The organism is Streptomyces sp. NPDC058701 (assembly GCF_042715295.1).
GTDB lineage: Bacteria > Actinomycetota > Actinomycetes > Streptomycetales > Streptomycetaceae > Streptomyces.
In genome coordinates, this window is record NZ_JBHXSY010000026.1 from 1 (window position 1) to 46,127 (window position 46,127).

Annotated in this window: 46 protein-coding genes and 1 pseudogene; 15 read left to right on the forward strand and 32 right to left on the reverse strand. The window is 72.8% G+C overall.

From position 1 onward, the window contains the following. The first annotated feature begins 231 nt into the window (after positions 1 to 231). On the forward strand, positions 232 to 693 hold the full coding sequence (mscL, locus tag ACFWW8_RS24930; RefSeq protein ID WP_386531620.1) for a large conductance mechanosensitive channel protein MscL: 462 nt from the start codon (positions 232 to 234) through the stop codon (positions 691 to 693). A 41-nt stretch (positions 694 to 734) separates the two neighbouring features. Here the strand turns inward: mscL and ACFWW8_RS24935 are convergent, their stop codons facing one another. The 7 genes from ACFWW8_RS24935 to ACFWW8_RS24965 all read right to left on the reverse strand — a co-directional run bounded on the left by ACFWW8_RS24935 (position 735) and on the right by ACFWW8_RS24965 (position 4,875). After that, positions 735 to 1,136 carry a hypothetical protein gene (locus tag ACFWW8_RS24935; protein ID WP_386531442.1) on the reverse strand — a complete coding sequence of 134 codons (402 nt, stop codon included), beginning with the start codon at positions 1,134 to 1,136 and terminating at the stop codon, positions 735 to 737. A 13-nt stretch (positions 1,137 to 1,149) separates the two neighbouring features. After that, the gene (locus tag ACFWW8_RS24940) at positions 1,150 to 2,481 is read right to left on the reverse strand and encodes a PP2C family protein-serine/threonine phosphatase (protein ID WP_386531444.1); all 1,332 of its coding nucleotides are present in this window, start codon (positions 2,479 to 2,481) and stop codon (positions 1,150 to 1,152) included. A gap of 331 nt (positions 2,482 to 2,812) precedes the next feature. Beyond that, positions 2,813 to 3,364 (reverse strand): hypothetical protein, encoded by a 552-nt coding sequence (locus ACFWW8_RS24945; protein WP_386531446.1) that lies wholly within the window; start codon positions 3,362 to 3,364, stop codon positions 2,813 to 2,815. A 155-nt stretch (positions 3,365 to 3,519) separates the two neighbouring features. After that, on the reverse strand, positions 3,520 to 3,810 hold the full coding sequence (locus ACFWW8_RS24950) for a hypothetical protein (protein ID WP_386531447.1): 291 nt from the start codon (positions 3,808 to 3,810) through the stop codon (positions 3,520 to 3,522). A gap of 176 nt (positions 3,811 to 3,986) precedes the next feature. Further along, complete coding sequence (locus ACFWW8_RS24955) at positions 3,987 to 4,253, reverse strand: DUF4235 domain-containing protein (protein WP_386531449.1); 267 nt, start codon at positions 4,251 to 4,253, stop codon at positions 3,987 to 3,989. Then, on the reverse strand, positions 4,250 to 4,732 hold the full coding sequence (locus tag ACFWW8_RS24960; RefSeq protein ID WP_386531451.1) for a DUF3618 domain-containing protein: 483 nt from the start codon (positions 4,730 to 4,732) through the stop codon (positions 4,250 to 4,252). Before ACFWW8_RS24960 ends, ACFWW8_RS24955 begins: the two co-directional genes overlap by 4 nt. Then, positions 4,729 to 4,875 carry a phage holin family protein gene (locus ACFWW8_RS24965; protein ID WP_386531453.1) on the reverse strand — a complete coding sequence of 49 codons (147 nt, stop codon included), beginning with the start codon at positions 4,873 to 4,875 and terminating at the stop codon, positions 4,729 to 4,731. The genes ACFWW8_RS24960 and ACFWW8_RS24965 overlap by 4 nt, the downstream gene beginning before the upstream one ends. A gap of 157 nt (positions 4,876 to 5,032) precedes the next feature. Between ACFWW8_RS24965 and ACFWW8_RS24970 the strand changes: the two genes are divergently transcribed. Further along, the gene (locus ACFWW8_RS24970) at positions 5,033 to 5,338 is read left to right on the forward strand and encodes a DUF1622 domain-containing protein (protein WP_386531455.1); all 306 of its coding nucleotides are present in this window, start codon (positions 5,033 to 5,035) and stop codon (positions 5,336 to 5,338) included. A 192-nt stretch (positions 5,339 to 5,530) separates the two neighbouring features. Beyond that, positions 5,531 to 6,145, forward strand: coding sequence for a flavodoxin family protein (locus ACFWW8_RS24975; RefSeq protein WP_386531457.1), 615 nt, complete (start codon positions 5,531 to 5,533; stop codon positions 6,143 to 6,145). Positions 6,146 to 6,230: 85 nt separating this feature from the next. Here ACFWW8_RS24975 and ACFWW8_RS24980 read toward each other — a convergent pair whose 3' ends face one another. Both ACFWW8_RS24980 and ACFWW8_RS24985 read right to left on the reverse strand, forming a co-directional pair. Beyond that, positions 6,231 to 7,076, reverse strand: coding sequence for a SigB/SigF/SigG family RNA polymerase sigma factor (locus ACFWW8_RS24980; protein WP_386531459.1), 846 nt, complete (start codon positions 7,074 to 7,076; stop codon positions 6,231 to 6,233). Positions 7,077 to 7,423: 347 nt separating this feature from the next. Next, on the reverse strand, positions 7,424 to 7,870 hold the full coding sequence (locus tag ACFWW8_RS24985; protein ID WP_386531460.1) for a DUF5709 domain-containing protein: 447 nt from the start codon (positions 7,868 to 7,870) through the stop codon (positions 7,424 to 7,426). Between the two features lie 407 nt (positions 7,871 to 8,277). On the opposite strand from ACFWW8_RS24985, the gene ACFWW8_RS24990 reads away from it, so the two are divergent. Further along, positions 8,278 to 8,820 (forward strand): hypothetical protein, encoded by a 543-nt coding sequence (locus ACFWW8_RS24990; protein ID WP_386531462.1) that lies wholly within the window; start codon positions 8,278 to 8,280, stop codon positions 8,818 to 8,820. Between the two features lie 58 nt (positions 8,821 to 8,878). Here the strand turns inward: ACFWW8_RS24990 and ACFWW8_RS24995 are convergent, their stop codons facing one another. The 7 genes from ACFWW8_RS24995 to ACFWW8_RS25025 all read right to left on the reverse strand — a co-directional run bounded on the left by ACFWW8_RS24995 (position 8,879) and on the right by ACFWW8_RS25025 (position 15,980). Beyond that, the gene (locus ACFWW8_RS24995; protein WP_386531463.1) at positions 8,879 to 9,469 is read right to left on the reverse strand and encodes a SixA phosphatase family protein; all 591 of its coding nucleotides are present in this window, start codon (positions 9,467 to 9,469) and stop codon (positions 8,879 to 8,881) included. Positions 9,470 to 9,659: 190 nt separating this feature from the next. Then, positions 9,660 to 12,020, reverse strand: coding sequence for a phosphoketolase family protein (locus ACFWW8_RS25000; RefSeq protein ID WP_386531465.1), 2,361 nt, complete (start codon positions 12,018 to 12,020; stop codon positions 9,660 to 9,662). A gap of 105 nt (positions 12,021 to 12,125) precedes the next feature. Next, positions 12,126 to 12,662, reverse strand: coding sequence for a cysteine hydrolase family protein (locus ACFWW8_RS25005; protein WP_386531467.1), 537 nt, complete (start codon positions 12,660 to 12,662; stop codon positions 12,126 to 12,128). 165 nt (positions 12,663 to 12,827) lie between these two features. Continuing rightward, positions 12,828 to 13,157: a plasmid stabilization protein gene (locus ACFWW8_RS25010; RefSeq protein WP_386531469.1), complete on the reverse strand. Its 330-nt coding sequence runs from the start codon at positions 13,155 to 13,157 to the stop codon at positions 12,828 to 12,830. A gap of 123 nt (positions 13,158 to 13,280) precedes the next feature. Further along, complete coding sequence (locus ACFWW8_RS25015) at positions 13,281 to 14,465, reverse strand: zinc-dependent alcohol dehydrogenase (protein WP_386531471.1); 1,185 nt, start codon at positions 14,463 to 14,465, stop codon at positions 13,281 to 13,283. A 368-nt stretch (positions 14,466 to 14,833) separates the two neighbouring features. Further along, positions 14,834 to 15,235 (reverse strand): hypothetical protein, encoded by a 402-nt coding sequence (locus tag ACFWW8_RS25020; protein ID WP_386531473.1) that lies wholly within the window; start codon positions 15,233 to 15,235, stop codon positions 14,834 to 14,836. Positions 15,236 to 15,383: 148 nt separating this feature from the next. Next, a complete protein-coding gene (locus ACFWW8_RS25025; RefSeq protein WP_386531475.1) occupies positions 15,384 to 15,980 on the reverse strand; it encodes a hypothetical protein in 597 nt (198 codons plus the stop codon). A 373-nt stretch (positions 15,981 to 16,353) separates the two neighbouring features. Here ACFWW8_RS25025 and ACFWW8_RS25030 point away from each other — a divergent pair, with 373 nt between their 5' ends. Next, positions 16,354 to 17,403 (forward strand): NAD-dependent epimerase/dehydratase family protein, encoded by a 1,050-nt coding sequence (locus ACFWW8_RS25030; RefSeq protein ID WP_386531477.1) that lies wholly within the window; start codon positions 16,354 to 16,356, stop codon positions 17,401 to 17,403. A gap of 755 nt (positions 17,404 to 18,158) precedes the next feature. Then, entirely contained in the window at positions 18,159 to 19,412 is a 1,254-nt protein-coding gene (locus ACFWW8_RS25035) for a cytochrome P450 (RefSeq protein WP_386531479.1), read from the forward strand. A 289-nt stretch (positions 19,413 to 19,701) separates the two neighbouring features. On the opposite strand, the gene ACFWW8_RS25040 is transcribed toward ACFWW8_RS25035, so the two are convergent. The 6 genes and pseudogenes from ACFWW8_RS25040 to ACFWW8_RS25065 all read right to left on the reverse strand — a co-directional run. After that, complete coding sequence (locus ACFWW8_RS25040; RefSeq protein WP_386531481.1) at positions 19,702 to 20,049, reverse strand: MazG-like family protein; 348 nt, start codon at positions 20,047 to 20,049, stop codon at positions 19,702 to 19,704. Between the two features lie 308 nt (positions 20,050 to 20,357). Beyond that, positions 20,358 to 21,524, reverse strand: coding sequence for a serine hydrolase domain-containing protein (locus ACFWW8_RS25045; RefSeq protein WP_386531483.1), 1,167 nt, complete (start codon positions 21,522 to 21,524; stop codon positions 20,358 to 20,360). Between the two features lie 426 nt (positions 21,525 to 21,950). Further along, positions 21,951 to 22,952 (reverse strand): MASE1 domain-containing protein, encoded by a 1,002-nt coding sequence (locus ACFWW8_RS25050; protein ID WP_386531622.1) that lies wholly within the window; start codon positions 22,950 to 22,952, stop codon positions 21,951 to 21,953. Positions 22,953 to 22,997: 45 nt separating this feature from the next. Then, positions 22,998 to 23,849, reverse strand: coding sequence for a PP2C family protein-serine/threonine phosphatase (locus ACFWW8_RS25055; RefSeq protein ID WP_386531485.1), 852 nt, complete (start codon positions 23,847 to 23,849; stop codon positions 22,998 to 23,000). Positions 23,850 to 23,939: 90 nt separating this feature from the next. Beyond that, the gene (locus ACFWW8_RS25060; RefSeq protein WP_386531487.1) at positions 23,940 to 24,893 is read right to left on the reverse strand and encodes a GlxA family transcriptional regulator; all 954 of its coding nucleotides are present in this window, start codon (positions 24,891 to 24,893) and stop codon (positions 23,940 to 23,942) included. 654 nt (positions 24,894 to 25,547) lie between these two features. Beyond that, positions 25,548 to 25,804: pseudogene (locus ACFWW8_RS25065) on the reverse strand (DJ-1/PfpI family protein); the annotation flags it as partial. A 113-nt stretch (positions 25,805 to 25,917) separates the two neighbouring features. Between ACFWW8_RS25065 and ACFWW8_RS25070 the strand changes: the two are divergent. Next, a complete protein-coding gene (locus ACFWW8_RS25070; protein ID WP_386531488.1) occupies positions 25,918 to 26,397 on the forward strand; it encodes a DUF2269 family protein in 480 nt (159 codons plus the stop codon). A gap of 168 nt (positions 26,398 to 26,565) precedes the next feature. On the opposite strand, the gene ACFWW8_RS25075 is transcribed toward ACFWW8_RS25070, so the two are convergent. The 3 genes from ACFWW8_RS25075 to ACFWW8_RS25085 are packed head-to-tail and all read right to left on the reverse strand — an operon-like array spanning position 26,566 to position 29,076. Then, positions 26,566 to 27,423, reverse strand: a complete 858-nt coding sequence (locus ACFWW8_RS25075; protein ID WP_386531490.1) for an amino acid ABC transporter ATP-binding protein — start codon at positions 27,421 to 27,423, stop codon at positions 26,566 to 26,568. 7 nt (positions 27,424 to 27,430) lie between these two features. Continuing rightward, the gene (locus ACFWW8_RS25080; protein WP_386531491.1) at positions 27,431 to 28,231 is read right to left on the reverse strand and encodes an amino acid ABC transporter permease; all 801 of its coding nucleotides are present in this window, start codon (positions 28,229 to 28,231) and stop codon (positions 27,431 to 27,433) included. Next, a complete protein-coding gene (locus ACFWW8_RS25085; RefSeq protein ID WP_386531493.1) occupies positions 28,228 to 29,076 on the reverse strand; it encodes an ABC transporter substrate-binding protein in 849 nt (282 codons plus the stop codon). The genes ACFWW8_RS25080 and ACFWW8_RS25085 overlap by 4 nt, the downstream gene beginning before the upstream one ends. 1,087 nt (positions 29,077 to 30,163) lie before the next feature. Here ACFWW8_RS25085 and ACFWW8_RS25090 point away from each other — a divergent pair. The 3 genes from ACFWW8_RS25090 to ACFWW8_RS25100 all read left to right on the forward strand — a co-directional run bounded on the left by ACFWW8_RS25090 (position 30,164) and on the right by ACFWW8_RS25100 (position 35,344). Next, positions 30,164 to 30,811 carry a class E sortase gene (locus tag ACFWW8_RS25090; protein WP_386531494.1) on the forward strand — a complete coding sequence of 216 codons (648 nt, stop codon included), beginning with the start codon at positions 30,164 to 30,166 and terminating at the stop codon, positions 30,809 to 30,811. 209 nt (positions 30,812 to 31,020) lie between these two features. Beyond that, the gene (locus ACFWW8_RS25095; RefSeq protein ID WP_386531495.1) at positions 31,021 to 33,273 is read left to right on the forward strand and encodes a protein kinase; all 2,253 of its coding nucleotides are present in this window, start codon (positions 31,021 to 31,023) and stop codon (positions 33,271 to 33,273) included. A gap of 703 nt (positions 33,274 to 33,976) precedes the next feature. Beyond that, the gene (locus tag ACFWW8_RS25100; RefSeq protein WP_386531623.1) at positions 33,977 to 35,344 is read left to right on the forward strand and encodes an AI-2E family transporter; all 1,368 of its coding nucleotides are present in this window, start codon (positions 33,977 to 33,979) and stop codon (positions 35,342 to 35,344) included. Between the two features lie 70 nt (positions 35,345 to 35,414). Here ACFWW8_RS25100 and ACFWW8_RS25105 read toward each other — a convergent pair whose 3' ends face one another. The 4 genes from ACFWW8_RS25105 to ACFWW8_RS25120 form a co-directional block, all read right to left on the reverse strand. After that, on the reverse strand, positions 35,415 to 35,987 hold the full coding sequence (locus tag ACFWW8_RS25105; RefSeq protein ID WP_386531625.1) for a hypothetical protein: 573 nt from the start codon (positions 35,985 to 35,987) through the stop codon (positions 35,415 to 35,417). A 359-nt stretch (positions 35,988 to 36,346) separates the two neighbouring features. Beyond that, positions 36,347 to 37,171, reverse strand: a complete 825-nt coding sequence (locus ACFWW8_RS25110; RefSeq protein WP_386531497.1) for a carbohydrate ABC transporter permease — start codon at positions 37,169 to 37,171, stop codon at positions 36,347 to 36,349. Positions 37,172 to 37,266: 95 nt separating this feature from the next. Further along, positions 37,267 to 38,244 (reverse strand): carbohydrate ABC transporter permease, encoded by a 978-nt coding sequence (locus tag ACFWW8_RS25115; RefSeq protein ID WP_386531498.1) that lies wholly within the window; start codon positions 38,242 to 38,244, stop codon positions 37,267 to 37,269. 14 nt (positions 38,245 to 38,258) lie between these two features. Further along, positions 38,259 to 39,563 (reverse strand): extracellular solute-binding protein, encoded by a 1,305-nt coding sequence (locus tag ACFWW8_RS25120; protein WP_386531500.1) that lies wholly within the window; start codon positions 39,561 to 39,563, stop codon positions 38,259 to 38,261. A gap of 379 nt (positions 39,564 to 39,942) precedes the next feature. Between ACFWW8_RS25120 and ACFWW8_RS25125 the strand changes: the two genes are divergently transcribed. From ACFWW8_RS25125 to ACFWW8_RS25135, 3 genes are all read left to right on the forward strand, one after another. Then, positions 39,943 to 40,950: a hypothetical protein gene (locus ACFWW8_RS25125; protein WP_386531501.1), complete on the forward strand. Its 1,008-nt coding sequence runs from the start codon at positions 39,943 to 39,945 to the stop codon at positions 40,948 to 40,950. Positions 40,951 to 41,020: 70 nt separating this feature from the next. Then, a complete protein-coding gene (locus ACFWW8_RS25130) occupies positions 41,021 to 41,452 on the forward strand; it encodes a pyridoxamine 5'-phosphate oxidase family protein (RefSeq protein WP_386531502.1) in 432 nt (143 codons plus the stop codon). A gap of 110 nt (positions 41,453 to 41,562) precedes the next feature. After that, a complete protein-coding gene (locus ACFWW8_RS25135; protein ID WP_386531503.1) occupies positions 41,563 to 42,570 on the forward strand; it encodes an RNA ligase family protein in 1,008 nt (335 codons plus the stop codon). A 73-nt stretch (positions 42,571 to 42,643) separates the two neighbouring features. Here the strand turns inward: ACFWW8_RS25135 and ACFWW8_RS25140 are convergent, their stop codons facing one another. The 3 genes from ACFWW8_RS25140 to ACFWW8_RS25150 all read right to left on the reverse strand — a co-directional run bounded on the left by ACFWW8_RS25140 (position 42,644) and on the right by ACFWW8_RS25150 (position 44,477). Beyond that, positions 42,644 to 43,066, reverse strand: coding sequence for a subtilase-type protease inhibitor (locus ACFWW8_RS25140; RefSeq protein ID WP_386531505.1), 423 nt, complete (start codon positions 43,064 to 43,066; stop codon positions 42,644 to 42,646). 511 nt (positions 43,067 to 43,577) lie between these two features. Beyond that, positions 43,578 to 44,027 (reverse strand): histidine kinase dimerization/phospho-acceptor domain-containing protein, encoded by a 450-nt coding sequence (locus ACFWW8_RS25145; protein ID WP_386531507.1) that lies wholly within the window; start codon positions 44,025 to 44,027, stop codon positions 43,578 to 43,580. A 129-nt stretch (positions 44,028 to 44,156) separates the two neighbouring features. After that, positions 44,157 to 44,477: an STAS domain-containing protein gene (locus ACFWW8_RS25150; RefSeq protein ID WP_386531508.1), complete on the reverse strand. Its 321-nt coding sequence runs from the start codon at positions 44,475 to 44,477 to the stop codon at positions 44,157 to 44,159. A 706-nt stretch (positions 44,478 to 45,183) separates the two neighbouring features. On the opposite strand from ACFWW8_RS25150, the gene ACFWW8_RS25155 reads away from it, so the two are divergent. Both ACFWW8_RS25155 and ACFWW8_RS25160 read left to right on the forward strand, forming a co-directional pair. Further along, the gene (locus ACFWW8_RS25155; protein ID WP_386531510.1) at positions 45,184 to 45,507 is read left to right on the forward strand and encodes a DUF427 domain-containing protein; all 324 of its coding nucleotides are present in this window, start codon (positions 45,184 to 45,186) and stop codon (positions 45,505 to 45,507) included. 141 nt (positions 45,508 to 45,648) lie between these two features. After that, positions 45,649 to 46,047 carry an SsgA family sporulation/cell division regulator gene (locus tag ACFWW8_RS25160; protein WP_386531511.1) on the forward strand — a complete coding sequence of 133 codons (399 nt, stop codon included), beginning with the start codon at positions 45,649 to 45,651 and terminating at the stop codon, positions 46,045 to 46,047. Positions 46,048 to 46,127 lie beyond the last annotated feature (80 nt).

The following is a 46,127-nucleotide window of genomic DNA, read 5'->3' on the forward strand; positions in this document are numbered from 1 at the left end:
CCGCGGCCGGCCTCCCCCCGGCGGGGGGGGCTGACCCGCTGCGCCGCGGCCGGGGCGCCACCACGCCGTTTGTTTGGCCCCGGGGCGGCCCCCCCGGGCCCGCCATGATCCGAAAGACACGGCCTAGGCGCGAAGCCAGGCGTGCGGGGTTCCTGGGCGGGAAGACGGGCACGCGTGGCCTTCCGCCCGCACGTCAGCCAGGAGGAGGAAACAAGGATGTTGGTGAAGGGCTTGAAGGGTTTCCGCGGATTCATACTCCGCGGGAACGTGGTCGATCTGGCGGTCGGCATCGTCATCGGAGCCGCTTTCACCGCCGTGGTCAACGGCTTCGTGAAGGCGTTCCTCACCCCGCTGGTCGGTCTGGCCGCCGGCGTACGGGGCAACTTCACGACCCGGACCTTCAAGGTGGCGGGCACGGATTTCCCCTATGGCGGCTTCATCGATGCGGCCATCAGTTTCGCCCTGGTCGCCGCCGCCCTCTACTTCCTCGTGGTCCTTCCCGTGAACAAGCTCCACGAGCGATTCGCACCGCACCAGGACGTCCAGGCCGACAAGAGGGACTGCCCCGCCTGCCTGAGCCCGGTCCCCGTCCGTGCGCGGCGCTGCGCGCACTGTACGGAGGAGCTCACCCCCGGCACGGAGGCGCCGCAGTACCCCCATGAGGCGGTCGCCCACCCACGCGAGCGGGCGTAACGACGTCCGCGTCCGGCAGCGGCTGGAGCAGGGGGGCCGGTTCAGTCGCCGCCGGGGGACGGCGGGTCGGTCTCCCCGCGTGCGTCGGCCGCGGTGATGGCCGCGAGCGCGGCGGCGAGGTTCGCGTGGATACGGAAGACGTCCCGGGTGCAGGTGAGGTCGAGTCGGCGGGCGAGTGAGGGGCTGAGGGGGCCGACGAGGTGGAGGGGGGTGCGGGTCCGGACGCCGAGGAGGAGGGCGAGCAGGACCGCGTCGGCGGCCTGGAGGGAGCCGAGGTCGACGATCACCGGACGTCCGGCCGTGGTCGCGCGGGCGAAGGCGGTGTGGAGTTCGGTCTCGTCCCACCAGTTGACGGTGCCGCGCAGGACGAGGATGCGGGCCGGTGGCTGCGGGATCGGGGCGTCTATGAGGGTGAGCTGGTCGGGAGCGTCCGTTCTGTTCATGGCCGAAGGCCCTTCAGCGTCGGTGGTGGTCGGGGACGCGCAGCGCCAGCAGGGCCGTGTCGTCGCTGGCCCAGCCCGCGTGCCGGGCGGCCAGGGCGTTGCCGATGTGCTCGACGGTGGCGGCCGCGTCCATGCCGGCGGTGGCGGCGAGGGTGCGGGCGAGGTCGGCGTCGTCGAAGACGTCCTGCTTCCGGCCGGGGCGGCCGGGGCGGGCGCGGGCCTCGGTCGCGCCGTCGGTGTAGAGCAGGAGGAGGTCGCCGGGGGCCAGACGGAAGCGGACGTCGGTCAGGCGGATGGGGTCGAAGACGCCGAGGAGCTGGCCCGGTACGCCGATCTCGCGGACCGTGCCGTCGGCGCGGCGGACGAGGGCCGGTGGATGGCCGGCCAGCGCGAGCGTGCCGGCGATACCCGCGGGGGTGAGGCGGAAGCGGGCGTAGACGCCGGTCAGGAAGCGCGGTGCGTCCTGGGCGATCATCGCCGTGCTCAGGTGGGCGAGGACGTCGGCGGGAGCACGGTTCTCGTTGGCGACCGCACGGACCGTGTAACGGGCCATGGAGGACACCTGGGCGGCTTGGACGCCCTTGCCGCAGACGTCGCCCAGGACGGCGGCCCACGAGGAGCCGCGGGTGCGGAACAGGTCGTAGAAGTCGCCACCGACCTCGATGTCGGAGCGTCCGGCGCGGGAGGCGGGGGTGTAGGAGGCGGCGACCTCCACGCCGGGCACGGCCGGAGGTGTCGGTGGCAGGAGGCCTTGCTGGAGGGAGTGCGCGAGGTTCGCCGAGAGCGTGTGCGCGTTCTGCGCGGCGGTCAGGGACTGGCGGAGGCCTATCTCCGCACCGACCGCCCGGGCCAGGGTCTCCAGGGTCAGCAGGTCTGACGGGGTCCAGGCGCGCGGGTTGCCGTCGATCACGCAGAAGCTGCCCAGCACCTCGCCCCCGGAACCCAGCAGGGGGTAGCCGGCCCAGGCGCCGATGCCCATCGGCCCGACGGAGGGGTGGTCGCGGGTACGGGGGTCGGTGGTGGCGTCGTCCACGACGAAGGGATCACCGTCGAGGCCCGTGAGGAAGTAGCAAAAGCTCTCCTCGACCGGGTTCTGCCGGTCCTCGACGTCGACGGCGTCCACGCCGACGCAGGCCTTCCAGAACGAGCGGGTCTCGTCCACCAGAGTGATGAAGGCCCGCCCCGATGCGGTGACCCGCGCGGCGAGGGCGGCGAGGTCCTCGAAGACCTGCTCCGGGCCCGTGTCCAGCAGGCCCGTCGCCTTCACCGCGGCGATGCGGGTACGGTCGCGGAGCTGTCGCGGCAGCCCCGCCCGTCTGGACGGCACATCCGTCTGCCGTTGCACCGGTGCTCCCACAGGGTCCTCACATCCTCCGCAGAGGCTGTAGCAGCACCCCCAGCAGTTCTTCCTCTACTCGTCCTGTCCAGACCCCAGCCAACCACGCCGTACGCCGCCGCCCAACCTGCCCGGGGTGAGATCCGACTCACGCGTGACCTGCTCCACACTGCCGCGTGGTCGAGCGGCTCGGGCCCGCACCCGTGGCCCGGCGATGTCAGCGATCGAGGAAGTCACCGGCCGTACACCACGGACCTTCGCCCGCTGGGCCGCCTCCCACGCCGGGCCTTCCGCCGGGTTGGGCTGGGACAGGGGGCGGCACGCACACGCCGTACGCCGATCACGCTCGAATCCGTCCCGGGCGCTCCGCCTGTTCCCGGCGATCCGGCGGCGCCGTCCTCGGCTGGGCACTGACGTGGCTGCACACGACGCCGCCACGGATCACCGGGATGCCCATCCGGCGCAGGAGTTCACGGGCGGGACGGGCGGCCGACGTGCTGCGCCATTTCAGTCCCGGATGGCGGGACCGGAGGTGCGCCAGTGCCCTGGTGCCCAGTCCTGCGGAGCGGAAGCGGTCCTCGATCTCGACGCCGGTGATCACGGCTTCGGCGCAGCTGGAGCAGATCCGGTAGCGGACCTGACCCACGACCTTGCGGATGTGCACGAGGAGGAGGCACGACTCGTCGTGGGCGGCCTGGCGCGGGTGGTGGGAGGAGAGGAAGTCGATGTCGCGGTAGGCGAGGATCTTTCGGCGTAGTCGTTCGGCAAAGCGTCCGCGGCGCGCGTGCCTGCTCCCCTCGGGCCGCGGAGTCCGCTCGGATGCCGCGGGGGCGGGAGGTGTGGGGGCGAAGGGCGTGGGGGTGCTCGCGGGACGCGCGTGTTGTCCGGGCATGGGCCGCGTGTGCCCGGTCGACGGCCCGTCATGCCGCCCGTTCTGATGTACGACCGGGTACCGCTGTGCGACCGGGTACCGCTGTGCGGCGGCCGACGCCCTCGGCGCGGCGGTTCTTCCCGGCGTGGTCGAACCGGGGGCCGCCGGTAGCCGCGCTAGCGGTAGAGGGGGGCGATGTTCTTCCAGTACCGGTCCAGTTCGGCGTCGGCGGCTCCGAAACCGGGGTGGTCCCGCGGTTCGAGCAAGGCCGCGTGCAGCTCGGCGACACGCCGGTGTCCAGCGCGCGCCGGGTCAGCGGGAGCCGTACGGCGCCAGGGGGCCCGGGCCGCGCTGGCACCGTGTCCGTAACGCCGGCGCACCCGGGCGGCCCACCAGCGGGCGGCGAGAACGGTCGCCGCGGTTGCGGCCGTGGCGGCCAGGGCGTGCACTGCGTGATGAGCGGGCACCGCTTCCTCCAGGAAGAGCCGGGGACACAACTCGGGCCGGACGGTGCCGGCCGGTGAGGGCCGGGCACCGCCGCGTTCCAGCGCGCCTTCTGCGGATCCGTCGCCAACCGGGCAATGCGGCGCGGCGCGGCGCGGTCCCGGGCGGCGCGGGCCCGACCCGATCCAAAGGAGACGCCTCAGCCGGGCCAGGTGCCCGTCACACGTCGGGTGGCCACGGCCCCCGAGCGGTCGACGGCAGCCTTCACCACGGCGAAGATCGCCCCCTGGATGGCCGCGGCGAGCAGGATCTGCCGCCAGGGCCGGTCCTCGTCCGTGGCGTTGGGCGCGTCGCCTTCGCCCTCGATGACCTTCCAGGCCTGTTTGAACGCCGCACCCGCGATCATGCCGCTGACGGCGCCGAGGGCCAGGCCGACGGGCTTGTAAGCGATCTTGGAAGCCTTCACCGGCGCCGCCCCCGGCCACGGCGCGCCCACAGGAAGACGACCAGGACGGCAGCGGCCGCGAGGAGCGGCTTGTGGTTGGCTCGCGCGAGCATCGCCGCCTGGCCGGCCTTGTCGCGGACCGATTCCGGGGTGTTCTCCGCGGCGTACTGCCCGGCCTGGGACGCGGCCTCCTTCACCTGCGCCGCCGCCTGGGCCGTCTTCTCCAGGACGGGGTCGGGCGTCTTCTCCTTCACCAACCGGGCGGCCTGCCCGGCCTTCTCCCGGATCTGGTCACTGACCAGCGCTGCCTTCTCGGTGGCCTGTTCCCTCACGGCGGTCGCCTTGTCCTTCGCCTGCGCTTTGACGTCCGCCTTCGCGGCCAGTGCCTCGACGGTCTGGCCGAGCTCCTCGCGCGTGCGCTCGACCTGATCGCGCAGCTCCCTGGTGGAGGGGGGCTGAGGCGTCGGCGTGCCGAGGGTGTCGTGGGGGTCGTTGGTCATCGCTGTGACTTCTCCTTGATCTCGGCCGGATCGGCCTTGAGGCTGTCGATGGTCCGCTCGGGCACGGGAGTACCGGCCTGGGCGACCCGCTTCTCTCCGGCACGGGCCGGGACTGCGGCACCGACGGCCGGTACAGCCGCCATGATGGGGGCAAAGGCCCGCGCCGCAGGAGCAACGCGAGGGCGGGGGCGCAGGTTGCTGCAAAAGCCCGGGCCCGCCGGGATGCCGGTGAGCCCGCGGCGTCGTACGGCCCTGGTCCCCGAGCCGTCTGCGTCGGGGGGCTGCCGCTCGGTCGTTCCCATGAAGTGGTCACCTTCCGGATGGTGCGCGTGCCGCCGTCGACGCGCTGCTACCCCGCAATCGCGCCGTCACCCACCCGAAGGGGCGCAGCCCGCACGCCCCGTCCGTGAGATCGCCCGCCACAGGCTCCGACCGGACGCCCTGCGTACGGCCGTCGCCCCCGGCTTCAGCGAGATCGGCCAGCTGGCGGCCATCGCCGCGATCCGCACCGTCCTGAACTTCTTCCTCAGCCGGGAGATCGCGCAGGAACGCGTCGAGATCGAGCGTGACCGGAAGGCGGCCGCGCCGCGGGCCGCGGCTTCCTGAGGTCTCGCGCGCCGCCCCCACCAGCCGTTCGGCGCACGCGGTGCACACACCGCGGTCGCCGCTCCGGCCGTGCCGCGTCGTGCGGCGTACGGGCTCCGGAGGGGCGCCCGTACGCACCAGCCCGCGCCTCGAAAGGACGCAATCCGCAAGCGCGCCGACATGCGGTTCGCCCGGCGGGGTAACCGGTCGCGTATGAACACCACTCCCCTGCGGGCTGTCGCGCTCGTGTGCACCCTGTCCCCGTCGCCGAAGCCCTCCAGCTCCCAGCTGCTCGCCGAGCAGACGATGGCCGCCCTCGCCGAACACGGCGTCACCGGCAAGACCATTCGGATCGCGGACCACGACGTCAAGCCCGGAGTACAGACCGACATGGGCGAGGGCGACGCCTGGCCCACCATCCGGGACACGATCCTGGGCGCGGACATCGTCATCCTGTCCACACCCATCTGGCTCGGCCACGCCTCCAGCATCGCCCAGCGGGTCCTTGAACGCCTCGACGCGGAGATCTCCGAGACCGACGACGAAGGCCGCATGCTCACCTACGGCAAAGCCGCCGCGGTCTGCGTCGTCGGCAACGAGGACGGCGCCCACAAGGCCAGCGCCGACCTCTTCCAGGGTCTGAACGACGTCGGCTTCTCCCTCGCCCCCAACGCCGTCACCTACTGGGTCGGCGAAGCCATGCACGGCACCGACTACCAAGACCTCGACAAGACCCCCGAGAAGACCGCCGCCACTACCAAAACCCTCGCCGCCAACACCGCCCACCTCGCCCGGCACCTCAAAACCAACCCCTACCCCGCCAGCTGAGGCGGGGCCGCAACCCCGCGCTGCGGCAGATCCGGCGGCGCGAAGGGGTTCCGCGCTCCGGGATCGGAGCCGCCGGCCGTGGCGGCTACAGGTCGAGCATGGCCGTGCGCAAGCCGCTCAGGATGCGGGTCAGGAGGCGCGAGACCTGCATCTGGCTGATCCCGAGTTCGACGCCGATCTCCGACTGGGTGAGCTCGCGTCCGAAGCGGAGGTACAAGATTTCGCGGTCCCGTTCGGGCAGACGCTCCAGCAGGGGGGCGAGGGCGTGGAGGTTCTCGAAGAGGTCGACGGCCCGGGCGGTTTCCTCGGAGACCGGTTGCCGGCCGGGCGCCCGGGCCGTGGCGTTCTCCTCCTCGGCCGGCGAGGGGGGTTCGAGGGTCTCACTCGAGTAGCCGTTGGCCGCCACGAGCCCCTCGATCACCTCCTCCTCCTCCAGTTCGAGGTGTCCGGCCAGCTCCCTGACCGTCGGGGCGCGGCCCAGCGTGGCGGCCATCGTGTCGCGCGCCTTCGCCAGCTCGACGCGTAGCTCCTGGAGCCGGCGGGGTACCCGGACCGCCCAGGTGGTGTCCCGGAAGTGCCGCTTCATCTCGCCGGTGATGTAGGGCAGGGCAAGGGAGGAAAACTCGACACCGCGCTCGGGTTCGTACCGGTCGATCGCCTTGATGAGTCCGATGGTCCCGGCCTGGACGACGTCCTCCATCTCCGTACCGGCCCCCGACGGGCTTCCTGTTCTGCTGCGGAAAGCTCTGCTCGCGAACTGAACCAGGGTCATGTTCATCTCGATCAGCGTGTTGCGCACGTACTGGTGCTGCGGAGTGCCTTCGGAAAGGCTCGCCAGCCGTGCCAGGAAGACCCTGGACAGCTCTTTCGCCTCGATCGGTGAAACGCGCCGGGGATCCGCGACGACCGGCAGATCGGGGACGGCCGGCACACCAGGGACGGTCTGCCCGTCGGGGAGGGTCTGCTCATCGGGGACGGCCCGCCCCTCAGGGTCGCCGTTCGCGAAGCTCCTGTGGGCCCCTTCTCCGAGCGGTGTGTCCCGGGCGGGGGATCCGGCTGTGGTGGTGGCCGTTGCGGCACAACCGGGCACGGTGGTTCCCTTCCTTAGGCTGCGGGCTGGAAACCAGAGCCTTCCCCCGCACACCGCGCGGCGTCCGGGCCGCCCGTCCCCTCATCCCGGGACTTTCGGGCTTTCGACGACGGACCAGCGGCCCTTGCGGCCTGCCTTTCGACTTGCTCTCCAGCCGTCTCGGCAGGCCCAAGGGACCCCGGGGCGTTCTACGGCTCTTCGAGGACGTGCATGGCGGCTTCTTCGGCGGAGGCAGCTCCGGCGTCGATGCCCACGTCACGGGCCAGTACGTCGTTCTGGTGCGGGGAGGCGGTGGCCGGTGCCAGTCGCCCGGCCCGGGCGCCGCCCGCTTGGGGGTCGACCGGTTCGCCGTCGCCTCCGGCCAGGTCCCCGATGCCGTCGCCTTCCTGGGGGGCCGCTTCGGGGAGTTCCCGGGCGAGGCGATCGTCGAGGCTCTCGCCCTCGCGCTGTTCCTCGCCGGTGGTCGCGTAGCGGTCACTGCCGTAGGGGCGCTCGACCGGTGAGTGGCCCTGATCGAGCAGGTCGTCGGCGTCGGGCTCCCCCAAGCTGTCCTGCATGTCCGGCTGGCCCTCGGAAGGCTCGGCTTCGGGCTGGGGCTGGTAGACGTCGTCGCCTCGCCCGTCCTGGTCACTCATCGGTTCCGTCCCTTCTCCTCGGATCCCCGGCTCAGTGGATGGATCCGGACTCTTTGGGCGCCTCCCCAGAAATCAGCGGATCACACGGTGCGGGGTCGGCCGTGCGGCGGTTTCCCGTGCCGACGCCCGGGCACGCGCACCGTGAAGGGTCGAAGTCGGCACCGAAAGGATCAGGCCATGGACGACCAAGGCGGCGCTGGAGGCGTCCCCCTGCACGACGGCGACGGCGAAGCCCGGCACCGTCGTCCACGGGTCCACAAGCCCTCCGGGCAGGCGGGGACCACGCGAGCGGCGGACACGGATGAGGCGAGCCGTTTGGACCGGCCGGCCGAGCCGCCGGAGCCGCGCGCGCGGCCCACTCGCCCGCCGGGCCAAGCTGACCGGACCGAGAACGGGGAGGGCGACTCGTGAACAGCAGCGGAGAGCACCCTGCTGGACGCGCCCGTCCCTCCTTCCTCGGCATCTACCTCAACGATCACCTCGCCGGGGCGGGCGGGGGCGTAGAGCTCTTCCGACGTGCCGCGCGGGCACATCGGGACGATGCGCTCGGGCCCCCGCTGGAGGCGCTCGCGAAGGAGGTCGCCGCTGACCGGGAGAGCCTGCGGGCGCTGATGGCCGCACTCGGCGTCCCCGCGAAGCGCACCCGGATGGCCGCCGGATGGGTCGCCGAAAAGGCGGGCCGTCTCAAGCTGAACGGTCGGCTCCTCTCCCGCTCTCCGCTGAGCGACGTGCTCGAACTGGAGGCGATGCGCTTGGGCGTGGAAGGCAAAGCCGCCTGCTGGCGTTCCCTGCGAGCGGTGGCGCGCACCGACCCCCGTATCGAAAGCTCGCACATCGAGGAGCTGATCCACCGCGCCGAACGGCAGATCAGCACCCTGGAGACGATCCGCGGCAACCGCGCGGCCCAGGTCTTCACGCAAGGGGCACGTGCAGGAAGCCGTCCCGCCTGAACACACGCCGTCCGCCGGATGACCCCGGTCCGGGGGACGAGCGGGTCCGCAGGCGTCGTCACCTGTCCGGCACCCAGAACGCCGCCAGACTGCCTCGGCCCGGAGCCACGCTGCCCCAACCGTCCGGCAGATACACCGCCACCACGCCTGCCGTGGGGAATCGTGCCCTGAGCCGGTCCAGCTCCTCCTGCGGCCCTTCACCGCACAGGGCGGCGGCCAGTTCGTGGATGCCGGAATTGTGTCCGACCATGACGACGCTGCCGTGTCCCGGTCCGCGTTCTTCGAGCACGGCGACCAATTCGTTCGGCGTCGCGTCGTACAGGCGCTCGTCGTAGATCGTCGGCGGTCGGCCCGAACGGAGGGCCGGCTCGGCCAGCTGCCACGTCTGCCGTGTCCGACGGGCCGGCGAGCACAGGGCCAACTCGGCGTGGAACGGGGATTCGGCGAGCCAGCGACCGGCCTGGGAGGCGTCGGCGCGCCCCCGATCGCTCAGCGGCCGGTCGAAGTCCTCGACGGTCCCCTTGGGCACCGCCTTGGCGTGCCGTACCAGCAGCAGTGTGCAGCCGCTCTCCCCCGGGGGTGCGGAGGGCCGGGCGGTCCGGGGCGCGGCTGCTCGGTGGGGATCGGGGACCGGAGGGGGTGCGGACATGCGGCGTCTCCTTTCGCAGTCGCGGCCGTGGGGGCACGGCCTGACCGGATGCTCGTACACGGCACGCGCGTACACGGCTGTGCGTCCGGCGCCTACCCGGCGCCCGGCTGCCCACTCCTCGCGGGCCGTCGCGCCGACCCAGACCCCGCCCCCGGTCCCGGGTCCGCGTCGGCGACCGGTGGCGCGCCGCTCATGCCGGCCATCTCCACCGGGTGATCTCGGCCGGGTCCACGCCGGTACGGCGCAGTTCCGCGCGGAGCCGGTCGCGGTGGCCGGCGTACTCCTCGGCGAGTTCCCCGGCACCGGTGTGCCGGCCCCGCAGGTACGTGAGTGCCGTGACGGCCAGGTCGTGGCGGGAGGTTCCGTTGAGGACGAGCAGGTCGTACGGGGTGGTCGTGGTGCCCTCCTCGACGTAGCCGCGGACGTGGAACCGGTCGGGGTTCGGGCGTCCGTGGAGCAGTTGGTGCACGGCGGAGGGGTACCCGTGGAAGTCGAAGACGACGGGGGTGTCCTCGCCGAACAGGTCGTGGAACCGGCCCTCGTCCATCCCGCGGGGGTGACGGTCCGGCGGCGCGAGGCGGCAGAGGTCGACCACGTTCACGAAGCGGACCCGTGCCTCGGGCAGATCGCGCCGCAGCAGCTCGGCGGCGGCGAGCGACTCGACGGTGGGGATGCCTCCCGCGCAGGCGAGGACGACCTCCGGGTCGTCGCCGTCGTGGGTGCTCGCCCAGGGCCAGACGGAGGCGCCCGCGCGGCAGTGGGCGCGGGCCGCGTCGAGGTCGAGCCATTGGGCGGCTTCGTGCTTGCCCGCGACGACAATGTTGATCTTCCCCGTCTCGCCGAGCAGTTCCTCCATGGTCACCAGCAGGCTGTTGGCGTCGGGCGGCAGGTACACCCCGGTGACCGTGTTCCTGCGATTCAGGAGGTTGTTGATGAAGCCGGGCCCCTGGTGGCTGTACCCGTTGTGCTCCTGGCGCCAGCCCTCGCTGCTGAGCAGGTAGGTGAGGCTGCTGATCGGAGCACGCCACGGAACTTCGCGGGACGTCTTCAGCCACTTCGCGTGCTGGTTGACCATGCTGTCCACGATGGGGGCGAAGGCCTCGTACGTGGGGAACAGGCCGTGCCGACCGGTCAGCAGGTAGCCCTGGAGCCACCCCTGGCAGTTGTGCTCGGACAGCGTCTCCATCACGCGGCCGTCCCGGGTGAGGTCCTCGGAGTACTCCTCGATGGGCCAGACGTAGGCCCGGCCGCTGGCGGCGAGGACGGCGTCGAGCTTGTTCGACGCCAGTTCGTCCGGGGAGACGATGCGGAAGTCGCGGCGCTCGGCGCTGTTCAGCATCAGGTCGGCCAGCCAGCCGGCGAGGACGCGGGTGGGGCTCGCCGTGGCGGTGCCCGGGCCCCCGGCGACGTCGACGGCGTAGGGCCGCAGCGGCGGGAGGTCGAGCGGGCGGCGCAGACGCCCGCCGTCCGCGGCGGGCTGGGCGCCGATCCGCGCCGGCCCCTGCGGTGCGGCGGCCAGGACGTCCGGTACGGGCCGCCCGTCGGCGTCGAACAGGTCCTGGGGCCGGTAGGAGCGAAGCCAGCCTTCGAGGGCCCGCAGCTGCTCCGGGTCGTCGTGGACGTCGGGCAGCGGCACCTGGTGCGCGTGGAAGGTCCCCTCGATGGGCTTGCCCTCGACCTCGGCGGGGGCCCCCTGCCCCTTGAGGCTGCGCAGCACGATCATGGGCCAGGCCGGACGGACCGGCTCGTCTCCCGACCGGGCGCGGGCCTGAAGGCCGCGGATGACGGTGTGCGCGTCGAGGACCGCCGTACCGAGCGGGTCGCCGGGCGGGTCATCGATGACGTCCACGATCCGCGGGTCCCAGCCGTAGCCGCGGAAGAGGGACGTCAGCTCGTCGTCCGACATCGTCGCGAAGACGGTGGGCGAGGAGATCTTGTAGCCGTTGAGGTGCAGGACCGGCAGGACCGCGCCTGCGGTCACCGGATCGAGGTACTTGGTGGAGTGCCAGGCCCCGGCGGTCGGTCCGGTCTCCGCCTCGCCGTCGCCGACGATGCAGGCGACGATCCGGTGGGGGGCGTCCAGGGCGGCGCCGAATGCGGTCGCCAGGGCGTAGCCGAGTTCTCCGCCCTCGTGCAGGGTTCCGGGGACGGCCGGTGAGAGGTGGCTGGGGAAGCCGTCCGGGGCGCAGTAGCGGCGCGCGAGCTCGCGCAGCCCGGCGCCGGTTCGGGCGAGGGCGGGGTCGTGGTCCTCGTGGGTGCCTTCGAGCCAGAGGTTGGCGTGGAGGGCCGGGGCCCCGTGCCCGGGCCCGGTGACCAGCAGGACGTCGGCGCCGCGCTGCCGGACCAGGGTGTTGAGGGCGGTGTAGACCATGGTGATGCCGGGGCAGGTTCCCCAGTGGCCCAGAAGCCGCGGCTTGAGGTGTTCGGGCCGCAGTGGCTCGGTGAGCAGGACGTTGTCCCGGAGGTGGATGAGGGCTGCGGCCGCGTAGTCGGCGGCGCGGCGGTAGGCGTGCGGATCCGGCTGTCCGGTGGGATGGATGGACTCGGTCACGGCACTGCTCCGCATCGTCGTCAGGGGGCCACGCTGCACGCCTGCGCACCTGCCCCGCGGCCCCCGCCCGAATCCGCCGTGCGCCCGATCGGCCGCACGGGGCCCTCATCCCAGGGCTTCCGCGGCGGGCAGGATGCGCGCTCCCATGTTGATCTCCATCATGCGCAGAGCGGCGTCGGCCAGGTCCTCATGGATGTGGGCCACGGCGTCTCGCGCGACCGTGACGGAAAGGTGCCGGATGTGGGCGTCCAGGGCGGAGTACAGCACGCACTGCTCCGTGACCTGCCCGCACAGGACGAGGTGGCTCACGTCGAGCGCGCCCAGCAGGTAGGCGAGCGGCGTCTCGTAGAAGACGGAGTGGCGGGCCTTGACGATGAAGTAGGAGGACCCGTCGGGCCTGACCGGTTCCACCAGGTTCGCGTGCGGGCCCGCGAGCGCCGCGTCGAGAAGTTCCCCGTGGTGGGAGCGCCACTTGCCGAAGTTGTCGTTGACGTAGATCACCGGGATGTCCCGGTCCCGGGCCTCGCCCAGGAGGTGGGCGACGGCAGGGATCGCCCGTCGGACGGACGGGACGAGGAGGTCGGCGTCGTCGTGGTCGTACGTGTTGAGCATGTCGATGACGACGAGTGCGGTCTGCGCCATGCGGTCCAAGTTCTCAGATCTGCTGCGCAGAGGCCGGTGACAGGGCCGATCGCGCGCTGCCCCGGGGAAGTGTCCGCGCGGGGATGTCGGCGGCGCGCCGGCCCGGCCCGTACGCCGTACGGGGCAGAACCGGGCTGGTGACGCGGCCGCCGACCAACCTGCGGGTCAGTGGCCGAGGGCGGTCTTGAGCTGCTGTTTGCTCATGGTGGAGCGGCCCTCGATGCCCCGCTTCTTCGCCTCCTGGTAGAGGTCCTCCTTGGTGCGTTCGGATGAACCGCCGCCTCCGTGGGACCTCTCGCCACCGCGCTGGGAGGGGGACGCGCCCCGGGTGGAGCTGCGGCTGGACGTTTTGCTCTCGCCGGACCGGGCGCGCTCCTTGTTCACGGTGCGGGAGGCCATCTCCTTCGCCCGGCCCTCCGACATGCCGCGCTTCTCACCCGACTCCTTGATGTGCTCGTACTGACGCTCGCGCTTGGGACTCGATCCTCGGGGCATGACGCCGCCTTCCTTCTCCGCGGGGCTGGATTCCCGGCCATGGTGCGCGTACCCGGCCGAGTCCGCATCTCAGGCGACCCGCAGGAGGATCGAGCGGGCCTGCTCGCACCGGTTCGTTCCGTCTCAGGGTGTGAAGAGGACCTTGACGGCGCCGTCGTGCTTCTTCTGGAACATCTCGTACGCCTCGGGCGCGTCGGCGAGGGGGACCCGGTGGGTGGCGAAGCCGTCGACGCCGAGCGGGTCCGCTTCGGTCAAGAGGGGCAGGAGGTCGTCGACCCAGCGCCAGACGTTGGCCTGGCCCATGCGGAGCTGGATCTGCTTGTCGAACATCGTCAGCAGGGGCAGCGGGTCCGCCGTTCCGCCGTAGACCCCGGCCAGGGAGATGGTGCCGCCGCGGCGTACCAGGTCGATGGCGAGGTGGAGCGCGGAGAGGCGGTCGACGCCGAACCGCTGCATCATCCTGGAGGCCAAGGCGTCCGGCAGCATGGTGGTCAGGTGCTGGGCCCCCTTCGCGAGGGGGGCTCCGTGGGCTTCCATGCCGACGGCGTCGATGACCGCGTCAGGGCCGCGTCCCCCGGTCAGTGCGCGAACCTCGTCGGCGATCCCCTCGCCGTAGGTGGCGAGGTCGAGGGTGTGGACGCCGTGGCGGGCGGCCCGGCGGAGGCGTTCCGGGACGAGGTCGATGCCGATGACCAGGCCCGCGCCGCGGTGGGCGGCGATGCGGGTGGCCATGTCTCCGATGGGACCGAGGCCGAGGACGACCACCGTGCCGTCGGGCGGGATCGCCGCGTACTCGACGGCCTGCCAGGCCGTGGGGAGGACGTCGGACAGATAGACGAACCGGTCGTCGGGCCCCTCCGCGGGCACCGGGATCGGGAGGGTGTTGCCGAAGGGGACGCGGAGGTATTCGGCTTGCCCGCCCGGTACCTGGCCGTACAGCTTGGTGTAGCCGAACAGGGAGGCGCCGCTGCCGTACTCGTGGACCTGGGTCGTCTCGCACTGGGACTGCAGGCCGTGGTGGCACATGTGGCAGGTGCCGCATGAAACGTTGAACGGGATGACGACCCGGTCGCCGGGCCGTACGCGGGTGACCTCGGGGCCGACCTCTTGCACGATGCCCATCGGCTCGTGTCCGAGGATGTCCCCGACGTCGAGGAACGGACCGAACAATTCGTACAGGTGCAGGTCGGAGCCGCACAGGCCCGTGGTGGTGATCTTCACGATCACGTCGGTCGGGTCCTTGATCACGGGGTCGGGCACGGTGTCGACGCGCACGTCACGCTTACCGTGCCAGGTCAGGGCCTTCATCGGTTACTCCCTACGGGGTAGCGTCGGGCGCGCCGGCGCGGCTCGTACGCCCTTCGTTCCGTGGTGGCCGGGGTGGTCCACCCGATGGGCGGCTACCCCTCCCCGGGCGGGTTCAACGAACGATCGGGCGGTGCGGTCGACGCGACCGTGATCCGTGGGGAAGGAATCGACCGGACTCCGTCGTGATGTGCTCCGTTCATCAGGGCCCGGCGGCTGCCCTCGCGCGCAACCGGCTGTGGCGGCGGCGTGGAGATCCGCTCGGCCGGTGCGCCTGTCGGCTGGTTTCCGGGGTCGAGGTGGCACCTGGGAGCCGGGCGCGTCGGGGAGTTCTGCGGCGCAGCATCCCGCTGCGTTCGGTCTGTGGGTCGTCAGTCGGTCAGGGCGACCAGTCTCCGGTGGTCCAGCTGGTCCCGCCGCCCGGCGGTGAGGTGGACGCGGACGTCCGTGAGGGTCTCCTTCAGCGCCGTGTACCCGGCGGCGCAGGCTTCGTCCCGCTCCAGGGTCTCCCCCGGGACCCACAGGATCAGCAGCGTCTCGTGCCGACGCGACCCGGCGCGAGAGGCGAAGGCGAGCTCGTGAACGACCAGACGCGCCGCATCCGGGGGAAGGGACGCGAGCAGCTCCTCGTGCGTCAGATTGCCCTCCAGTTCAACCGCCATGACGGGCGGCTTCTGGGCGCAGCGGAGGATCACGGTGTTGACGTCCCTCCGGTCCCTGAGGCGCTGCAGGGCGTCAACGCCTGCGGGCGGCAGGCCGATCGGGTCGCTCACGGATTTCTCGTTTCGGTCGCAGGTCCGGGCCTGAGAAACAACGAAACAAGCACCGTGGAGGTTTCGACCCCGGCGCGGTCCGCGCCCTCTAGGGCGCGGACCGCGGTACAGGTGGGTCATGCGGAGTCGGGACGTCCGCGCGGCGGGTTCAGGGCCTGACGACCGCTGCCCATCCGAGGGTGCAGGCCAGGGCGGGGGCACTGCAGGAGGTCTCGTAGACGTCTCCGGCGGTGGTGAGGACCTTGACGTAGACGCGGCCGCTGTCCAGCTTGACGGCGACGCCGCAGGCGTTGCGGGGGTACCCGGGGGTGGTGCTCCCGGTCAGGTCACGCCAGATGTAGGCGCCGGTCGAGGACGGACGGTAGCCCACGAACGCCTTGCCGCGGGTCAGGGCAGCGCTGTATTCGCTGCCCGTCGCGACCCCTGCGACGACGGCGAGATCAATGCACGGCCCGGCGGGACCCGCCGGCCCCCGGTCCCCCTTGGGGCCCCGCGGGCCCTGCGACCCGCGCGGCCCGGTGCACCCGGCCGCGGCCAGCTGACGGGCGCTCCTCGCGGGCTTGGCCTTCGCCGCCTTCCCCTTGGTGCCGAGGGTCCGGAGGCTGGAGCAGTCGGCGGCCTGCACCGCGACCGCGTTCGGCGAAGCGACGGCCGGGGCCGCAACGGTGGCGAGCGAGAGCGCCACGGGTACGGCGAGAAGGCTCGCGAGTCGCATCCGACGCGCTGTCTTGAGTACCGCGTTCACCTGTTCACTCCTCGAATCGTCGTACTGGACGTGGGGAGCATCACCCGCCCTCGGCCGCCGTACAGGCTGACAGGCTGATGGTCGGACAAATATCAGCGGGTCGGCTCAACCCGTCGACGGTGGCGAAGCACGAACCGACGCCCCCCCGGACTCGTAGTCGGCGCCCTGAACGGAGCCGGCCCGGTCGAAGGCGGCTCGAGCACTCCGCGGAGGGCCTGAGGCGCGAGCGGCCGCGCCGGCGGCGTGGAGCCCGCTGGTTCGTCTCCAGGGGCGATGTGGTGTGCGCGTGCGCCGCGCGGGGCAGGCGCACATCGCGGCCCACGGGGGCCGCCGGCCACACCGCCGTGCCGCTCGACGGAGAGGAACGGATCGGATGACGCCCCACAGCACCCCCCAGCCCCCTGCGCGACCCGCAGCACCCGGTGCCCGTGTCGTCGTCGTGGGAGCCACCGGCAATGTCGGCACCAGTGTGGTCCGGCGCTTGGCCGAGGACCCGGCTGTCGACTCGGTCCTGGGTCTGGCCCGTCGCGTCCCGGGGTGGCGGCCCCCGAAGACAGCCTGGCGGGCCGTCGACATCGAGCCAGGCGGAGCAGACCTCGTACCCCTGTTCACCCACGCGGACGCAGTGATTCACCTGGCCTGGAAGTTTCAGCCCACTCACCGCCCCGCCGAGACCTGGCGCACCAACGTGCTGGGCAGCAGTCGCGTGTTCGACGCCGTGGCCGCGGCGAAGGTGCCGGCGCTCATCCACGCCTCCTCGGTGGGCGCGTACTCCCCCGGCCCCAAAGACCGGCCGGTCGACGAGTCCTGGCCCACCCACGGCTGGCCCCAGGCCGCCTACACCCGTGAAAAGGCCTACCTCGAACGGCTCCTCGACGCCTACGAGCACACCCATCGCGACATCCGTGTCGTACGCATGCGCCCCGGGTTCCTCTTCAAGCGGGAGTCCGCATCCGAGCAGCGCAGGATCTTCGCCGGACGCCTGCTACCGGGTCGCCTCGTACGGGCAGGGCTCATCCCCGCCGTTCCCGACCTGCCGGGACTGCGCTTCCAGGCACTCCACACCGACGACGCGGCCGCTGCCTACGTGGCAGCTGTGCTCCGGCCGGTGAGCGGACCGTTCAACCTGGCTGCGGAACCCCCGGTGGACGCCCGTGTCCTGGCCGGTCTCCTCGACGCGCGCAGCTTCGCGATGCCCGCCGCCCCGCTGCGGACGGTCCTGGCCGCGGCCTGGAAGCTGCGCCTCGTACCGGCGTCACCCGACCTCTTCGACGCCGTCCTGCGCTTGCCGCTGATGGACTGCTCCCGCGCCCGCGAGGAACTGGACTGGCAGCCCTCGTACACGGCTGTGGAGGCGCTCCAGGAGTTCCTCGCCGGCCTGCGAGACGGTGCCGGCATGGACACTCCGCCCCTCAGCGCCTGAGGGGCGGACCGCCCGGGCTCGCGTGGCGGGGATACGAAGGATCACGCACCGGAGAGCAGCGAACTCAGTCGGGCGGCGACATCGAACACGTTCAAGCGCAGGGCCCGGATGTCGGCGGCCGCGGCGGTCACGGCCGCGACCACGGGGTCACCGCCTCGGCGGACGCCGGGTCCGGACGGATGGGCCCGTGTCGGGCCGCTGGGCCGTCCACCGCCGACGTCATCAGGGCCGGGGGGGCTCCGACGCCTTCTCGACACGCTCGGCGTCGGCGGGCGGTGCGCTGGACCCTGTTCCCGTACGTGAGGGCACTCCAGGGGCCCGGCCGTGTTCGTCGACCGTCGCTCCCTCGTCGGGCAGTGCCGCGCTTTCCCGTTCGGCGTCGTCACCTGTTGTGCGCTCGCTCTTCTTCATGTTCATGTCCGTCCCTTCATGTACGTCCATTTCACGTCCGCGACTGCGATTCCCTCGCGCAGCAGGGCGCGTCTGCCCCCGCATGCACTACCCCATGTCACCTACCTCGCCGCGACGGACAGCCCCCCAGATGGCCAGGAGGTGACGTCGGGCGTCCACTCGGCACAGCGGACGTAGCGCCGACCCGTGCCGATGCCGTGCACCTGTTCACACAGGTCGGCGGGCGTGAATCCGAACCGGGCCTCGTCGGCACCGCGACGCCGCGGGTGAACGCCACGCGGGGGGGGCGGGTGGTGTCGTTCTGTTCCGGGTGTGGGGCAGGCGGTGCCGGGTACGCGCGTCGTATGCCTCCCTCCCAGACTTCCATGGCCCCGTGGAGCGACAGCACACTCGGCCTTCTGGCGCACGGCTATGCGTGGTTGCCCAACCGGATGCGCGCCTCGGCCGACGGCACGGTCAGGACCCGCCTCCTGGGCCGGCCCACCATCGCGCTGCGTGGCCCCGACGCCGTCGCCTTCTTCTACGACGAGAAGCACGTCGTACGGGCCGCGGCTCTGCCGGACCCCGTCCTGGACACGCTGTTCGGACGGGGCGCCGTGCACACGCTCGACGGGGACGCGCACCGGGTCCGCAAGGCCCTGTTCCTCGCGCTCCTCAAGGACGGCGCCGGCGTCGCCGCGCTGGGCGGGCACGTCAGTCGGCGGTGGCGCGAAGCGATGGCCGGTCGGCAGGGCGACCGCGTCGTGGTCTTCGACGAAGCGGCCGGGGTGCTCGCCCTCGCGGTCTGCGACTGGATGGGTGTACGGCTCTCCGACGCGGCGGTCGCCGAGCTGGCCCGGGACTGCACGGCCATGGTCGACGGCTTCGCGACGCCGGGCCCCCGCCACCTGCGCGCCCGCCGGGCCCGTCGCCGCCAGGAGGACGCCATGGGCGCACTGATCTCCGAGGTCCGCCACGCCCCGGAACCGGAGGTGAAGAGCTCGGCGCTCGAAACGGTGGCGTGGCACCGGGACGCCGACGGCACGCTCCCGGACCTCCGGACGGCGGCCGTGGAACTGCTGAACATCATCAGGCCCACCGTCGCGATCGCCTGGTTCGCCGCTTTCGCCGCTCACGCACTCCACCGCTGGCCCCACCACCGCGACCTGCTGCGTTCCGACCCCGAGGGCGCGTACGCCACTGCGTTCGCACACGAAGTACGCCGCTTCTATCCCTTCGCGCCCTTCGTGGGCGGGCTCGCGGCCCGTGACCTGCACTGGAACGGCGAGGACATCGCGAAGGACTCGCTCGTCCTGCTCGATCTGTACGGCCAGAACCACGACGCCGCCCTGTGGGAGCACCCGTACCGCTTCGATCCGCACCGGTTCGCGAACGCCGAGGCTCTTCGCGATCCGCTGGACAACCTCATCCCCCAGGGCGGCGGCGATGCGGCCCGCGGACACCGCTGCCCGGGTGAGGACATCACCGTGACGGCACTCGCGGGCATCGCCGGGGAACTGGCGCACACGGACTACAGCGTCCCCGACCAGGACCTGACCATCCCCCTGACCCGCATGCCCACGCTGCCGCGCAGCGGCTTCGAACTGCACTTGGGCTGAGCGCCCGACGATGGCGTGGCATGGCACTGCCGGTGGCCTGGAGCCCGACGAAGTCCCGCGGCTCCGGGTCGTCGCGGACGAGCGACGGCGTGCGACGGCGTGCGACGGCGTGCGACGGATGCGGGGGCGGTGGCACGGACCGAGCAGATCCGCAACGGTCCGATGCCGCTCCGCGGGCCGCGGTCGTGCACTGTCGGAACACATGCGTACGCTGGCGCGCAACACGACCGGACACGGCGGGGGCGGGTGGCCAACCCGGCTGCGGTCAGTGGCGGCCGACCGCAGCGGGTCAGCTGCCGTCCTCCACCGGAGCCGGCAGGAACCTGCCCGCCTTCAGGTCGAGTTGCCCGGCGAAGTACGCCGCCGCGTCGGGGCGCATCCGGGCGAGTGCCACCATGCCCGTGATGATCACGTCGCACACCTCGTCGTGGACGTCCTCCCAGCTGTGGGAGTGCCCCTTGCGGGGGTTGGTGCCCTTGGCGCCGATCACGGCCTGAGCCGCCTCCCCGAACTCCTCGCCGATTTTGAGGATTTGGAGAACCTGACTCTCCTCGGACGGCATGCCGCGCGCGGCGTCGGCGGCGTCGAACCGGGCGGCGAGGGCGCTGATGACGTCCCACGGGTCGGATGGGCTCACGGGCGGTGCCTTCCTGTCAGCGGGCGGGAGGACTCTACCGCTTGGCGGGTTACGCACGCGGGTCGGCGACGGCCCGAGCGGATCGGACTCCGGCCGTGGCACGGTGGCGGTAACCCCGTTCACCGGGCGGCTGCGGGAGGCCCTCGACTCCGGTGCCCCCGGAGGCCCGTTCGGCCACCTGTGCACGCGGCCGGCGCACGAGGGGGCGCTCGTCGTCGTACGCACGACCTCGGAACAGCCGGGCCCCGGAGCCGAACCACCGCACCCCCCGCCCCTCCCCCGCGGTCGTCAGCGCGGGGCTGGGGGCGTCACGCGCACAGGGCGGTGTCGATGAGGGCCTCGGCAGGGTCGGTGGTCTGCTGCGTGGGCGCCGGGTTCGCGGTGACCGCCACCGCGGCGGCGCGGCCGTCATCGGTGACGCCGACACGCGTCGCGTAGCCCGGGATGTCACCGCCGTGCCCCCACCTCACGCCACCGCAGCGGACCGGCGTGCTGACCAGACCCAGCCCGTACCGGGAACCGGGCGGCCACCCCGCGGCGGCGGGGATCTCCACGGTGGTGCGCATCTGGGCCAGTTGCGCGGGCTTCAGGAGCCTGCCGTCGACGAGGGCCCGGAAGAACTTGTTCAGGTCGCCCGGGGTGGAGACCATCTGCCCGGCCGCCCACCCCCAGGAGGGGTCGAGCTCCGTCACGTCCTGTACGGAATCCCCGGGCTTCGCCGCGCCGTAGCCCCTGGGGTGGGCTTCGCGGATGCGTTCTTCGCCGACGCCGGGGAAGTAGGTGTGCCGCAGTCCGGCGCGGTCGACGATCCTCTTCGTGATCTGTTCGGCGAGCGGTCGGCCGGTGACCTTCTCGATGAGGAGGCCCGCGAGTATGTAATTGGTGTTGCTGTACGACCAGCCGTCCCCCGGCGCGAAGAGCGCCTTGTGGGCGAGTGCCACGTCGAGGAGGGTGCGGGGCTGGTAGTAGGTGTGGCGGCCCTCGCCGACGAGTTCGTCCATCATGAACTCGGTGTAATTGGGCAGTCCGCTTGTGTGCTGCAGCAGGTGGCGGACCTTGATGGCGCGGCCGTCGATGCCCTCGCCGCGCACCAGGTTCGGCAGGTACGCCTCGATGGGCGCGTCGAGGTCGACCGCGCCCTCGCCCACCAGTTGCAGGACGACGGCGGCGGCGAACGTCTTGGTGTTGCTGCCGGCCCGCACCTGCCCGTCGACCGGTACCTTCGCCCCCGTCCGCACGTCCGCGACCCCGGCGGTGTGGTTCCGGGTCCGCCCGTCACGGCCGGTGGTCGCGGCCAGTGCTGCCGGGTACTTGTCGTCGCTCACCAGCTGCTTCACCCCCTGCCGCACGACGTCACCGGCAGCGGTACCGGGCTGCCGCGCCGCTGCGGCCCCGGGCAGGACGCCGACCACGGCGAGTGCCGCGACCGCCACCGCGACGGTCCCGCGACGCAGCCTGTGAAAACCTTCGGTCATGAGAAACCCTCCCTGCGCAGCCCCCGTTGGGGTGCGTTGGCGAACCATCCGGACCCGCTCAGCCTGCGCGCTCTCGGTCCGGTGATCGATCCGGGCAGCCGGACCGCCCACCGTGGGGATAACCCCCGGCCCGCCACGACCGGCACACGGTGCAGTCGCACACGCACGGCGTGTCCACGGGGACGGGACGGTGGGCGCGCCGGTTTCTCCCCCGGGCGGCCTCTCGCCGGCCGGGGGCGGTCGTCGTGACGGTGAACTACCGGCGGACCTGCCCGTGGCCGCGCCCTTCGACTCCCGTGCCTGCCAGGCCGGGGACACGCCCTGCCTGGTCGAGGACGAGACGCGCGACCGCTGTGCACCGCCGCCCCGGTGCGGCTGTCCGGGACGATGACCGACTCCTCGGCGGCCGCCGCCTGCGCGGGAGTGCTAACCGCCCTCCGGCCGGGATTCGTCCGGCTCCCTCGGTACGGGCCAGCGGTGCGACACCCGGCCGGACGCGAGCTGTTCGACGACCTCGGCCAGGTCCTGGCAGGCCTGTTCGATCCGCAGCCGGATGGTTTTCTGCTCGGTGACGAGCGCCGACAACAGCAGCGAGGTCAGGGCCGCGGCCCCGTTGAGGGCCTGGAGGTTGGCCATGCCCTGGAGCAGGGTGTGGTCCCCGAACGGGCCGAGCCGGCCGATCGCGGCCGCGTTCGCCAGGATGGACACGAGCAGCATGCACGGCGCGCTGCCGGCCAGCTGGAAGCGCAGGGCGGCCCAGATCAGGAGCGGAAAGACGAGGAAGAGCACCGCCAGGTCGCTCCTGGTCGCCAGGAGCGTGATCCCGACGGCGGACACGGTCAGGGCGCACACCTCGGCCCACCGGTACGTCTCCACCGGCAGACGGGCCCTGCGCAGTACCAGGAGCAGGGGCGTGATCACGAGCACGCCCATGGCGTCACCGGCCCACCACGTCCACCACACGGTCCAGAACCCGCCGTCCGGCAGGGCGTCGGTGAGCTCCAGCAGCCACGCCCCCACGGTGGCGCTGATCAGCATCGGCACCATCCCGCCGAGGAAGACCAGGGCGACGCCGTCGCGCAGCCGGTCCAGCTCGATACGGAAGCCGACGCGGCGCAACATCAGGAAGGCGCAGACGGGGGCGAGGGTGTTGCCCGCGACGATCCCGAGCCCGACGGGGTCCACGGGGCTGATCGACTGGATGACGAGCAGGGCGCCGATGGCGATTCCCGGCCAGATGCCCAGGCCCAGCCAGAGCAGGCAGCCCAGGGCGATGCCGGTGGGGGGCCACAGCGGTGTGACGACCGCCCCCTCGACGACCACCTGCTGGAGCAGGCCGATGCGCCCGCCCGCGTAGTAGGCGGCGGCCACGGCGACGATCCGGAGCACAGCCGGGAACAGACGTCGGAAGCCCTCGGTGCGCATCACTGCATCAGACAACAGTCAGCGGTCGTCGTCGGGGCGTGACACGCGCTACGGCGCGGGCCGCGTCACCCGATCCGGACGGGAACCGCCCTCGTGCCGCAGCACGAGCACCGCGGCGTCGTCCTCGTGGCCGGTCGAATCCGCCACCTTCATCACCTCGGCCGCGAGGTCGCCCGGGGCCGCGCCGGCGCCTTCCCGGATCACCTCGGCCACCCGGGCCAGTCCGGCTTCGATCGGGAACGAGGGGCCTTCCACCACCCCGTCGGTGACCAGGACGAACGAGCCGGCAGTCGTCAGCGGCAGACGGGTCACCGGATAATCGGAGCCCGGCAGCATGCCGAGCGGGAGGCCTCCCTCGTCCTCCACGACGCCGTATTCTCCGCTCGTCGTGGCCCAGACGCCGGGCACGTGGCCCGCGCGGGCGCTCTGGATCTCCCAGGTCACGGGATCGAAGCGGACGAAGGTGCAGGTCGCGAAGAGGTCGCAGTCGACCGACAGCAGGAGTTCGTTGGCCCGTCTGAGCACCTCGCCCGGGTCGGCGGCGGAGGCGGCCACGGCGCGTACGGCGATGCGGACCTGTCCCATGAAGGCCGCCGCCTCGACGTCGTGGCCCTCCACGTCGCCGATGGAGAAGCCGAGGGCGCCGCTGGGGAGCCGGAATCCGTCGTACCAGTCGCCGCCCACGCTCAGGCCGTGGCGTGCGGGCGCGTACCGGGCGGCCGTGCGCAGCCCCGGCAAAGCGGGAAGGGAGGCGGGCAGGATCTCGCGTTGCAGCGCCTCGGCCAGCTCCACCCGGGCCTTGTGGAGCTCAGCTCCCTCCCTGGCCTGGGCGGTCAGCCTCCCGAGCCGCGTCAGCAAGTCGTCCGCGGTCTCCGACCGCGTGGACTTATGGGAGGTCATGGAGCGCTCCGAGGGTCCGCTTCGGGGCCCCGGCACGAAACCCCGCCCCATCATATTTCGACCGCCCGACAATCACACCGCGAGCGGCGGTCAGCCGATGCGGGCCGCCTGGAAGGCACGGCGGTACGCGTGGGGGCTGGTCCCGACGAGACGCTTGAAGCGGTCCCGGAAGGCGGTCGGCGACCCGAAGCCGACCTGGGTGGCGATCCGGTCCACGGGGTGCGCGGTGGTCTCCAGCAGGTATTGGGCCTGACGGATCCGCGCCCGGTGCAGCCACTGGAGGGGGGAGGTGCCGGTCTGCTCGCGGAAGCGGCGGTTCAGGGTACGGATGCTCATGCCCGCACGCGCGGCGAGGTCGTCGAGGGTCAGGTCCCTCCGGGCGTTGTCCTCCATCCACCGCAGGAGGGGTTCGATCACCGAGCCGCGCGGGGCCGGTGGCTGCTCGTGGACGATGAACTGGGCCTGTCCGCCCTCCCGTTCGAGGGGCATGACGGCGAGCCGGGCGGCGTCGGCGGCCACGGCCGACCCCAGGTCGGAGCGGATCATGTGAAGGCACAGGTCCAGCCCGGCCGCGGCTCCGGCCGAGGTGAGCAGCCGGCCGTTGTCCACGTAGAGCACGTCGGGGTCGACGTCGACGGCGGGGTGGCGGGCGGCGAGTTCGGCGGCGGCGAGCCAGTGGGTGGTGGCCCTCAGGCCGTCCAGGAGGCCGGTGGCGGCCAGGACGAACGCACCCGTGCAGATGGAGGCGAGCCGGGTGCCGTGCGCGGCCGCGCGGCGCAGCGCGTCGAGGACCTCGTCGGGGACGGGGGCCGAGGGGGCGCCCACGCCGGGGACGATGATCGTGTCGGCGTCGTCGAGCGCGGCCAGCGGCCACGGCGCGCGCAGGGTGAAGGCTCCTGTGTCGACCTCCTCGGCGGGCGCGCAGACGCGGACGCGGTAGGCGGGGCGGCCGTCGGGGAGCCGGGTGCGCCCGAAGACGTCGATCGGGGTGGACAGGTCGAACGGAACGACCCCGTCCAGGGCGAGAACGGCCACGGTGTGCATGGCCCAACGATAGGGGTCCACGGGACCGGAGTAGGGGACCTGTACCCGCAGAGGTGGGCCTCTCCGCAGGTCACATGGGCTACCGACCTTTTGGCCAGAATCCGTTGGCATCTGGCAATCCAGCCACTACGGCGCGACGACGCAGCTGACTACGGTCGGTGTCGGCGCCGGTCGCGGCGCCGACACCGGGGGACCCCCGCCCGTGTCGAACGAGAGGACCGCTCCGGATGTTGTGCCCGATCGTGCTGTTCGACGGGTTCGACCCGCTGGATGTCGTCGCCCGCTACGAGGTCCCGTCCGCCGGTGGGAAGGCTGCGCGGGGCGCGCTCCGGGTGGAGCCGGTCTCGGCGGAGGGCCCGCGCGAGGTGCCCAGCGGCTCGGGGCTCCTCACCCTGCGGGCGACGGCGGCGCTCGACCCGCGGCGCGCGGACCTCGTCCTCGTTCCGGGAGCGATGGGCCCGCTCGGCGGCGCTCCCGGGCCCGCCGGTGCGGACCCCGATGCCCCGGGCCGAGATGCCGAGGGGAACGGGGATTCCGTCCCGGCCCTGATCGTCCGCGCCGTGCGGACGGGACTGCCGGCGCTCCTCGGGGAGGCTCTGCAGCGTCCCGGGGTGATCGTGGCCAGCGTGTGCCGGCGGGGTGGCCTGCGGGCCGTCAGAAGCCGGCGGGTACCGGCTCGGCGGCCCGCCAGACGGTGCCCCGACGTTCGTGGACGAAGAGCTGCTCCACGGCGTGGGCGATCCGGGGGCCGAGCTGGCGCTTCAGCAGGTAGAGGCCCGGTCCAGGCCCGGGGGGACGTCCGCGCCCGTCCCCAGGTCGCCGTCGTCGACCAGCAGGTGGAGGCCGAGGTGGTTCGTCGTCGCGTGGCGACCCTCGATCAGCCCGGCGGCGGCGTGGAGTGCGGAGCCGCCGGACCTCAGCCCACCGACTTACCCGACCGACCGACCCAACCGACCCAACCGACCCCGCCGTCACCGACCGCCGTGCCCGCCGCCCGGCGCCCAGCGAAAGCACCGCGACGCCCATGACGAAGTTCCTCCTGACCGTCCACGTCCTGGCCGCAATCATCACCATCGGTCCCGTGACCGTGGCGGCCAGCATGTTCCCGCCCGCGACCCGCCGCGCCCTGGCGGCGCCCGATGACGCGGCGGCCCGTGCCACGGTGCTGACCCTGCACCGCATCTGCCAGGTCTACTCCGTGGTCGCGGTCGCCGTACCGGTGTTCGGCCTCGCGACCGCCAACAGCCTTCACGTGCTCGGCAGTCCCTGGCTCCTGACGTCGGTCGCACTGACCGTCGCCGCCGCGGCGGTGCTCGCCGCGCTCGTCCTGCCGCGGCAGAGCGGCCTGCTGGCCGCCCTCGACGGCACGGAGGGCCGACCGGACGCCGCGGCCGTACGGCGGGCCGCGGGTCGGCTGCGGATGCACACGGGGGTCTTCAACCTGCTCTGGGCCACCGTGACGGTACTGATGATCGTCCGCCCGGGTTCGACCACGGGCACCTGACGGCGGGATCCGGCGCGCGGACGACCGGCGCCCTCCCCGCCCGCACACGCTCCGGCAGGGCGCCGCTCCTCCGGCCGGGGCCGCGGAGCCGGAAGCCGCCTCGGGCGCCGGCCGCTGACGCGGGCGGGGGCGGGGCCCCGGGGCAGGCGCGTTCCGAGGGGCCGCGCCTCATCCCGTACCGGGCCCGCCGTCCTCCGCCCGCGGCCGGGGGCCGGCACCGGCGGCCGTGTCCGGTACCTCGGCCGCCGCCGGGTCCAGGATGCGGTTGAGGAAGTTCCGCGTGCGCTCCTCCCGCGGATTGCCGACCACCTGCGCCGCCGGACCCTGTTCGACGACCACTCCGCCGTCCATGAACACGACGCGGTCCGCGACCTCTCGGGCGAAGCTCATCTCATGGGTGACGACCATCATCGTCATCCCCTCGCCCGCCAGCACCCGCATCACCGACAGCACCTCACCGACGAGTTCGGGGTCGAGCGCCGACGTGGGCTCGTCGAAGAGCATCACCTCCGGCCCCATCGACAGGGCCCGCGCGATGGCGACCCGCTGCTGCTGGCCGCCGGACAGCTGCGCCGGGTAGGCGTCCGCCTTGTCGGCGAGGCCCACGCGTTCGAGGTTCTCCAGGGCGACGGCGGCGGACCGCGCCTTGTCCCGGCGCAGTACCCGCCGCTGGGGCAGGGTGAGGTTCTCCGTCACGCTCACGTGCGGGAAGAGGTTGAACTGCTGGAAGACCATGCCGATGCGGCGGCGTACGGCATCGATGTCGACGTCGAGGTCGGTGACCTCGGTGCCGCCGACGAAGACGCGGCCGCCGCTCGGCTCCTCCAGCAGGTTCACGCAGCGCAGCAGCGTCGACTTGCCCGAGCCCGAAGGCCCGATGACGCACACGACCTCGCCTCGGGCGACCTCCAGGTCGATGCCGCGCAGGACGTGGTTGTCGCCGAAGGACTTGTGCAGCCCCCTGATCTCGATCTCCGGCCGGTCCGTGGCCATCGTGTCGTGCACCGTCTCCGTCTTCCGTGGCATCTGGTCCTCACGCGGCCTTGTCCGCGCGGGCCTCGAGGCGGCGCACCACGAAACTCAGCGGCACGGTCACCAGGAGGTAGCAAAGGCCCGCGACGAGGATCGGGGTGGAGTTGGCGGTCTGGCTGGCGAGGTCCCGCCCGAACTTCGTCAGTTCCCGCTCCTGCAGGGTCACGCCCAGGAACAGCACCAGCGAGGAGTCCTTGAACAGCAGGACCAGTTCGTTCGTCAGCGGCGGGATGACGATGCGGAAGGCCTGCGGGATGATGACCGACACCATGGCGCGGGCGTGCGAGAAGCCCAGTGAACGGGCGGCCTCCATCTGCCCCTTGGGTACCGCCTGGATGCCCGCCCGGATCGTTTCCGCCATGTACGCCGCGGCCACCAGGCCGAGGCCGAGCGCCACCTTGCCGTACGTGCCGCCGGGGATCTCGGTGCCGGGGAACGCCAGTGGAACCGCCACGCCCACGAAAATGAAGATCAGGAGGGCGGGGAGGCCGCGGAAGAGTTCGATGTAAACGCCGGCGACCCAGCGGTACGGCGCCACCGAGGACAGCCGCATCATCGCGATGACGAGGCCGAGCACCAGCCCGAACAGGAAGCCGGACATCGTGTAGATCACCGTGTTGCGCAGGGCGATCGTGATGATCTCCGGGAAGAGGCGGAGCGCCAGGTCCTTCTGCGCGAACTGGTTCTGCAGCCGGTCCCAGTCGGCGAGGACGCCGATCAGGACCAGCACGGCGGCGAAGACGGCGTACTGGATGCCCTGCCAGATCCGGCGCCGCTGCCGCCGGGTCAGGCGAGACGTCACGGCGTGGCCTGGGGCAGCGGTCCGATCCACTGCTCGTAGAGCTTCTTGTAGGTGCCGTCGGCCTTGGCGTCCGTGATCGCCTTGTCGATCGCGGCCACGAGGGCGCTGTTGCCCTTCTTCACCGAGAAGCCGTACTGCTCACCGGTCTCGATGTTCTGCCCGAGCACGAACTCGGCGGCGTTCTTGGGGTCCTTGAGCCAGCCCTGGACGACGGGGTAGTCGATGACGACCGCGTCGACCTGGCCGGTGCGCAGCCCGTTGAGCACCGCGTCCGAGCTCTCGAAGGCGACCGGGTCGAAGCCCTGGGACTTGGCGTAGCTCTCGCCGGTGGTCTCGGCCTGGGCGCCCAGCTTCTTCGACGTGGCCTTGACGTCGGCGAGGGAGGTGATCCCGCTCTTCTTGGTGGCCAGGAGCGCCTGCGTCGCGTCGAAGTAGGGGACGGAGAAGTCGACGTTCTTCTTGCGCTCGTCGGTGATCGTCATACCGGCCGCGGCGAGGTCGCACTCGCCGGAGTTGAGGAAGGCGCCGGTCTTGAAGTTCTCGAACGGCGTGTCGAGGATCTTCTGCTCGACCTTGAGCCGGCTCGCGACGAGGTCGACGAGCGCCACGTCGAAGCCGACGACCTTGCCGTCCTGCTCGAACTGGAACGGCGGGTAGGGCAGGTGGGTGCAGGTGGTCAGGTGGCCCTTCTCGACCACGGGTACCCCTCCCGCGGCCTCGCCGGCCCCCTCGCCGCCCGAGGAACAGCCCGCGACGAGGAACACGCCCGCGGTCGCGGCTCCGGCTGCGGTGCGGATCCGGAAGGTGCTGCGGCGACTGCGGTTTCCTCTGGCCGTCCGGAACACGGTTGACCTCCACGAGTGCGGGGCGTGCGGCGGTCCCGGGACGAGACCGTCCGCCGAGATCGTAAGCCACGGGTGGCGTGTGGCGAGGGATCATTCGTGATGCGTTCCGGGGAGGGGCACACACATCCGGCCATGATCGGCGACGCCCGCGGCCGTGGCCTCCGGCGGCGCCCGCTCCGGCGCCCTCCCCCGGGCGGGGGAGACGGCTCCCCCGGGTGGGGGACGTGGCCGGGCACCGTGACGTTGGAGCATGGGATTCCAGCTGCTGGAGGGGGTGTTCCCATGGACCGGTGGGGCAGGACGACGGCGCCGGCGCCGGGCCCGTACTGCCTGGTCGAGGCGTCGTGGGTGGTCGGCTCGCTCGTGGGGGTGCCGCCCGTCGGCCGGGGGTTCGGCGTGGCGGAGCGGCTCGTCCTCGGCGGCGTCACGGTCGGCACGGCGGTGGTCGGGATCGTGACGGTGCTCGCCCCGGGGCGGCCGAGGGGGACGCGGACACCGGAGGCACCGGTGGCGTTCTGCGCCGGGAGGGGGTCGGGCTTGCTCGTCTGGATCCTGCCGTTCGGCATCCTCGGTGCCCTGTACGCGGCGTCGACCGGCCCTCCCGAGCTCACCCCGCCGGAGGAGCCCGTCGTGGCGGTGGCACTGCGCCTCGTCGGCGTCGTGGCCGGAGCGGCGATGCTGCGCGTACGCGTCCGTACGCACCACGGCGCCGCCGGAAGCCACCGAGCCGCCGGAGCCCCTGCCCGGCACGAGGTGACCGGCCGGTCAGGGTCTGAGGTGCGGCTAGGGGGGCCGACGGGAGGTGCGGGCTCGGGTGGCGGCGGGGCGGAGGCGGGCCGGGACGGAGGCCGGGGCTCGGGGCGCAGACAAGCGCGAGGCGGGGCGGAGGCTGTCCCGCCCGGGCGCGGGTGGCGACGGGGCCGGGGCCGCGCGAGGCGGGGCGGGGGCTGGCTCCCGCCTCGCGCTGGTGGCGACGGGGCCGGGGCGCCGCCGCATCTGCTGCCGCAGCCGCCGCCGCATGGGACGCTGGAAGGGCCAACCGGGCCTGAACGACCCCGTGCGGCCCGGCCGACCTATGGAATCTGCCATGCGCCAGTTGCCGTTCCTCGCTTCCCGTACCCTGCCGACGGCGTTCGCCGGCGCCGCGCTCGCCGTCCTGATGGCGGCTCCGAGCGCGCCCGCGTTCCCGTCCACGTCCGCCGCGGCACCCGACCGGGCCGTCGCCGCCGTGCAGAGCGCCACGTTGTCGATTCCCGCCATCGGTGTGTCGGGGCTGCCCGTGATCCCGTACCCGGGCAGCCCCGACGACGCCCCGGGCACCCGGATCCAGGACCGGGGGGCCGCGGCCAGCCCGCACGGCCCCTCCGGCGGTGTCGGTCCCGGCGACGTGGGCAACTACATCGTCACCGGGCACCGCGTCACGGCGGGCGGACCGCTGCGGGCCCTGCCGTCGCTGCCGACGGGCGCTTCCGTGTTCGTGACGGCCGGCGGCGTGACGTACCAGTACACGATCACCTCGACCCGGACGACGTCCTTCCGCTCGCCGGCCTCCATGGCGGCGCAGCGCGCCGCGGTCCCCGGCTCCCCCGGCGCGGCCCCGACCCGGGCGATGATCACGGTGACCACCTGTCTCACGCCCGAGGACGACGCGGCCGGAAACTTCTGGCGGGACGCGCAGAACAATCCCGAACACCGTCTCGACAAGATCGGTGTCCTCACCGGCACCAAGCCCTGACGCCAACGCGGGCCGTGCAGTGGCCTGATGGGGTGAAGCGGCAACGGTTCTGCCGCCGTCTCGACCCGGCGCGGCACCCTGGGATGCCCGGCCCGCGCGTGCCGGTGCCCTCCGGCGCGCATCCGGGGCGGCCGGACTCCGCTTGACTGGTGCGCGGCGCGGCAGGTAGGGAGATGCTGTCACGGCACAGGGTTCGAAACGGGGGAAACATGAAGCCGCTCGAAACGGGCGATCCCATCGCGGTCGGCGACGGCCGCTATCGGCTGGTGGGACGGCTCGGGCAGGGGGGCATGGGTGTGGTCTACCTGGGCCGGTCCCCGTCGGGCCGTGCCGTGGCCGTCAAGGTCGTACGCCCCGAGCTGAGCACGGAGCCCGGCTTCAAGCGGAGGTTCGCCGCCGAGGTCGCTGCCGCCCGCCGGGTCGGCGGATTCCACACGGCGCCGGTCGTCGACGCCGATCCCGAAGGGGACCCGGCCTGGCTGGTGACGGCCTTCGTGCCCGGCCCCACCCTGCAGGCGGTCCTCGCCCGTGTCGGGGCGCTCCCCGTGGACACGCTCACGGTCCTGGCGGCCGGTCTCGCCGAGGCGCTGGAGGCGATCCACCGGGCCGGGGTCATCCACCGCGACCTCAAGCCCGCGAACATCATCGTCGCCGAGGACGGGCCGCGCGTCATCGACTTCGGCATCGCGCGCGCTCTGGACGGGACGGCGCTGACCCAGACCGGGCTCCAGATCGGCACCCCGGGATTCCTGGCGCCGGAGCAGCTCACCAGTGGCGTCGTCACTCCCGCGGTGGACATGTTCGCCCTGGGAGTGGTGCTCGCCCAGGCCGCGGGCGGTTCCCCCTTCGGTGACGGCCCGTCGGCCGCCCGGCACTACAAAGTCGTGCACGAGGAGCCAAACCTGGCCGCCGTCCCCGACGAACTCCGCGAGGCCATCGGCGCCTGCCTGTCCAAGGACGCCGCGGACCGGCCCACCCCGACGGCGTTCCTCGGCCGACTGACGGTCCGTCACCCGGCCGGTGACTGCTGGCTGCCGGACGCGGCGACGCAGCTGCTGCCCCGCTACGACCCTACGAAGCAGCCGGGCGCGTCGCCGGTGATCCCGACATCGGAACTCGCCCCGACGCGCACGGAGGCCGCGGAAACGGCCGCTCCGGACCCCCGGGCCGTCGCGACGACGGCTCCCGACCCCCGTACGGAACCTCCGTTGACCGCGGCTGCGGCGGCGTCGGCGGCGGACCCCGCTTCCGGAACCCGGCCCGCCGTGGCGGCCTCCCCGCCCACCACCGCACCCGCAACGGCAACGGCCGCGCCGACACCGGCGCCCGCACCCGCACCCGCACCCGCACCCGCACCCGCACCCGCGAACGGTTCCGTGCCCGATCCGGGACACGGCCCCGGTGCCACGGGTCCGTGGCGGGCCGTCACCGTGCCGGGCGAGCCCGACACCGCGCGCCCCCGGAGCGAGACCCCGCCGCGGCGCGCTCGCCGCGCGGTGGTCGCGGCAGTGCTCGTAACCGCCCTCGCGGCCGGCGGCCTGTACGCGTGGCAGCCCTGGAACGGGTCCACCGACGACGGCGCCAAGCCCGGCGCCCTCGCCCCCAGCGGCAGTGACACCGCACCGACCCCGGCCCCCTTCCCCACCGACCCCCTGCTGATCCGGTTGGACACCGCCCCCGGCGGGCCCGCGACGTGCCACGGCGTGATCGCCCGCCGCGACGCGGGGAGCGACGCCCCCCGCCGACTGATCCCGGGGGACGCCTGCGACGTCCTGCCCCAGTGGTCCCCCGACCGCACGTCGTTCGCCTTCATCCGTACCACGGCCGAGGGCGCTGCCGTCTGGACCGCGAACGCCGACGGCTCGAACCCCCGGCGCGTCGCCGCCATCGCCGGCGGCAGGGTCTCGTGGTCGCCCGACGGCACCCGGCTCGCGGTGCTGCGCAAGAAGGACGGCGTGCAGCAGCTGTTCGCGGTGAACGTCGCCGACGGATCCGCTCAGCAGTTGACCACGGGCACCGGACCGGTCGAGGACCCGGCATGGTCACCGGACGGCCGGCACGTCGCCGTCTGCCTGGAGTCCGGTGCCGAGAACTGGCAGATCCACCTGGTCGACTCGACCGCGCCTGGCCGCGCCCCCCAGCAGCTGACCCGGCTCCCGCACCCCGCGCTCGATCCCGTGTGGTCTCCGGACGGCGGCACCTTCGCGTACACCGCGGGCATCTACGGCAAGGGCACCCAGGGCGACATCCGCCTCGTGAACGCGGACGGCGCCGACGACCGCGACCTGGTCGCCACCGGTGAGCACGAAATGGACCCGTCCTGGTCCATCGACGGCAACTGGGTCGCCTTCGTCCGCGGCCCGTACGAAAAGCCGGCGGTCTGGGCGGTCCGGGCCGACAAGACCGGAGAGCGCGCTGTCACCAGCGGCGGCGGCTCCGAGGCCCACCCGTCCTGGCGCTGAGTCCTGCGGGCACCGGCATCGGGCGCACGATTCGTGCTCCCGACGCCGGTGTCAGGGGGCCGTCGGCCGAACGGTCGCTCGTGCACCCATGAGGACGGCACTGGGTCATTTGGCACGCAAGGCCTCCACGTGACTCGACCGTCGATGCCGACCCTCCCGGGCTGTCGACCGAGCGGCGGCCCAGCGCGTGCTCGGCGCGCCTGTGCCCGCCGAAGGTGAGGGACGCGGCGGGCACGCACCCACCGTGCGCGAGCCGGCCCGGTTGCGTACGCGGCTTCGCCTGAGCCGCGCGTAAGGGCGCGGATCGGGGGCACGCGGACTGCACAGCGCCGAGTCGAGGGATCGCCGTTCCGGCGGCCGGTCGACCGGCGGACCGCTCCGCCGGCACGGACCGGTGTCCCTGCGCACGTGCGGAGCGAACCCGATACGGGCGTGGCGCGAAGCCCGCCACAGCGAGGAGGTTGCGGTGAACCAGGCATGGGTGCATCTGCTGGTCATGGCCGTTGCTCTGGCGGTCCTGTTCCGCGAGTTCGCCCGGAGCGGCGGAAGGTGATTCTCCGGCGACGGAGCTGACCGGGCGGCGCCCGGGCCGTCATCGGACCGTCCGCGCCCCGGCGGGCGCCGACCGTCGCGCCGGATGCGAGACCCGATTCCGGTGTCCGACACGCAGTTCCGCAACGAAAACGACAAGAAGGAATCCGTGGTGAATCCACCTCGATCGCTTGGCCCGAGCGGATGGTTCGGCCGGGCCAAGGCGGGCGTCGCGGGCTTCAGCGAGCGCCGCGCCCAGCTCCAGGCCCGCCAGGAAGCGGAGTACGTCGAGGCGTGGGACGACGCCATTCAGCTCGAGGAGCAGCGTTCGGACCGCATGGCGGCCCGGGACGCCGCCACCGCGGTCCCGTGGGGCGTGCGCGTGGCAGCGGAAGCCGGGTGGCGGTTGCTGGTGCTGGCCGCCACCGTCTGGGTGCTCATGCGGGTGATCGGCGCGGTCCGGCTGGTCGTGCTCGCCTTCGCCGTGTCCCTCCTGATCACCGCGCTGCTCCAGCCGACCGTCGCGCGGCTCCAGCGGCGCGGCGTCCCGCGCGGGCTGGCCACCGCGCTGACCGCCGTGTTCGGGTTCGTCGTCCTCGGGCTCGTCGGATGGTTCGTCGTCTGGCAGGTCCTCGATAACCTCGGCACCCTCTCCGGACGGGTCCAGGAGGGCATCGGGGAGCTCAAGCAATGGCTCGTCAACAGTCCCCTGCACGTCACGGAAGGCCAGATCAACGACATCGCCGACCGGCTGAGCGACAGCATCGGCACGAGTACGAGCGAGATCACCTCCACCGGCCTGCAGGGCGTGACCGTACTGGTCGAAGGGCTCACCGGCCTGCTGCTGGCGATGTTCTGCACCCTCTTCCTGCTGTACGACGGCACCCGCATCTGGGAGTGGACCCTCAAGCTGGTCCCGTCTTCGGCCCGTCCGGGTCTGGCGGGTGCCGGGCCGCGCGCCTGGCGGACGCTCACCGCGTACGTCCGCGGAACCGTCATCGTCGCCCTGATCGACGCCGTGTTCATCGGCGTCGGCATCTACATCCTCGACGTACCGCTCGCCGTTCCCATCGCCGTCCTGATCTTCCTGGCGTCGTTCGTCCCCCTGGTCGGTGCGGTCGCCTCGGGGGCGCTGGCGGTCGTCGTCGCCCTCGTCACCCAGGGCGTCTTCACCGCGCTCATGGCGTTGGTGATCGTCCTCGTGGTGCAGCAGATCGAGGGGCACGTCCTCCAGCCGTTCATCCTCGGACGGGCCGTGCGGGTCCATCCGCTGGCCGTCGTCCTCGCCGTCGCCACGGGAGGCACCGTCGCGGGGATCGGCGGAGCCGTCGTGGCGGTGCCGCTCGTCGCCGTCGCCAACACCGTGGTCGTGTACCTCCGGGCGCGCGGCGCCTCGGGAACCGCGACGCAGGACAGCACCGATCGCGCCGCCGCGGTCGAGGACCCGGCCGGAGTGGATCACCCCGGCGCGGACGGACACGGCGACAAGCACCAGGACCCCGACGCCCCCCGACGGACCGGCGACGGCGTCCTGCCCTAGCCGAAGCCGTCGTCGCCGCCGCCGCCGAGCACCGTGCGGTGACCGCCGCTCAGTGCTCGGCGGTCACCGCTCAGCGGGTGCGGCGGCGGGAGTTCCCCGGGTGGGGGCGCCGGCGGGCGACGGCCTCGGGTGCCGCTTCGGGGGACGAGAACCCGCCGGGCACCGCCACCCGCGCCACAGCGGATCCGGCGGAGCCTTCTGCCGGGGTCTGGCCCGGAGCGGGCGCGGCCGCCCCGGCGGGCACGGACCGGTCGCCGGCCGGTCGCCGGGAGCGGCCGAGGACCGTCGTGTGCGAGATCAGCGGCGCGCACGCCTGGCAGATCTCCGCGAGGCTCCACACCTGGCCGACGGCGGGGTTGTGCACCAGGAGCAGCAGCGGGGCGCCGGTACAGGCCGTACGGGTGTGCTCGTGGAACGCGCAGTCGGCGGCCCGGCAGGCACACGCGGCATTGGGCCGGACCGTCGCGAGGCGCGCGTGGGCGCGTACGTGCTCGGCGGCGAACCGCCGCATCGCCGCGACGTCCTTCGAGCGGGGCGGCATGCGGCACGCCTCGACGCTGCAGGAGACGGAGACGGTGTGGTCTCCGTGGCCGGTCAGGCGGACCGTCCAGGTCCGCCCCGAGACACGGGATCCAGGAATCATGGTCAAGGCAGGGCCGTCCGTTCACGTATGTGGTGGCGTGCCAGGCGTTCGACGGGGAGCGTGGTGGTGCGTCACGCGGGCTCGGTCCGGTACGGGCACACGTCGGCGGCCGGGCCGCGAGGCGTAGTACGTCGCGTCGAGGAGGGGACATGTGGCCGAACACGGCCTACTCGTCTTTTTCGCACGTGGCCGAGCGCCTGTCAACGGCGGCCCACCGGGGCGCTGGGAGGCACGCGGAGGGCGCAGGGCCCCGCAGCCGGTGACCGTGTGGGCCCGGACGGGTGTCCTCACCTGTCCGGGCCCGGTGCGTACGACGGCGCGGACCGGGCGCCGCGCGGGGCGCCGGCCGGCGCCCCGGCTCAGTCCTTCACCGCTCCGCCGAGGCCGGAGACCAGGCGGCGTTGGACGAGTACGAAGAAGACCAGCACCGGCACCGTCATGACCGTGGACCCGGCCATGATGCCTCCCCAGTCGTTCTCGTCCGGTTTGAAGAACACCAGCAGCGCCATCGGAAGGGTCGACTGTGAGGTGTCGCTGATGATGAACGACTTGGCGAAGAGGAAGTCGTTCCACGTGGAGATGAAGGAGAAGACGCTCGTCGCCACGAGCCCCGGGAAGACCAGGGGGAAGAGGATCTGCCACAGGAAACGCGTGCGGCTCGCGCCGTCGATGTACGCGGCCTCCTCCAGCGCCTCCGGCACGGCCTTGACGAAACCGCGGAGCATCCAGATCGCGAACGGCAGCGAGAACGCGATGTGGGGCAGTACGAGCGACCAGAGCGTGTTGAGCTGACCCGTGTCCCTCATCAGGAAGAACAGCGGGATGGTCAGGGCTTCGATCGGCACCATCTGCGCGACGAGGAACATGATGAGCAGGGTGGTGCGGAACCGGAAGCGGAAGCGGCTGACCGCCGTCGCCGCGAGGAACGCGATCAGCGCGGAGGCGAGGACCACGGTTCCGGCCACGAAGAGGCTGTTGAGGAAGTAGCGCCCGAATTCCTGCTGCTCGAACACCCGGCGGAACGAGTCGAGCGACGGGGACAGCGTCCACGGGCGTGCCTCGGTCGACTGGATCTCACCGGCCGGTTTGAGGGCGGAGAGCACCATCCAGTACAGCGGGAACGCCACGACCACCGCGACGACGAGCGCGGACGCCTCCGCGGCCAGGCGCCACGGGCGCCGCACACGCGGCCCTCCCGTCCGGGCCGTGGCCGCCCCGGCCGCCCGCCCGGCGCCGGGGGGTGTGGCGGGCGTGGCGGTCGGGGGCGTGCCGGTGCGGCTCACAGTTCTTCTCCCTGACGTCGCATGAGGCGCAGATAGACGAGGGTGACGGTCAGCAGGATCAGCAGCATGACGATGCCGATCGCCGAGCCCAGGCTGTACTGCGAGGACGCGAAGGCCTTCTGGTACGCGTACACGTTGAGGACGAGGTTCTGTCCGGCGATGCCTCCGCCGGCGGTCATCACGTAGATCTGGGTGAAGACCTTGAAGTCCCAGATGATCGACTGGATGGTGACGACGATCAGGATGGGCCGCAGCATCGGCGCGATGACGGAGCGCCAGGTCCGCCACTGGGAAGCACCATCCAGGGAGGCGGCCTCCAGCACTTCGGCGGGGATCGCCTTGATGCCCGCGTACACGGTCACCATCACGAACGGGAACGAGCACCAGACGACTTCGAAGAGGACGAGGGCGAAGGCGCTGTAGCGCCCGTACGTCCAGGAGAAGTCCCCGAGGCCGAGCAGCCGGTTGACCGGGCCGTGGTCGGGGTCGAAGAGGAAGACCCAGACGGTGGAGCCGGTGACGGCGGGCGTCGCCCACGCGCCGAGCGCGGCCAGCATCAGCGCGAGCCTGGGGAGCGCCCTGATGCGGGTGAGCAGGACGGCGAGCGCGCAGCCGACACCGAGCGTGGTGACCACACAGGCGGCGGCGAACACGACGGTCGCCAGCAGGACCTGCCAGAACTGGCTGTCGGAGAAGAGGGTCCGGTAGTTGCCGAGGCCCTTGAAGGTGGTGGGTTCACCCCCGCTGACCTGGGCTTGGGTGTATTCGAGAAAGGAGATGAGGCCGAGCTGGTAGATCGGGTAGACCAGCAGCGCGGCAAGGACGAGGAGTGCGGGTGTGAGGTAGAGCCAGGGCGTCCAACGGCTGCCGTGGCGTCCTGCGGGAGTCCGCCGGGGCCGGGTGGCAGGGGCCGGGGCCGGGGCGGTCTTCTCGGGGGCCGCCTCCGGAAGGGCGGCCGTCGCTTCGTGCGTCATGTCGGCGGGCCCGGTCAGCCGGCGTCGGAGAAGGCCGTGTCCATCTTCTTCGCCGCGTCACCGGAGGCGGTGGCCACGTCCTTCTTGCCGCTGACGATCTCCTGGAACATCGTCGGCAGAACGGTCGAGGCGTCGATCTGACCCCACCCCGGGGAGGCCGGCACGAACTTGGTGCCCGCCGCGAGGGTCCGGACGAACGGCTCGACGAACGGGTCCTTCTTCGCCACCTCGGCACGGACGTCGGTATAGGTCGGCAGGAAGCCCATCGCGTCGAACAGCCCGCGCTGGGCGTCCTTGCCCGCGAACCGCTTCATGAGGTCGACGGCGAGGGTGCGGTGGGTGCTGCTCTTCAGGACGCCGATGTTGTTGCCGCCCGCGAAGGCCGGGGCGATGTCGCCCTCCTGCAGACCGGGCAGCGGGACGACGGCGTACTTGCCCTTCACCGCGCCCGCCTCGACGGCCTGGTGGCTGAAGTCGCCGCCGATGGCCATGGCCGCGGTGCCCGAGGCGAAGGCGGTGACGGTCGCGTTGCCGCCCATGGCCGCGCACTTGGCGGCCGGACAGTTGTCGTCGCCGAAGAGCGAGGTGTACGTCTCGATGCCCTTGCGCGCGGCGGCGCTGTCGATCGCGGCGGTGTAGGTGCCGCCGCTCTCCTCGGCGAGCTCACCGCCGTTCGCCCAGATGAAGGGCAGCGCACCGTAGGTGTACGCACCGCCGACGGCGATGCCGTACATCTCGGGCTTGGCCTGGCGGATCTTCCTGGCCGTGGACACCAGCTCGGCCTGCGTCTTCGGGGGCCGGAGTCCGAGCTCCGTGAAGACGTCGGTGCGGTAGTAGAGGGCGCGTACGCCGACGAAGAACGGGGCGCCGTACACCTTCCCACCGACGGTGACCGACCTGGTGGCGGTGGGGTCGGTGTCCTTGGCCTCCGCCCAGTCGCCGAACTCCTTGCTGATGTCGGCGAGGCCGCCGTCCTTGACGTGTCCGGCGGTGTCGGTGTTGCCGTACTCGATCAGGTCGGGTGCGCTCTTCGGGTCGTTGAAGGCGGCCTTGATGCGCTGGGCCCGGGTCTCGACCGGAATGTACTCGACCTCGACCTCGGTACCCGCGTGCTGCTGCGTGAACGCGGAGATCGCCTGGTCCACGACCTTCTTCTTCGGGTCGTTGTTGACCTCTTGGAAGAGCCAGACGCGCAGGGTGCCGGACTTCTCGTCCTTCGAGGCGTCGTTGGCGGCGGTCTGGGGGGCGCAGGCGGTGGCAGTGAGGCCGGCCAGGACGAACGCGGCGACGGGTACGGCTATGCGGGAGCGGAGCTTCATGGGCGATCCCCAGGGGACGAGTGCGAGTGCGTTGCACGATGCGCAACACCTGTTCCGTACTGCACAACTGGGAGGAGGCTAGAACGGCTTGCACACGGGGACAAGTGGTCTCAACCACTCTGTGACCGGACGAAGCGCCCTGCGCAACGCACGGAGTGGCGCTCGGGCCCCGCGGAGCACTCGGAGGGCACCCGCGGAGCACCTGCAGAACCGTCGGGCGGGACGGGGCCGCACCCCTCGGCGGGGCGCGCACGCCCGGGACCTCGGGTTTCCGAACGTCAGAACAGGGTGGCGGATCGCGCCGGGACGGAACTGCGGCCGCCCGGCGACGAGTAGCATCCCGCAGCAACACCGTGAGGTATGAGGAGAGTGAGCCGCCATGACCAACGAGCCGGACACCACACCCATCCGTAGCCTGTACGCGCAGCGGTTCGCCGTCGATCTCGAGACCAACCGCAGGGAACAGCAGGCCGCCTCCGCCCGGATCGCCGAACTCGACGCCCGCTTGAAGCAGTTGAGGGCAGAGGAGAGCTGGCTCTGCGGGATGCAGGGTGCGTTGCCCCCGGCCTCGGACGGAGCCACCGCCGCGGCGGCGGCCGGAGCGGGCGACGGCCAGGTGCCCGCGCAGCCCGTACGGACACCCGCGATCGTGACCGCCGCCCTGTCGGCGACGGCCACCGGAACTCCGGCGGCGGAGAGCGTGCCCCGGCCGCGGCGGGCCAGGAAGACCACCGGCGCGACAGCCGTCGCCAAGAAGTCGGCACGCCCCGGGAAGGCAGCCCGGGCCACGACGGCGCCCGGCGCCCCGGGCACCGCGGGCACACCGGCCAAGGCCGCGGCACGCAAGCCGGCAGCCGCGAAGGCCACCACCGCAACGAAGACCGGCACGTCGGCCGGCACGACGACCGGCAGGGCGAAGCCCGCCACCACGAAGGCGGTCACCGCCAAGGCCACCCCCGCCGCCACCAAGGGCGGCACGAAGAGCGGCACGGCGGTGGCCGCCCCCACCGAGGCCGACACCGCGAAGACCCGCTCGGCGAAGACCGGCACCGCGAAGACCGGCGCCGCGCCGACGGCCACGACCGAGCCCCCGCTGCGCGAGCTCGTCCTGGCCCTCCTGGTCGGCGCCGCGGAACCCCGCACGGTCAGCGAGGTCACCACCGCGTTGGCGGAGGCCCATCCCGGCCGCCCGGCCTCCACCCAGGTGGTGCGCAACACCCTGGAGACCCTCGCGAAGAAGGGTGCCGTCGACAAGGCGAACAAGCAGGGCTCGGTCATGTACACCGCGCCCCGTCCCGCCTCGGGCGAGCCGGCGGCCGGCCCGGCGGCCACCCCCGCCACCGCGGACGACAAGGCGACGGCAGGGACGACTGGTCCTCACGGGTGACACCGGGAACAGCCGCGGGGTGGGGCGTCGTTGTCCCTGCGTAGGTTTCTCCCCGTCGAAGGAGCGTGCCGTGGCCCTGTCCCGAACCGACCGTGAGCTCTTCCTCGCCGAGCCCCATGTGGCCGCGCTCGCCGTGAGCGCGGGCCCTGACGGTGACCGCGCACCGCTGACGGTCCCGATCTGGTACCAGTACGCTCCCGGCGGCGACCTCTGGATCATGACCGGCCGTGACTCGCGGAAGGCCGAACTGATCCGGGCCGCGGGCCGGTTCAGCCTGATGGTGGACCGCCTGGAACCGACGATCCGCTACGTGTCGGTCGAGGGCTCGGTGGTGTCGACCGAACCGGCGGTGCGCGAACAGCTGGTGGAGATCTCCTCCCGGTACCTGCCGGCGGAAAAGGTGGACGCCTACGTCGACTTCGCCTGGAAGGACCACGGCGAGCAGATCGTGTTCCACATGCGTCCGGAGCGATGGCTGAGCTCGGACCTCGGCAAGGTCTGAGCCCTCCCCCGCTCCCCCGGGATCGCGCCGGGCGGACACGCCGGACGGGCCCTGCTGGAGGACTGAGAAAAACCCCCGCCCGCACGGGCCGGGATCGTTACCATCACCCGGTGCACCCCGAACCCCGCCCCTGGTCCCCCTATCCGAAGATCCCGGCGAACCGTCGGCTCGGGGAGGCGCAGGGGCGGAGTTGGGTCGCCCACGAGAAGGTCCACGGCGCCAACTTCGCCGTCGTGTGCGACGCGGCGGGCGCGCACCCCGCCAAGCGGCGCGAACTCCTCGGCGACGGCGGACTGGACGACTTCTTCGGCGTGGGCCGGATCTGGCCCGCCCTCGCGGTCGCCGCGACGCACTGCGCACGGATCCTGCGCGAACGCTGCGGGGCGGAGGCGTCGGCGTCGGCGGTGGTGACCGTCTACGGTGAACTCGCGGGCGGCCGTTACCCCCACCCCGACGTGCCGCCGGCCCCGGGCGCCGAACCCGTGCAGACCGGCGTCTGGTACTCCCCCGATCTGCTGTGGCTCCCCTTCGACGCGACCGTCGCCACCGCCGGCGGCCCCTACTGGGTCTCCGACCGGACGCTGCGCGCTGCGGCTGCCGCGGCCGGGCTCCGCTGTGCCCCGCTGGTGGCCGAGGGTCCGCTCGCCCGGTTGCAGGAGCTTCCGGCAGTGTTCCCGACCTTGCTCCCGCGGCTGCTGGGGCTTCCCTCCCTGCCGGACAACCTCGCGGAGGGGCTGGTGCTCAAGCCGGCCGGCGAGTCGCTGGGGCCCGCGCGCCCCATGGCCAAGTTCAAGCAGCCCGCCTTCGCGGAGGACGAACGGTTCGACGGCTCGCGCCCCTACCGGGCCCCCGCCGGGGGCGCGGCGGGCGTGCCCGGCTGGCTGCTCGCCCACGGGACCGGCCTGCTGACCCCCGCCCGCGCGGCGTCGGCCGTGAGCAAGCTGGGGCCGCGCACCCCGGTGGCGGAGGTGGCCGCCGAGATCGCCCGGGACGCGGCCGAGGAGACGGCCGAGCTGGTGGGCGGACTCGGCGGGGCGACGCGGGATGCGCTGGAGGCGTCGCTGCGGGCCGGAGCCGCGGCGCTGGCCCGCTTCGACGCGCACGACCGGGGCGCCTGACCCTCGGTACCGACGCGGCACGGGAGCCCGGGCGGGCCGCGGAACGGGACGCGGGCCTGCCCTGCGACGGAGGTCAGAACGCGAAGACGGAGTTCCCGTTCAGGGTCGCGGACATGGCGCAGGAGTTGGAGAAGGTGTGCTTCCAGGCGATGCGGCTGCCCTGCCACACGCCGTCCGCGGTGACGGTGACCGGGTCGTAGTGCATCGGACAGGCGCGGTCCGGGTCCGGGGCGGCGAGCAGGCCGTCGAACGCTCCGGCCGTGGCGTTGAGGGCCGCACAGGCCGCCTGGGGGTCGGGGTGCGTCCCGCCGGCGGTCGGGGCGCAGCTGAGGGTGGACGCCCGGACGACGGTGGCCGCGGCGTCGTCCCCCTGGGCGACGGTGAAGACCATGGCGGACGGGGCGTACAGGCTCGCGGGCCGGGCCTCGGCCAGGCCCGTGGCGCCGGCGAGACAGAGGAGGGCGGCGGCGGAAACAGCGGCGGCGCGGTAACGCACGACAAGCTCACTTTCGATTCGTTGGTTGAACACGATCCCTCTTTTGGATTTCGCGTTCCGATGTGAGCAAGTCTGGCGGATCCGAAGGGGAGTTGCGTCCACGCGATCGATTTACGGACACACCGTCCGCATAGCGGCAACCGAATGGTCGTTCGGCCAGCTCACGGGGGTGCGATCACTCCGTAGCCGCGCGCCAACGGGGGGTGATCATCATGGCGACCTCCTCGGTTGCGCGCGCTGACCTGCGGCCCGCCGCGCGCGGTTCACCGAACGGCCATGCAGCTTGACCGGATCTCTCCGTTCGGCATCCCGCGCGGCGGGCCGCGGCTCACCGTGCGGGCGGCAGCCCTCGGCGCGCCAGCCCTACGGATGCGCCGTGGAAGTCGGCGGAGCCGGTCCCGGTGGGCTGCCGCAACACGGTGGGGAGCTCGCGCAACCGGGCGCAGGTGGAGCAGGATCCGGCGTTCCGCCCGTTCCGCGGCGGGCGCGAAGGATCCGGCGATGCCCCGCGTCAGCGCGCCGAGTTCCACCGCGACGGGTCCCAGCGCCAGCCGACCGGCTTCCGGGCGGCTGAAGTCGAGCAGGGTGTCGACCGTCCGCCGCAGCCGCCCCGCATTGCGGTAGATGGTCTGCAGCCCTCGCGCTGGGCGGGTGGGAGGGGCAGCCGGGTGTCGGCGAGGGCGTCCTGGGCCCGTCCCGCGATCAGTGTCAGCGGGGTTCGCAGATCGTGGCTGACGCCGGTGAAGAACTGGGTCTTGGCCCGGTCGAGCTCCGCCGGCCCCTCGGCCCGCCGCAGCTGTGCGGCCATGGCCTCGGCGTCCGGGACGGCGGCGGCCACGTGGCTGGCGGCGACCTTCAAGAAGCCCCGGTAGGCGTCGTCGCGCATCGGGTCAGGGCTGATGCCCAGGACGAGCGCCCCGCGCGGGCGTTCGCCCGTCGTGGGCGTGAGCAGCAGGACCACCGCGCCGCCGGGGGGCGGGTCACGGGGTCGGAGCGCGAGCCGAGTCGATAGGGCCCGGCGCTCGCGGGCGAGCCGACGCTGACGGCGCCGATGGCCCTCTCGGCGCGCCGCGCCGTCCCGGCGGACCGTTCAGGGCCCCGGAGCCCCCGCGCGGGCCGCCTGAACGGTGGGGAACAGCCGCAGGACGTCCTCGACGCAGACCAGCTGGAACATGCGGGCCACGACGGGGGACGGCGCGGCGATCCGCAGGTCGACCCGCTGGTGCGTGGTGAGCATCAGGCGCAGGAACGAGGAGTCGCTGAAGGTGATGCCGCTGGCGTCCAGGATCACCCCGCCGCATTCGGCCACGGCGGCTTCGAGTTCGGCCGTCAGCGCGCCGATGGTGTCGGCGTCCAGGTCCCCCTGTGGGGCGACGACGGGCAGGGCGGGCGGGTCGGCGCTTGTCGGCATGGGCCGATTATGTCGAAGATCGGCCGCGCAGGCCGTGCGGTGCCGGAGCCGGGTCACGGCCGGCCCGGCAACTCCTTGATCCCGAGCGCCTCGGCCCGGGCGATCCGCCGGGGCCGGGCGGCGGACCGGCCGGACGGGAGCCGGTGGGGCGGCGACGGTACCGGGGGGATCCACATCCCCTGGTGCGGGAGCGGCCGGAGGAGTCCTCGCCGGCCGGGGCGCTGTCCCAGCGGCACGTGGCGGGCCCGCCGGTGGACTGGCGGGAGTGATTCACCGGTTCGGGGGGCGGGCGGTTCGACCCGGCGGCCTTCCGCGGTGCCTGCTCCGAGGTCGGGCGCGGGTAGAGGCCCGCGTGGCCGCGCTGCCGCTTCCCGGTGCGCCCGGCTTCCACGCGGTCACCCTTCCGACGCGGGCGGCTTCGCACCCCGTGCTGCGTCACGCCCGTCCACCGTTCGTGGCCTTCACCGTCACACCACCCGGCCCGGGACGAACCGTGTGCGGCTTCGCCAACCCGCCGCCCCGGGCCAGCGGTTCCGAAACCGCCGGTCTCCGGGGCCTGTTAGGCCGGGCATCGGCCGCGCATCTGGACACGCCGATGTCCGGTGTGGACGTGGGCGACCTGCTGTTCACCTGGTGGGACCGCTGTTCCACCGCTCCCGACGGGTGGCGCGGGAAGAATTCCCCCGCCGTGCGCGCTGAGGAACGCATGACACGTGGACACGACATCACCATCGAGCAGGGCTCCGAGCACGTGCGCGTCGTGAAGGACGGACGGGTGCTGGCCGAGAGCCTGCGGCCTCTGGTGCTGCGCGAGACGGGCTGCCCCCCGCGGTACTACCTGCCGCCCGAGGACGTGCGGACCGACCTGCTGACCCCCTCCGGCACCAGCACCCACTGTCCCTTCAAGGGGGACGCCCGCTATTGGTCCGTACCCGGCGCCGCCGACCTCGTCTGGGCGTACGCGGACCCGAAGCCCGACGTCGCCGCCATCAAGAACCACTTCTGCTTCTACGACACCGAGACCGTCTGAACCGCCGACCCGCCCGGGCAGCCGGGGCGGCCGGGGCGCCCGCGCCGCGGTTCGTCCGGATGGCGCAGCGTGGGCGCGCGCGGACGGGGCATACGGGCCGGACGACCATTCCATCCCCGGAGGCCCGCCTTGCTGTCCCGTGTGTCCGCTCTGATCGCCGTCCGCCTCCACGACGCGGCCGGGGGCGAGGTACCGCTCCTCGGCCGGTTCTCCTACGACAGCGCCGATCCGTACGCCGTACGGGCACAGTTCTTCGCCGGGGACACGGTCCTGCCGCACTGGTACTTCGACCGCCAGATGCTGGCGGACGGTCTCCGCGGTCCGGTGGGTGACGGTGACGTCACCTTCCGGCCCGAGCGGACGGCCGGCGGCGAGGAGCTCCGCATCGGCCTGTGGGATCCCGCCAGCGGGCCGGGGGTGGTCCTGCTCGTGAACGCGCGGGCCGTCACCGCGTTCCTCGACGAGACGTACGCCGTGACCGCGCCGGGCTCGGAGACCTTCGACGCGGACGGCTTCCTCGAGGACCTCCTGACACGCTGAACCCCCGGCCTCCGATCCCCGGCCCCCGGCAGAACCGGGGGCCCGGGAAGGGAGGGCGGGGGGGGGGCGGGCCCGCCCCC

Bases quoted from the DNA above. Each gene is read 5' to 3' on its own strand.
- ACFWW8_RS25005 (WP_386531467.1), bottom strand. From the start codon at position 12,662: ATGGCGCAGACCGCACTCGTCGTCATCGACATGCTCAACACGTACGAC.
- ACFWW8_RS25030 (WP_386531477.1), top strand. From the start codon at position 16,354: ATGACGCCCCACAGCACCCCCCAGCCCCCTGCGCGACCCGCAGCACCC.
- ACFWW8_RS25015 (WP_386531471.1), bottom strand. From the start codon at position 14,465: ATGAAGGCCCTGACCTGGCACGGTAAGCGTGACGTGCGCGTCGACACC.
- ACFWW8_RS25095 (WP_386531495.1), top strand. From the start codon at position 31,021: ATGAAGCCGCTCGAAACGGGCGATCCCATCGCGGTCGGCGACGGCCGC.
- ACFWW8_RS24960 (WP_386531451.1), bottom strand. From the start codon at position 4,732: ATGACCAACGACCCCCACGACACCCTCGGCACGCCGACGCCTCAGCCC.
- ACFWW8_RS25060 (WP_386531487.1), bottom strand. From the start codon at position 24,893: ATGCACACCGTGGCCGTTCTCGCCCTGGACGGGGTCGTTCCGTTCGAC.
- ACFWW8_RS25125 (WP_386531501.1), top strand. From the start codon at position 39,943: ATGACCAACGAGCCGGACACCACACCCATCCGTAGCCTGTACGCGCAG.
- ACFWW8_RS25070 (WP_386531488.1), top strand. From the start codon at position 25,918: ATGACGAAGTTCCTCCTGACCGTCCACGTCCTGGCCGCAATCATCACC.
- ACFWW8_RS24985 (WP_386531460.1), bottom strand. From the start codon at position 7,870: ATGAGTGACCAGGACGGGCGAGGCGACGACGTCTACCAGCCCCAGCCC.
- ACFWW8_RS25155 (WP_386531510.1), top strand. From the start codon at position 45,184: ATGACACGTGGACACGACATCACCATCGAGCAGGGCTCCGAGCACGTG.
- ACFWW8_RS25035 (WP_386531479.1), top strand. From the start codon at position 18,159: ATGCCTCCCTCCCAGACTTCCATGGCCCCGTGGAGCGACAGCACACTC.
- ACFWW8_RS25045 (WP_386531483.1), bottom strand. From the start codon at position 21,524: ATGACCGAAGGTTTTCACAGGCTGCGTCGCGGGACCGTCGCGGTGGCG.
- ACFWW8_RS25105 (WP_386531625.1), bottom strand. From the start codon at position 35,987: ATGATTCCTGGATCCCGTGTCTCGGGGCGGACCTGGACGGTCCGCCTG.
- ACFWW8_RS25120 (WP_386531500.1), bottom strand. From the start codon at position 39,563: ATGAAGCTCCGCTCCCGCATAGCCGTACCCGTCGCCGCGTTCGTCCTG.
- ACFWW8_RS25075 (WP_386531490.1), bottom strand. From the start codon at position 27,423: ATGCCACGGAAGACGGAGACGGTGCACGACACGATGGCCACGGACCGG.
- ACFWW8_RS24945 (WP_386531446.1), bottom strand. From the start codon at position 3,364: ATGCCCGGACAACACGCGCGTCCCGCGAGCACCCCCACGCCCTTCGCC.
- ACFWW8_RS24995 (WP_386531463.1), bottom strand. From the start codon at position 9,469: ATGTCCGCACCCCCTCCGGTCCCCGATCCCCACCGAGCAGCCGCGCCC.
- ACFWW8_RS24965 (WP_386531453.1), bottom strand. From the start codon at position 4,875: ATGGCGGCTGTACCGGCCGTCGGTGCCGCAGTCCCGGCCCGTGCCGGA.
- ACFWW8_RS24975 (WP_386531457.1), top strand. From the start codon at position 5,531: ATGAACACCACTCCCCTGCGGGCTGTCGCGCTCGTGTGCACCCTGTCC.
- ACFWW8_RS25090 (WP_386531494.1), top strand. From the start codon at position 30,164: ATGCGCCAGTTGCCGTTCCTCGCTTCCCGTACCCTGCCGACGGCGTTC.
- ACFWW8_RS25010 (WP_386531469.1), bottom strand. From the start codon at position 13,157: ATGCCCCGAGGATCGAGTCCCAAGCGCGAGCGTCAGTACGAGCACATC.
- ACFWW8_RS24935 (WP_386531442.1), bottom strand. From the start codon at position 1,136: ATGAACAGAACGGACGCTCCCGACCAGCTCACCCTCATAGACGCCCCG.
- ACFWW8_RS24970 (WP_386531455.1), top strand. From the start codon at position 5,033: ATGAAGTGGTCACCTTCCGGATGGTGCGCGTGCCGCCGTCGACGCGCT.
- ACFWW8_RS25055 (WP_386531485.1), bottom strand. From the start codon at position 23,849: ATGACCTCCCATAAGTCCACGCGGTCGGAGACCGCGGACGACTTGCTG.
- ACFWW8_RS25115 (WP_386531498.1), bottom strand. From the start codon at position 38,244: ATGACGCACGAAGCGACGGCCGCCCTTCCGGAGGCGGCCCCCGAGAAG.
- ACFWW8_RS25150 (WP_386531508.1), bottom strand. From the start codon at position 44,477: ATGCCGACAAGCGCCGACCCGCCCGCCCTGCCCGTCGTCGCCCCACAG.